Raw genomic sequence first — 56275 nt, forward strand, 5'->3', positions numbered from 1 at the left:
CGCGATACGCTGGTGATGCAGCGCGAAAGCGGCCTCGTGAATGAGGCGCAGCTCGCGGCCGATGTGTTCGAAGCTCAGCTTCCCAAGGGCGCTCCGGTCAATCTGGCCGCGGGTGATGGCATTGATCCGGCAGCGACAATTGCGGGGATCGAGCTACCCGAAGGGGCCGATCTTTACCTGTTTGATCCCGGCGAGGCGCTGATTGGCACGACGACCACCGGGGATCGTGCCCCTGTCGAGCATGTCGAAGGTCTGCAAATGGACCGGCGCACGACGATTTTGACCGATTTCTTAGGCCGGATATGGGCGGGCATTTCGCGTATGATCTCGCGGCCAGGCGAAGACACCGGAGATTCCGCGCTTGAGATGGTGCGTCAGATCTTGCCCGCAGCTTTGACCGGCCGGACCCAAATATTGTCGCAGAAGAACGCGGCGGGCGCGACGATTTTTGCCGTCGCAACCCCGATTCGGCAAGGGGACCGTGTGGTTGGAGTTGTGGGCTTGACCTCAATCGCTGGGCAAATCGACTCTCTTGTGAGCGTCGAGCGTGAGCAAGTGATCCAGATGTTCGTGATCGCGATTATCGTGTCGATCGGGCTTAGCCTTGTTCTGGCGTCGACAATTGCCAACCCGATTTCCGATTTGGCTGCGGCCGCTGAAATCGGGCGCGAAAAGAACGCGCGCAAGATGTCACCCGCACGGGTGCGTATCCCGGATTTGACCGGGCGCCCGGATGAGATCGGGCGGCTGTCTGGCGCGATGCGTGGCATGGTCGCCGCGCTTTACGACCGAATCGACGCGAATGAACAGTTTGCCGCCGATGTGAGCCATGAAATCAAGAACCCGCTGGCAAGTTTGCGCTCTGCGGTGGCGTCTTTGCGGATGGTCAAAAAGGAAGAGCAGCGCACGAAACTGCTGGATGTGATTGATCATGACGTGCGCCGTCTAGACCGCTTGGTCAGCGATATTTCTAACGCCTCACGCCTTGATAGCGAGCTGGTGAAAGAGGAAGAAGAGCAGTTCGATCTGGTGAAAATGGTCAGCAACCTTGCGGAATATCTAGGCCAAGAGGCGCGCAAGAAGGGTGTCGATTTCATCATAGACTTGCCCGCGCACCCGATTGAGATTTCCGGGCTTGAGGCACGCCTGGCGCAGGTTTTTGTCAACCTTATCACCAATGCGACGTCGTTCTGCGAAGATGGCGATGCGGTGCGTGTTTGGGCGCGACGCCGCGACAATCGCGTGCTGGTCGTCGTTGAGGATACCGGCCCCGGCATCCCGCAAGAGGCGCTGACTAAAGTGTTCAAACGCTTTTATTCGGAACGTCCGGTGGGGCAGTTTGGTGATCACTCCGGTCTGGGTCTGGCGATTTCCAAACAAATCGTTGAGGCGCATGGCGGTGTTATTTGGGCTGAAAACATTCGGCCGACGGATGCTGATTTGACCTCCGACCCGCTGGGGGCGCGTTTCGTCGTCGGCCTTCCGGTCTGACCTAGCGGTGGGTGCGCAGCCGTCCCCACACAGTAACATACATGCCAGCGCCGTCGCGCTGGGCCCCGAGCGCGGCGTTCTGATCCGGGGCGCTTCCGGGGCGGGGAAATCATTGCTTGCTCTTCGCCTGATGGCCTATGGCGCGCAACTGGTTGCAGATGATCGCGTCGATCTGAGTGTTGAGGCCGGACAGTTGATCGCCAGCGCACCGCCCCAGATCGCGGGCCGGATTGAGGCGCGTGAGGTGGGGCTGCTACACGCCAAGCCGCTAAAGCGTGCGCGCATCGTCTTATGCGTCAACCTCGATGAGATTGAGACCCAACGTCTCCCGCAACAACGAAAAGACAGGGTGCTTGGGGTCGAACTCCCTCTTGTGCTGCGCGTGCAACATAGCCATCTTGACGTAGCAATTCTTCAATGGCTGAAAGGCGGTCGATGGGCGTGACGCGATCAGATCCGGCGACACAGCAGGCTGGCCAGCGCGTCGTGCTGGTAACCGGTCCGTCTGGCGCTGGGCGCACCACGGCAATCGGCGCGCTCGAGGATCTGGGCTATGAGCCGATTATCAACCTGCCTCTCAGTCTTATCCCGCGGCTTCTTTTGGGGCATATCGGGCCGCCGGTCGCGCTGGGCGTTGATGTGCGCGGGCGCGATTTTTCGGTTGCCGCGCTGATCGAGATGATTGACGCGTTAACGCGTGAACCCGATCTGAACCTTGAGTTGCTGTATCTCGATGCACGCCCCGATGTGTTGGAGCGGCGCTACTCCGAGACCCGCCGTCGCCACCCTCTGTCGCCTGACGAACCGCCGGAATCTGGGATCGCGCAAGAGATCGATATCCTCGCCCCGATCAAGGTGCGTGCCGATGTTTTGATCGACAGCTCCGAGATGAGCCCGCATGATCTGCGTGCAGAATTGGGTCGGTTTTTTGACACCGGAAAGATCGAGAAGCTGGCCGTGTCGGTGCATTCATTCAGCTACAAGCGTGGTGTGCCGCGCGGGCTGGATTTGATGTTCGACTGCCGCTTTCTGGCAAACCCGCATTGGGAGGCTGCGCTACGCCCGCTTGATGGGCGCGACCCGGCAGTTGCTGCCTATGTGGAAGCTGATCCTCGCTACCAGGAGTTTCACTCTAAGGTAATGGATTTGCTATTGTTTCTTCTCCCCGCCTATGTTGAGGAAGGTAAAGCGCACCTGTCAGTCGGGTTCGGCTGCACAGGGGGGCAGCATCGGTCCGTCGCGATGACACAAAGCGTTGCCAAAGCGCTTGCGGAAGCGGGTTGGCAAGTGTCTAAACGTCACAGAGAGCTGGAACGCAAAGCGCCCGATGGGGCTCATTCGAAGACAGGAGAGCGCGCGTGATCGGGATCGTGATCGTGGCACATGGAGGACTAGCGCGGGAATATCTTGCAGCGGTCGAACATGTCGTGGGGCCGCAAAACGGCATCCGCGCGATCACCATCGAAGACGACCACGACCGTGCCCGGAAGCAGGCCGAAATCCGCGCCGCCGCCGATGCCGTCGATTTGGGCGAGGGGGTTGTCGTCGTGACCGATATGTTTGGTGGATCGCCATCAAACCTTTCGCTGATGGCGTGCGAACAGAAGGGGCGCGAGATCATTTACGGCGCCAATCTTCCACTTTTGATTAAACTGGCGAAGTCGCGCAGTCTGAACGTGCATGCCGCTGTTGAGGCCGCATTGGACTCAGGTCGTAAGTACATAAACAGCTACAAATTCCGTGAGGCGCCTGCCAAATGTCCGTGACCCGAAGTCTTGCGATTGTGAATGAAAAGGGGCTGCATGCCCGCGCATCGGCCCGTTTTGTTGAGGTGGTTGAGGCACATGACGCCTCGGCGTTAGTCAACAAAGACGGGCAAAGCGTTTCGGGCGACTCGATCATGGGGCTTTTGATGTTGGCAGCCTCTCGCGGAACCAGTATTGAGGTCACGACACGCGGGGCGGAGGCCGATAAGCTCGCCAATGCGCTGCAAGCGCTGGTCGAGGACAAGTTCGGCGAAGGCATGTAACCCGCTCGGAACCGAGAGGTCCATATGGTGGATGAGCAGGTCGAAATCGCGACAGATCAAGCGCACTCCAAGATCTACGACAAGCGTCGGCTGTCCTATGCGGGAACGTTTACCAATCCTTTCAAAGTAGGAGCCATCCGTATTCTGGAATGGCTGACGGCAAAGACTCATTTGCTGTATCTGATCCGCAAATTTGAAAAGCGCGGCGCACCAACGGGGCGTGATTTCTGGCCGCAAGCTCTTGATATTATGGGCGTTGATGTCACGACTCCGCCCGAGCAGATCGCCAATATCCCCAAAGAAGGCCCGCTTGTCGTGGTCGCCAACCACCCTCACGGTTTGGTTGACGGGATGGTGCTTGCCTATCTGATCGGGCAGGTGCGTGACGATTATCTGATCCTGACGCGCTCGCTTTTGACTGGCATCCCGGAAATTGAACAATACATGCTGCCCGTGCCCTTCCCGCATGAGGAAAACGCCCGCGAAGATAGCTTGAAAATGCGCGCGGCATGTATGGCGCAGCTAAAACGCGGCGGTGTTATTGTCTTGTTTCCCGCCGGACAGGTCGCGCACTCTGAGACGCTATTTGGCCCGGTGATCGAGCAAGAGTGGAACCCGTTTACCGCGAAAATGCTTGCGCGCTCGGGGGCCTCGGTCGTGCCGATCCATTTCCCGGGCAAGAACTCGCGCGCCTATCAGGTCGCCAACAAGCTAAGTGCGACGGTGCGACAAGGGCTGTTGCTGTATGAGATCAAACGCGCGCTGAACAAGCCGCAGCACCCAGCAATCGGCCCGGCGAAAACGGCAGAAGAGATGGCTGAGGCCTTAAAAAACCCCCGCAAATTCCTTGCCGATCTGCGTGAGGAGACGCTGAAGCTCTGAACGGTTCGGCGGAGGTGGCAGCGCCCCCCCCCCTTAGCAACGCAATCTTCGCCGTCCGAAGACGAAGGAGACGCGCCTCGACGCCAAGGTCAGCGCGTGGGCACCGGCGTGTCGCCGCGATAGTCGTAAAATCCGCGCCCGGTTTTACGGCCAAGCCAACCGGCCTCGACATATTTTGTCAGAAGGGGGCAGGGGCGATATTTGGTGTCAGCCAGCCCGTCATGTAGCACGTTCATGATGGCCAGACAGGTATCAAGTCCTATGAAGTCGGCCAATTCCAACGGTCCCATTGGATGGTTCGCGCCAAGTTTCAGCGACAGATCAATCGAGCGGACATTGCCCACACCTTCATACAGCACATAGACCGCCTCGTTGATCATCGGCATCAAGATACGGTTCACGATGAAGGCGGGAAAATCTTCGGCGGAAGCGGCAGTTTTTCCCAGCTTCTCGACGACGGACAGCAGGGTGTCATAGGTCTCTTTATCGGTCGCGATGCCGCGGATCAGCTCAACAAGCTGCATCACAGGAACCGGGTTCATAAAGTGGAAGCCCATGAATTTTTCGGGCCGGTCGGTGCGCGAGGCAAGCCGCGTGATCGAGATCGACGAGGTGTTCGACGTCAAGATTGTCGTGGGCTTCAGATGTGGCAAAAGGTCTTCGAAAATCGCCTGTTTGACGGTCTCGCGTTCGGTCGCGGCCTCGATTACCAGATCGGTCGGGCCAAGATCGGTCAGGGTCGTCGTGGTCTTGATCCGCGCCATCGCCGCATCGCGCTCAGTTTGGCTGATTTTCTCGCGCGAAACCTGACGATCCAGGTTCTTGCCAACCGTTGCCAGCGCCTTTTCCAACGCTTCGGCGCTGATATCGTTGAGCAGCACCTCGTAGCCTGCCAGTGCGAAAACATGGGCAATCCCGTTGCCCATCTGTCCTGCTCCCACGATGCCGACTGTTTCGATCGTCATGTTTTGCCCTTTCTAGAAACCGCCTTGACCATACGCAGCCAGCGCCCCCGTGCAAGAGGCGCGGCGATATAGATCGCATTTTCTCAATAACCGTTTGGAAAGTCTTTCACGCCAAATTGACTTTGGGTGAGTCGAATTCAACTGAGGTGGGAAAAATGGCTTTTGAATATTCGGGCAATGGCGCCCTTGACTATTTTCCGTGTCGCTATGCGAAATCCAAACTGTTGTTTCGGGGGCCGTGCCGCTCGCTTGCGGGCGAGTATATTGCGGCTTTGGGTGGCACGGAAACCTATGGGAAATTCGTGACCGACCCCTGGCCTACGCTTCTTGAAGAGCGGCTCGGGCTGCCGGTGGTGAATTTCGGCTATATGAATGCGGGGACGGACGTCTTCGTCAACGAACCCCAGATCGTTGAGGCGTCGCGTTCTGCGCGTCTGAACGTGGTGCAGTTGATGGGTGCACAAAACATGTCGAACCGCTTTTACGCAGTCCATCCGCGTCGCAATGATCGCTTTTTGCGCGCATCCAGTCTGATGCGGTCGATCTTTCGAGGCGTCGATTTCACCGAGTTCAATTTTACGCGCCACATGCTGATTGCTCTCAAGACGCGCGCGCCCGACAAGTTCGAGGCGCTGATTGACGAGCTGCGCATCGCGTGGGTGCAGCGCATGCGCGCGCTTCTGGAATGTCTTGAGGGCGACAAAGTTTTGCTTTGGCTGGGGGATTATCGCGCGCCCGGTCAGCAAGACCCTCTGGGCGCCGAACCGCTATTGGTGTCAGCGGCGATGGTTGATGAGTTGCGTCCATTCGCAACGAAAGTGGTGCGGGTCAATCCCTCGGTCATGGCGCGTAGCGGGGGCACGTCAGGTATGCATTTCGCCTCAATGGAAGAACCAGCAGCGCAGATGCTACCCGGCCCGATGGTACATGCCGAGATCGCCGAGGCGCTAGAGCCTGAGGTGCGTGGCTTGCTGTGACCCGCGAAAAAGGGACCGGGAAATCTCCCAGCCCCTTTTTACATTCTCGTTCGGGGTGCGGTGCCCCTGTGTGCTTACAGTTTTTCAGTCAGCTCGGGCACGGCGTCGAACAGATCGGCGACAAGGCCGAAATCGGCGACTTGGAAGATCGGGGCTTCTTCATCCTTGTTGATCGCAACGATCACTTTCGAATCCTTCATCCCGGCCAAGTGTTGAATCGCGCCGGAAATGCCGACCGCGATATACAGATCGGGGGCCACGACTTTACCGGTTTGCCCGACCTGCCAGTCATTGGGGGCAAAGCCGGAATCAACTGCCGCGCGCGAGGCACCAACAGCCGCGCCCAGCTTATCTGCCAGCGCTGCGATGATCTTGAAGTCCTCTTCCGAGCCAACGCCACGACCGCCAGACACAACGGTTTTGGCCGAGGTCAATTCGGGGCGATCACTTTCAGCAACCTTGTCTTCGACCCAAGCACTCAGCGCCGGATCGGCGGCCGCGCCCACGGTCTCGACCGGGGCAGAGCCGCCCGCACCGGCGGCATCGAACGTTGAGGTGCGGAAGGTGATGACCTTGGTCGCGTCCTTGGACTTCACGGTCTGGATCGCGTTGCCAGCATAGATCGGGCGCTCAAACGTGTCGGCATCGACAACGCCCGAGACATCCGAAAGGATCATGACATCCAGCAGGGCTGCCACGCGCGGCATCACGTTTTTTGCGTCGGTCGTAGCCGGGGCCACGATATGCGAATAGTCGCCCGCAAGCCCGACGATCAGCGCGGCGGTCGGTTCCGCCAGACGGTGGCCCAGTGAGGGATCCTCAGCGACCAGCACCTTCGCGACGCCGTCGATCTTGGCCGCAGCTTCACCCGCAGCCGCAGCCGAGGCACCCGCACACAGCACGGTCACATCGCCTAACGATTTCGCCGCCGTCACGGCCTTTGCTGTCGCATCAACCGACAGTTCACCATTATTCACTTCACCCAGCAGTAGAACGGCCATCACACGACCCCCTTCTCTTTGAGTTTCGCCACAAGCGTATCGACATCGGGCACCATTTCGCCAGCCTGACGCGACTCGGGTTCTTTGGTGGAAACCACTTCAAGACGCGGGGTGACATCGACGCCGTAATCGGCAGCGGTTTTTTCCTCGAGCGGCTTTTTCTTGGCCTTCATGATGTTGGGCAGAGAGGCATAACGCGGCTCGTTTAGGCGCAGGTCGGTGGTCACGATTGTGGGTAGTTTGACCTCGATGGTCTGCAAACCGCCGTCAACCTCGCGGGTGACTTTTGCCGTCTCGCCTTCGACCACGACTTCGGAGGCAAAGGTCGCCTGACCCCATCCCAGCAGCGCCGCCAGCATCTGGCCGGTGGCGTTCATGTCATTGTCGATCGCCTGCTTGCCAAGGATCACCATTTTGGGGGCCTCTTCCTCAACTACTTTGGCGAGGATCTTGGCGACAGCCAGCGGCTCGATGTCTTGATGTACATCATCAGCAGCCACGACAAGGACCGCGCGATCCGCGCCCATCGCCAGCGCCGTGCGCAGCGTTTCCTGTGCCTGTTTGACGCCGATCGAGACCACGACGATCTCTTCGACGGCGCCCTTTTCTTTCAGCCGGATCGCCTCTTCGACGGCGATCTCGTCAAAAGGGTTCATCGACATTTTGACATTGGCTAGATCGACACCGCTGCCATCCGCTTTAACACGGGCTTTCACGTTATAGTCGATCACGCGCTTTACCGGTACCAGCACCTTCATCGGCGTGTCTCCCTAATCTGGGTCCGCCTGTTGCGGGCGGACAGGTTCGTTCGGTAATTTTGTTACAAGAGCAAGCGCCCAAGGGACAGGGGTAAAACGTCACTTTTGGGCGTGGGACGTCACGTCTTGACGACTGTTTGCGCTATCGTGCCGGATCGCCTGCCGTAACGTCGCGCTACAACGAGAATCGCAAAGGCCGCCCCGGTTTGGAGCGGCCTTCGTTTTGTCACACGCGGAAGACCAAATCAGTCGGTCTCGGTCTCACCCGCGATTTTGCGATCGTTCTGCATCTCGAGCCACATCGCATTGGCCACCGCAATCAGCGCGGCCAGTGGAAGCCCGAGGATCCATGCGAAATACCACATATCTTGGTCTCCTCTCAGTAGGAATGGCTGTCGCTTTCGATCTCTTCGACCGTCACCTTGCCCCACAGAACCTTATAAACCCAGGCAGTGTAGGCAAGAATGAGCGGCATGAAGATGACCGTGACGACAAGCATGACGAACAGCGTCTGCTGCGAGGACGACGCGTCCCAGACAGTCAGCGACGCATCGGGTTGGATCGAGCTGGGCAGGATGAACGGGAACATCGTCAAACCGACCGATGAAATCACCCCGAAGATGCCCAGTTTCGACAGTAGCAGTGTTGAACCCTCGCGACCTGCGCGCAGACCCAACGTGGCCAGCGCGATGCCGAGAAGTCCAAAGATCGGTGCAATCGCGATCCACGGGCGATCCGAATAGGCCGACAACCAGCTGCCACCGTGTTCAACGGTCGAGAACAGCGGGTTTGACGGGCCGTTATCGGGCACGACCGAGGTGATCGTGTAGCCCTTGATCCCAAAAGCAAGCCAGACACCTGCGAGGATATAGGTGACGAACGCCACCATCCCCGCCACTGATCCGATTGCCCGTGCGCGCATTTGCACCGGACCTTCGGTTTTCAGCGTGAGCCATGCTGCGCCATGCATCATCAGCATCGAGATCGAGACGACACCGGCGAGCAAAGCAAACGGGTTGAGCAGCGAGATGAACTTGATGAAGAAGTTGCCCGGATAGAGCGGCATCAACATCTCATTCAGCTGGAAGGGCACGCCTTGCAGTACGTTGCCCACGGCCACGCCGAAGATCAGGGCTGGGACTGCGCCACCGACGAACAGCGCCCAGTCCCAGCCGTTACGCCAAGCGTGGCCGTCCCGCTTGGAGCGGTATTTGAACGCCACGGGCCGCAGGATGAGCGCGGCAAGAATCGCGAACATCGCCAGATAGAAACCCGAGAAGCTGACCGCGTAAAGCGGCGGCCAAGCGGCAAAGATCGCACCGCCGCCAAGTATGAACCACACTTGGTTGCCCTCCCAGACGGGGCCGACCGTATTGATCGCCACACGACGTTCCGTGTCGGTTTTTCCAACGAATGGGAGCAACGCGCCCACACCTAGGTCGAAGCCATCGGTCAGCGCGAAGCCGATCAACAACACACCCAGCAAGAGCCACCAGATCACGCGCAGCACATCAAGGCTGATTAATTCGGAAAGAATCATTTTCTTACTCCGCTGGCATGGTGACGGAGGAACTGCGACCAGACAGGCGGTCTTCATGCCGCTGCTGCCAGTTTTGCGTCAGTTCCACGTCCTGATAGGGGCCTTTTTTGATGAATTTAATCATCAAGCCCATTTCGATGATGAAGAGCACTGTGTAGAGGGCGACAAAGCCCGCCAACGTGATCAGCAGATCGCCAACCGACAGGTGGCTTACTGACAGCGCCGTGGGCAGCACCCCGTCCACTGTCCAAGGCTGGCGTCCGAATTCAGCGGTGAACCAGCCCAATTCGGCGGCAATCCACGGGGTAGGAATAATCCAGACCGCCGCGTGTAGCGCCCAACGCGGGTACTGCATGCCTCTCCAGTTCGCGACGAAGAAGAAATAGGCCATTACCGCGATGAACGAGAAGCCAAGCGCCACCATGATGCGGAACGACCAGAAGATTGGCCACACGGTTGGTACGGTATCGTTCGCCGCCTGCTGAATTTGTGCCGGCGTTGCGGTGCGCGGGTCATCGACGTAGCGCATCAGCAGGTAAGCATAGCCGAGATCTCCGACATTGGCGTCGAACTGTGCTTTGACTTCGGGGCTGACATCGCCCTTCGCTGCACGGATTTTTAGCAGATCGTCATAGGCGATGATGCCGTTTCTAATCCGCTCTTCCGAGCCTTTGACCAACTCGTTGATACCCTCGATCTGACCGGTCAGTGAACGCGTGCCGATCAGGCCCATCGCCCACGGAATATGCACCGCATATTTGGTTTCGCGCGCTTCCTGATCGGGAATGCCGAACAGTGTGAACGAGGCAGGTGCGGGTTCCGTGTCCCACATGGCTTCCATCGCGGCGAGTTTCATTTTTTGGTTATGCGTCGATAAGTAACCCGACTCATCGCCCAAGATGACAACCGACAGTGCCGAGGCCAAACCGAAGGCCGCAGCAACCGCGATCGAACGGCGCGCAAGTTCGAAATGGCGACCTTTAAGCATATACCAACTGGAAACGCCCATCACGAACACAGCCGCCGTCACATAACCCGCCGAAACGGTGTGAACGAATTTCGCCTGTGCAACCGGGTTGAACACCACATCAAAGAACGAGGTCATTTCCATGCGCATCGTCAGCGGGTTGAACGCAGCCCCGACGGGGTTTTGCATCCAGCCGTTCGCGATCAAAATCCACAGCGCCGAAAAGTTGGACCCGATAGCGACCAACCACGTCACGACCATGTGCTTGACCGGGCTCAGCTTGTCCCAACCAAAGAACATCAACCCGACGAAGGTGGCTTCCATAAAGAAGGCCATAAGCCCCTCAATGGCCAGTGGTGCGCCAAAGATGTCGCCCACATAGTGGCTATAGTAGCTCCAGTTCATGCCGAACTGGAATTCCATCGTAATCCCGGTCGCCACACCCAGCACGAAGTTGATACCAAACAATGTTGCCCAGAACTTCGTCATTTGCCGCCAAATTGGGCGATTGGTCATGACATAGACCGTCTCCATAATCGCCACGATGATCGATAGACCAAGCGTCAGCGGTACGAAGAGGAAGTGATACATGACGGTCATGGCAAATTGCAGCCGTGACAGGTCAACGATCCCGATATCCATACTCGTTCTCCGTTTCCTACTTCCATCCGAGTTTAACTATAATCACATAGAAATGTGATTCTCAGATGTATTTTGTGAGCGCGGGTCTGCACCCAACGGGCTGATAGATCAAAGGACGAGTTGTCGCACGAAACTGTGAAAAGTGTCGTTACGGGCCATTCTTGATAGTATTTTGGGGGTTTGTAGCCTTTTGAGGCGATTCGTCGCAGCGTTGACTTAAATCAAGGCAACTTCGCGACTGGCAAAGGCGCGGTCCGGGCTGCGGTGCGACACGACGATGATACCTGAGTCGGGTAGCAGTTGGCGCAATCCTTGCAGGGTTGCGCGCGCTGTTTCGGGATCAAGACCTTCGGTCGGCTCATCAAGCAGCAACACATCGGGGCGACGCAAAGCGGCCCGCGCCAGCGCCAAACGCTTGGCCTGACCGCCCGATAAGCCCGCCCCGCCTTCGCCCAAAAGCGCTGCAAAGCCGCCGCGGGCATTGATCACCTCATCAAGCGCGACCGCGTGCAGGGCCGCGCGCGCGTCGTCTTCGGGCAGCGACGTGCCTTGCGGCAAGGCCAGCGCAAGATTTTCACCCACCGTCCCGCCGATCAACTGGCTGCGCTGCGTTACCATCGTCAGTTGCTCACGCAAATTTGCTTCGGGCCATTGCGCCATCGCGACGCCGCGCATCTCAAGCGTGCCTGAGCTGGGCGCAAGCAGCCCCGCCAGCACTGCCAGAGCGGTCGATTTTCCCGCTCCCGATGGGCCTGTTAAAAATAGCGTTTCTCCAGGGTGCAGATCGAAGTCGAGGTCCTTGAACACCGGTTCCTGCGCGCCCGCGCGCGTAAAACTAAGGCCTTTCGCGCGTAAAAGTGGAGCACTCGGCATAGGCGTCGGACGCGTGGTGGCATCGGGGCGCGGTGGTGTGTCGCTGAGGTCGAGAACCCGCGCGCCCGCTTCTTGCATCCGCCCGATCTCGGCCATCCCACGGCGCAGCAGCATCAGCGACTCTGCCAGTGCCAGCGCAACGAACAGACCGATAGCGGCGCGCGCAGACGTGATTTGCCCTGCCGCCGCCATCTGGCCCCCGATTGCCAAGGCAGCAGCCCCTGCCAAGGCTGCAGTCGCGCTGATCACGGCACCGATGCGGCGATCCAATGCCTCAAGATTGCGCCGGGCAATCGCTTCGGCGTTGATCTCGGCCAATGCGCGCGCGGTCTGGGCGCGCAACTGACCAGCCACCGTTAGGTCGGCCCGACCGCGCATCAATTCCAACGCATGGGTGCGGATCGCTTGCAGCGCGGTTTCCGCCGCGCGCGCATCCGATCGCGCCGCTCGCGCCACCCAGATCAACCCGCCACCGCCACCGATCAGATAAATCACGAAGACCGCCAAGCCAATCGGCAGCCCCTCAAGCCACCACAACATCAACAGCGCGGAAACCTGCACCATTCCACCCGCCAAGAACGGCAGCGCAAGGCGCAGCAGCAACCCGTCCAGCGCATCAACATCTGAGGTGATCCGGTTCAGCGCCTCGGCGCCGCGCAGCTTCGCCTGATCCTCATGCGGACGGCGCGAGACTCCGTCCATAAGGGCCAGCCGCAGGTCGGCCAAGGCGCGCAAAGTCGCATCGTGGGTCAGCACACGCTCGCCATAGCGCGCAACCGCCCGCCCCAGAGCCAGCCCGCGCACGCCTGCGGAGGGCTGGAAGAAATCAAACCCCAGACCAATCCCAGCGACCCCGGCAACAGCGGCCGCCGTCACGAACCAGCCTGACAGACCCAGCAGGGCCGCCCCCATCGCAAGCACCAGAAAGGACAGGGCCAGGCCGCGCGAGAAGGCCTTCTTTTGTTGCGCGATAAGGCGCTCGATCAAGGTCAAAAGCACCTTCATGGCGCAGCCTCCAGCGCAATCGCGCGATCTAGCGCGCTGACCATGGCGGGGTCGTGGCTTGCGACAATCAGGGTCACGCCACGCGCGCGCAGGCCGACCAGCCCGGCGATGACTTTGGCGGCGGTGTCTGGGTCGAGATCAGCGGTCGGCTCATCGGCCAACAGCAAGGGACGATGGGCGAAATGCGCGCGCGCGATCAGCAAACGGCGTGCCTCGCCACCGGAAACACCCCCGCCCATATCACCGAGTCGCGTCTCCAGCTCTTCGGGTAGCGAGGCCACGATCTCGCCCGCTGCCGCCGCATCAAGGGCCGCGTAGATATCGCCATCCTGACCCAGCGTGATCAGCTGGCGCAGGGTCATATCGGCAAAGCGCGGGGTTTGTGGAATCCAGCCCAAAGCGGCGCGCCAATCATCGGCGCTGGCATCATCCAACCTTGTGTTGCCAAGCGTGATTTCACCCGCCTCGGGCACGATCAATCCGGCCAGTGTGGTCAAAAGCGTGGTTTTTCCGGCCCCCGAAGTGCCTGTGATCGCCACCGCTTCACCGGGTTCAATCGCGCCATCGGGCATCGCAATGGGCGTGGCCCCTTGGGCGGGACGGATTTGCAACCCGGACCAACGCAGCGTGCCACTGGCCAAGGGCTGCCCGCTGCCACCCTGACCCAACATTTTGCTGGCTTTCGCGATCTCGGTCTCGGCGCTGTCCAACTCGCCCGCCACCGCCAACGCGGCGGCGCGGTCATGCCAAGCGGCGGCCAGATCGCGCAACGGTTGAAAGAATTCGGGCGCAATCATGAGCAGGAAAATCCCGGTCGCCGGGGTCATCGGCGTGCCCCAAGAGCCAAATTTCATCCAGCCAATCAACGAAAAACCCACATAGACCGCGACCATCGCCACGCCAATCGCAGCGAACAGCTCCAGCACCGTCGAGGACAGAAACGCCACGCGCAACACCGCCATCGTGCGGGTGCGCAAATCGTCTGTCTTGACCTCTAGATCCGCGCGAGAACGAGCCTCGGCGCCCAGAAGTCGCAGATCGGTGATTGCGGCGATGCGGTCGATCAGCAGCTTGTTCAGCGCTCCGATCTCGACCATCTGACGCTCCGAGGCGTCTTGCGCAGCCATCCCGACCAGCGCCATGAACAGCGGGATCAGCGGCCCGGCGACCAAAAGGATTATCGCGACGGCCCAGCTTTGCGTCAGCGCGATCAGGATAAAGGCAAGCGGCACGATGCGGGCGCGAATAAATGTCGGTTGATAGCGAGTCGCCCAAGGGCCAAGGGCTGCAAGTTTTTCAGCCATAAGCGAGGCGGTTTGCGAGGGTGAAAGGGCTGCGGCCCCCGTGGCCTGTAACACGGCATGTTCAATCAGATGGGTTCGGGCGTTCGTCAAGATTGCCTCGGCGGCATCCGCGCTTAGTTTTAGCGCCATCCAGTCTAAAACAATGCGCACCAATGCGAGGGCGATGAACCCGGCAGCTCCCATCAGTGGCGACAGAGGCGGCGAGACGCCCGGTGCCACCAGATCCCCCAGCACCAACCCGACAAGGGCTGCTTGCGCGGGCCAGATCAGCGCCGCAAGCACCGACAACCAGCCAGCAGCCTTCAAGCGGCGCGTCTGCGGGGCGGCCACGCGCGAAAGGATTTCTTTGGGCGTGAGCGGGGTCGTTTCGGTCATCTCGTTTCCTGCGCTTGGGCTGCCAGATAGCGGGCTACCCGGCACGAGGCAATGGCCCTGCGACAATCGGCGCAACAGCGCCAAACAATAAAAAACCGCCCGGACACGAGGCCCGAGCGGTGTTTTCGAGGGTTACCAGTCTCGAAAACGATGAACTCTTTAGAGGGGTATCAGCAGGGTGCGATGTATTCGCGCCCGTAGGCATCACGATATCGACACTGCCCCGGTTGGTTCGCTTGCCCGATGAGTGCTCCGGCGACACCGCCAGCAGCGGCACCAAGGGCCGCGCCCTTAATGCGGTCGCCGTCTTTCGACACAGCGGCCCCCAATACGGCACCGGCGACAGCGCCAGTTGCGGCAGATTGATTTTGCGAGGTCCCCTGAGTCCCCTGACAAGCCGCAAGGCCCGCCACAAGCGGCAGAACGAGAAGGATTTTCTTCATGCGAATATGTCTCCCAATATTTTACGCGTCTCCTTATAACGCTTTTGCGGGCAAAGGTGTTCCCAAATATTTTACGCATGTTTCAGATGCGCAAGGGGTCGCGGGCTTGACAGTCGCGGGGATAGTTGCGTCAAGCATGTCTGACGTTAAAAGCCAGTAAGGAAGTTTTGCCAATGACCTCCAATTCCGGACGTGTGACGCTGACCGGTGCGCTGGTGATATTTGCGCTGTTTGCGACGGTGCTGATGATGATGCGTCCGCTGATGGCGATTGACGAGACGCGCTACCTGACCGTGGCATGGGAGATGTGGCAGGGGGGCTCAAAATTTGTGCCCCATCTCAATGGCGAGGTTTATTCGCACAAGCCGCCGCTGCTGTTCTGGCTGGTCAATCTGGCATGGATGGCGTTTGGGCAAAGCGAATGGGCGGCGCGGTTGGTGGCCCCTGCTTTTGGGTTGCTGTCGGTCTATCTGGTCGCGCGTCTGGCGCGGGCGATGTGGCCCGATGTGCCTGAACGCAGCGGTCTGGCGGCGCTGATCCTTGCGACCTCGGGGTTGTTCCTACTGTATGGCTCGACCACGATGTTTGACACGATGCTCAGCGCGGCAACGCTGATGGGCATGCTGTCGATTTGGTCGTTGCAGCGCGGGTTACGGCTTGGGCCGGTGATCGGGTTAGGAATAGCGTTAGCGCTTGGCGTGCTGGCGAAAGGCCCCGTGATCTTGGTGCATGTCATGCCCGCCGCGCTGTTGATGCCGCTTTGGGCGGCGCGTGAGGGGCGCGTGGGGATCGCAGGTTGGTATGGTCGCATCGCACTGGCTTTCGCGATTGCGCTGGGATTGGTGCTGATTTGGCTGGGGCCTGCGGTGATCCTTGGCGGTGCGGAGTACCGCGAGCAAATCCTGTGGAAGCAAAGCGCGGGCCGGATGGTTCAAAGCTTTGCCCATGGTCGCCCCGACTGGTTCTTTATCGCGCTGCTGCCGCTTTATCTCTGGCCGTGGGGCTGGAGCCGGGCAGGGCTGGCGGCGCTGAAACCGACGCGGCTTTGGGCAGATGCCGGCGCGCGGATGGTGAGCATTTGGGCGATTGCGGCGCTGATCGCGTTTTCGCTGATTTCGGGCAAGCAGGCGCATTATTTGCTGCCTGAGATGCCGGCGCTTGCGCTGTTGCTGTCGGGGATGGTGCCAACGGCCGAGCCGCGCCGCCGTGTCTGGCGTTTGGGATGGTTGCTGCCCGGGCTCGGCGTGGCAATTGCGGCGGCGGCGGTGCCTTTTGGCGCGTTTTCCGATCTGCCTGAAGGCACCGGGTCTTGGCTGTTCTGGATCATCGGCTTGGTGGTTCTGGCGCTGGCCGCGCTGATCGTGTTGCGCGCCCATGCCGGTTGGCGCGCCGAGGCGTGGGCCGCGCCGCTTGCTTTGGTGGCGATACAGGCGATGGTCTGGCCAATCCTCTGGCCGATTTACGATCCGGCGCCATTGGGCGCGCTATTGGCGGCGCATTCGCAACATGGGGTGGCCACAACCGATGTGGGCTATGCGGGGCAATTCTCCTATGCGGGGCGCTTGCAAGATCCCATTCAAGTGCTGGATAACAGCGCCGATCTGGGGCGCTGGATGGCGGCGCATCCGGGCGGTATCGTGCTGGCGCCCAGCGAGATATCCGATGTCGAAGGATTGGGCCAGATCGCCGAGCGGCATTTCCGTCAACGCGATTGGCGGATCTATCAGGTCGCCTTGCCCGCGGATCCTGCGTCGACAGATGCGCCAGCGCCCGACGCCGCGCAATAAATTCCGTACAAAAGATCACGCCCGCAACGCAAGGCTCCGGGCGTGACACTGCTATCGACAGGCTCTGATTATCCCGCAGAGTTATCGGTGGGCCGCTCTTCCAGCTTGACGGAGAGGGTGAGTGGCTTGTTTGCGCGCAGCAAAGACAGCTGCACCGTGCTGCCCGGATTATCCGAGCCAATCACGCGCGTCAGATCGCGCGGCGCTTTCATTGGCTTGCCATCGACCGCCACGATAATATCGCCGCGTTTCAGGCCCGCTTTCTTGGCGGGCGTGTTGTCGCTGACCTCGGCCACCAGAACGCCTTCGGGCTTATCCAAGCCCAAAGCCGCCGCGATATCAGAGCTGACCGGCTGGATCGAGACACCCAAGAAACCACGCTTGACCGAACCGTCATCTTGCAGATCGGCCACCACGGTCTTGATCGTATCCGAGGGCACCGAGAATCCGATCCCGACCGAGCCACCCGTGGGCGACAGAATCGCGGTGTTCATTCCGATCACTTCGCCGTTGTCGTCAAATAGCGGGCCGCCCGAGTTGCCTTTGTTGATCGCGGCATCGGTCTGGATATAGTTGTCAAACGGGCCCGATTGCAGATCGCGACCCAGCGCCGAGACGATCCCGGTCGAGACCGACGTGCCAAGCCCGAACGGGTTGCCAATTGCGACTACGGGCTCTCCGACCTGCGCCTGAGCGGAATCGCCAAAGCCCACGGTTGTCAGGTCTTTCTTGGTATCAACCTTGATCAGCGCGATATCGGTGGCCTTGTCTTCGCCGATGACCTTGGCGTCCGCCGTTGAGCCATCCGAGAAGGTCACTTTCACGGTGTCTGCACCGTCAACGACATGGGCATTGGTGACGATGTAGCCGTCTTTTTCGATGATAAAGCCGGTGCCAAGTCCGGTGATTTCAGGGCGTTGCGCTTGCTGACCCTGCCCTTGGCCCTGACCTTTCCCGTTCTGATCGCCGGGCATCGGAATGCCGAAACGGCGCGAGAAATACTCGTAGGGGAAACCCCCGGGCATGCCCATCTGGGCCATTTCCTGATCATTCGCCTTTTTCTTGATCTCGATGGTCACCACGGCGGGCATCACCTGTTTGACCAAGTCGACGGTATTGGTGAAGGTCTCGGCGGCCGCCATGTTGGGCACCAGCACCAGACCGCTCGTCGCAAGCGATCCTGCGCCGATCATCGCCGTTGCGGCCAACGTGCGTAGCAAACTGACTTTGCGAATGTCCTGCATTTTTCTCTCCTTGTGTCAGGGATGCCCCGTATCTAGCGCGCAAGCCTGTCGGGAACTCTGCAAGAAGATTGCAGCGGTGTAATCCTGTTCACCTTTGGGAGAGCGGGGCGTGACTTGTGGCCAAACAGCCGCCATTTAGATCGCAGATCACAGGGAAGCCGCGCGGATGAAGCTATTGTTAATCGAAGATGATGCGACCACGGCCGATTATGTCGCCCAAGGCTTGCGCGAGGAGGGGCATCTGGTCGATGCGCTTGCCAATGGGCGCGACGGGCTGTCTCAGGCGCTGGGTGGTGAATATGACGTGATCATCGTTGACCGGATGTTGCCGGAACTGGACGGGTTATCGATTGTGCGTGCCGTGCGCGCGGCCAAAATTGCCACGCCGATCATCTTTCTGACCGCGATTGGCGGGGTCGATGACCGGATCGAGGGGCTGAATGCGGGCGCGGATGATTATCTTGTCAAACCCTTCGCCTTTGGAGAGCTGTCAGCGCGCCTCACGGCCCTCGCGCGCCGCCCGCAGACACAGGCCGAACAGGTGGTGCTGGAGGCGGGCGATCTGCGGATGGATCTGATCGCGCGTCGTGTAACGCGGGGGGGGCAAGAAATTGACCTGCTGCCGCGCGAATTTGCGCTGCTGGAATTTTTATTGCGCCGCAAAGGGCGGGTGCAGACGCGCACGATGCTACTGGAAGGGGTGTGGGATTTGAACTTTGACCCGCAAACCAATGTTGTCGAGACCCATATTTCGCGCCTTCGTAACAAGGTGGATAAACCCTTCGATCGCGATCTGATCCACACCGTGCGCGGTGCGGGTTATCGGATTGAGGGCGGATGACGGGGCGGCTTAATCGCGCGGCGATCCTTGCCTCGACGCCGCTGCGTCAGGCGCTAGGGTTGATGGGGCTGGTCTTTGCGATTCTGCTGGTGACGCTGGGCTTTGCCTATGTTGCGCTGCGCTCATCGACCGAAGATGCGATCCGCGCCGATCTTAAACAGCAAACGGCGGTGTTTCAGGTCGCCGCCAACCCCGAGACGCTGTCAATCATCGTTTCCGCCGAGGCGCATGCCTCTGATCCCGCCGAGCGCGCGATTGCTTTTGTGCTGCCTGATGGTCGTCAAGTTGGCAATGTGCGGGTGGCTCAGCAGGACAATCAGTGGGTGGTGTCGCGCCATCCCGATTATGCGCCGCTGTCAAAACACGGCTATTACACGTTAAAACTGCCACTGGCGGGCGGGCTGCTGCTGATCGGGGAAAGCCGCGCTCCGATTGCCGAATTGACGTCGACATTCCTAGCGATCCTGATCTTTTCCTTCGTGCCCTCGGTACTGGTTTCGGCCGCCTATGGCGCTTGGGCCGGGATGCGCGCGCGCCGCCGGGTCAGCGCGATTGAGGATACGCTGGACGATCTGACGGAGGGGCGTTTGGACGCGCGCGTGCCGGAAACGGCGATCAAATCGGCGCGCGGGGACGATCTGGCACGTATCGGCTCGCGGTTGAACCGGATGGCGGAGACGCAGGAATCGACGGTAGAGGCGTTGCGGCAGGTTTCGGCAGATATCGCGCATGATCTCAAGACCCCGATGCAGCGTGTTTCAGTGCTGCTGGCGCAGTTGCGCGCGGTGTTGCCCGAAGGCGGCAAGGCGCATCAGATTGCGGTTCGCGCTGGTGATGAAACCGAGGGTGCGGTGGCGGTGTTTCATTCCTTACTGCAAATCGTGCAGATCGAAGCGGGCAGCCCGAAGACGCGTTTCGCGACGCTCGATCTGAGGGCGCTGGCCGGCGATATCGCCGAACTTTACGCCGCAAGCGCCGAAGAAGCAGGCGGGCAATTGGTCCTGCATGACAGCGCGCAGGATCAAGCGCGCGTGCTTGGGGATCGCGGACTTTTGGGGCAGCTCCTGTCGAACCTGATCGAAAATGCGATCCGTCATGGTGGTCCCGCGCCCCAGATCTGCGTTGAAGTCGCGCGCCGACCTGAGGCTGTGGTCTTGCGCGTGTGCGATCATGGCCCCGGCATCCCCGAAGCCGAGCGCGCGCAGGTTTTGCGCAGGTTGTATCGGCTGGAACGCTCGCGCACGACGCCTGGGAATGGGTTGGGATTAGCCTTGGTACAGGCGGTGGCCGGTTTGCACGAGGCCGAGTTGTCGTTGGCCGACAATCACCCCGGCTTGGTCGTGGAATTGCGGTTTCTCCCTGCTTAGGCATTGGCTGGGAGAGGGCGCCCCAAGCCCATGGAAAAACCCGCGCCTTTCGGTCGCGGGTTTTCTTGTCTCAAGTCGGCTCGCTTAGCGCTTGGGGCCAGCGTCCAACGCGTCCTCGAATGTGCGCAGGCCGGTCTTGGGGGCTTGCACCAGCACCGCCATATTGCCGGGCTTGTGTTCATTGCGCAGCATCTTGGTGTGGGCTTTTGGAATATCCGCCCATGGGAACACCTCGGACATGCAGGGGTCGATGCGGCGTTCCATCATCATCCGGTTGGCCGAGGCCGCCTGTTTGAGATGTGCGAAGTGGCTACCTTGCAGGCGCTTTTGGTGCATCCACATGTAGCGCACGTCGAAGGTGCAGTTGAAGCCCGAGGTGCCAGCACAAATCACCACCATGCCGCCCTTTTTCACCACCAGCGAGCTGACCGGGAAGGTCGCCTCGCCGGGATGCTCGAACACCATGTCGACGCTGACGCCCTTGCCGGTGATCTCCCAGATCGCCTTGCCGAATTTGCGCGCCTCTTTGAGCCACGCGTTATATTCGGGTGTGTTGACCGTGGGCAGTTGCCCCCAGCAGCTAAAGTCCTTGCGGTTGATCACGCCCTTCGCGCCCAGCGACATAACGAACTCGCGCTTGTCCTCGTCTGAAATCACACCGATCGCATTCGCGCCCGCCGCGTTGATCAGCTGGATCGCAAAGCTGCCCAGACCGCCCGAGGCGCCCCAAACCAGCACGTTTTGGCCGGGCTTGAGGTCATGGGGTTCATGCCCAAACAGCATCCGATAAGCGGTTGCCAACGTCAGCGTATAGCACGCGCTTTCCTCCCAAGTCAGATGCTTGGGGCGGGGCAGCAATTGCTGCGCCTGCACACGGGTGAACTGGCTGAAAGAGCCATCGTTGGTCTCATAGCCCCAGATCCGCTGGCTGGGCGAGAACATCGGATCGCCGCCGTTGCACTCCTCATCGTCGCCATCGTCTTGGTTGCAGTGGATCACGACCTCGTCGCCGACTTTCCAGCGGGTGACCTTGTCGCCGACTTTCCACACGATGCCCGACGCATCGGAGCCCGCAATGTGATAGGGTTGCTTGTGGCCGTCAAAGGGCGAAATCGGCACGCCAAGACCCGCCCAAACGCCGTTATAGTTGACGCCAGCGGCCATCACGAGCACCAGCACCTCATGGCTGTCGATTTCCCATGTGTCGACGACTTCGATCTGGAAGCTCTGCTCAGGCTCGCCGTGACGGTCCTGACGGATCGCCCAAGCATACATTTTCGCGGGAACATAGCCGAGCGGCGGCATTTCACCGATCTCGTACAGGTCCTTTTCGGGGGCGTCGTAGGGTGCAATCCCGGTATCTTGATCAAGGGCCATTGGCGTCTCCTGTCTAATCGTGCCGCACCGCAGAATCGGGCGGGGTTCGTCCAGAGGGATACGCATCGTCGCGCAACTTTGCAATCCCTGACGTTAGGTTTTTGTAATTTTATGTCTCCGCCGCTCGCGCGCCGTAGCGCGCGCGTTCCTATATAAGGCGAATCCCATCTCCGCAGCGTCAATGCGCCTCGCGCCGCAGCGCGGCGAATTGACAGGGTCACAAACTTCAATCTATGACGGGTCAACGCGCAACAATATTGCGCAATCTAGATTCGCCAGTTGATGGAGGCCGCCATGACCCAAGACGCCAAACCCGCCAAGGACAAGCCGTGGCTGTTTCGCACCTATGCAGGCCATTCCACGGCCAAAAAATCGAACGAGCTCTATCGCTCCAACCTGTCCAAGGGGCAGACTGGGCTGTCGGTCGCCTTCGATCTGCCGACACAGACCGGCTATGACAGCGACCACATTCTCAGCAAAGGCGAAGTCGGCAAAGTTGGCGTGCCAGTCTGCCATTTGGGCGATATGCGCGCGCTGTTCGACGATATCCCGCTTGAGAAAATGAACACCTCGATGACGATCAACGCAACCGCGCCTTGGTTGCTGTCGCTCTATATCGCCGTGGCCGAGGAACAGGGCGCAGATGTCAGCGCGCTGCAAGGCACCGTGCAAAACGATTTGGTCAAGGAATACCTCTCGCGCGGCACCTATATCTGCCCGCCCAAGCCCAGCCTTGCGATGATCACCGATGTCGCGGCCTACACGCGCGAGCATCTGCCGAAATGGAACCCGATGAACGTGTGTTCCTATCACCTGCAAGAGGCGGGCGCGACGCCCGAACAAGAGCTGGCCTTTGCGCTGGCCACCGCAATTGCAGTGCTGGATGACCTCAAGAAGAAGGTCCCTGCCGAGGCTTTCCCCGAAATGGTTGGCCGGATTTCATTCTTCGTGAATGCGGGCATCCGTTTCGTGACCGAGATGTGCAAAATGCGCGCCTTCACCGAGCTGTGGGATGAAATCACGCGCGACCGCTACGGGATCGAGGACGCCAAGTTCCGTCGCTTCCGCTATGGCGTGCAGGTGAACTCGCTGGGCCTGACCGAGCAGCAACCCGAAAACAACGTCTATCGCATCCTGATCGAGATGCTGGCCGTGACGCTCAGCAAGAATGCCCGCGCCCGCGCCGTGCAACTTCCCGCATGGAACGAGGCGCTAGGCTTGCCGCGCCCGTGGGATCAGCAGTGGTCGCTGCGGATGCAGCAAATCATGGCCTATGAAACCGATTTGCTGGAATTTGGTGATCTGTTTGAGGGCAACCCCGCCGTCACCGCCAAAGTTGAGGTACTCAAAGATGGCGCGCGCGCCGAGTTGGACACCCTTGATTCCATGGGCGGCGCGATTGCTGCGATCGATTATATGAAGGGCCGGTTGGTTGACAGTAACGCCGCTCGGATCAACCGGATCGAGGCCGAGGAAACCATCGTCGTCGGTGTGAACCGCTGGCAACAGGGCGAGCCTTCGCCGCTGACGGCGGGCGATGGCGGGATCATGGTGGTTGACCCCGCGATGGAGCAGGACCAGATCGACCGTCTGAACGCTTGGCGCGTCGAGCGCGACGAGGGCGCGGTGCAGCTGGCGCTGGGCGCGCTGCGCGATGCGGCCAAGGCGGGCGAGAACATTATGCCCGCCTCGATTGCTGCGGCCAAAGTCGGCGCGACCACTGGCGAATGGGCGGGCATCATGCGCAAGGTTCATGGCGAATATCGCGGCCCGACGGGCGTGTCGCGCAGCCCCTCAAACCAGACCGAGGGGCTTGAGGATATCCGCGAGGCCGTGGATGCGGCCAGCACGCAACTGGGTCGCCGCCTCAAATTCCTCGTCGGCAAGCCCGGCCTTGACGGGCATTCCAACGGCGCCGAGCAGATCGCCTTCCGCGCCCGCGATTGTGGCATGGACATCACCTATGACGGCATCCGCCTGACGCCGGAACAGATCGTTGCCAAGGCTATTGAGGATCAGGCGCATGTGGTCGGCCTGTCGATCCTGTCGGGCAGCCATATCCCGCTGATCGAAGAGCTGATGGATCGTATGCGCGCCGCCGGGTTGGATCATGTGCCCGTCGTGGTCGGCGGGATTATCCCAGATGAAGACGCCGCCCGGCTGCGTGGCTTTGGCGTCGCGCGTGTTTACACGCCCAAGGATTTCGAACTCAACCGGATCATGATGGATATCGTGGCGCTCGCCACACCGAGCGAGGCCGCAGCCTGAGATCGCCGGGGGTTTCACACCCCCGGACCCCCGTGGGATATTTCGATCAAGAGGAAGGGGTTCTGGCTTCCTCCTGACATAAATATCCCCGCCGGAGGCACCGCCATATACCATCACTTCCGATGATCGGAGTTTTCGCCCTTCCGCCCGCCACGGGGCGCGGATAAAGTCGCGCCATGACCTCCTCTGCGATCAAGTTTTCCGATGATCAGGCCGAAGCCTGGGATGCCGTGGCCGAGGCGTTGCAGGCCGCAGGTGTTGATATTCTCGAAGGCCATTTGCAGCCCGAGGGAGGCGGCAATCGCTTGCTGTCGGTGATCGGCAAGGCGGGCTCGGGCAAGACGCTGTTGCTGGCCGAGATGTATAAGGCGCTTGAGGCGGCGGGGGTTGATCTGGTCTCGGGCGATTTCGAGGGCAAACGCCGCAAGGAGCGGCGCACCCTTGCGATCCTTGCGCCTACTAACAAGGCGGCCAGCGTTTTGCGCACGCGCGGCGTGCCCGCCACGACGATCCACCGCATTTTATATACTCCCGTTTACGATCCTGAATATGAACGCATCGCGGAATGGTTAGCGGGGCAGGGCACCCGCCCCGATATCAGCCAGCTTAGCATTCAGGGCCTGACCGAGGAGTCGCTGGAACGCGCGCGGGCCTTTTACGAGATGCACAAGTCGATCCCCGGCGCGTTGGCCGCGGCGGGGTTGCGCGGGTCGGATTTCATCAATGGCTGGAAGCGGCGTGATGATCCGCTTGATATTGGATTTGTCGATGAGGCCTCAATGCTTGATGAGCGCCAGCTTGATGATCTGAAAGAGATTTTCCCGACGCTGGTGCTGTTTGGCGATCCCGCGCAACTGGCTCCGGTGAACCAGTCGGGGCAGATGGTGTTTGAACGCCTGCCCGATGAGCAAAAGCATGTGCTGCACCGCATCCACCGTCAGGCCGAGGACAATCCGATCCTCGATCTGGCACATATGCTGGGCGATGAAACCGTAACGTTCGAGGCGTTCGAGCGCGCAATCGAAGAGGCTGCTGCCAAGGATGATCGTGTGGTTTGGGCCGAGCGGGTGGAAAGCGATTTGATGGCGCGCTCGCCGGTGCTGGTCTGGCGCAATGCCACGCGGATCCGGCTGATCCATGCGTTCCGCGCCGCCCATTCTGCGCCTGCCGATATGTTGCTGCCGGGCGAGCCTTTGGTGTGCGACGGCATCGAGCTGCCGGTAAAGCACCGCAAGAAGCGCATCGACCTGGAGGCGCGCGGGCTGATCAAGGGGGCACAGGTGGTTTATCTTGGACCGGGCAACAAACCCGGTTTCTCTCGATTGCATGTGATGGGGGCTGAAGAGCCGCGCCTGTCGGCCGCCTCAATCATTAAGATTGAGATGCCCGATGCCGAAGAGCCCTTCATTCCCTATGCCGCGCGGATGGGGGCGGCGTTTTTGCATGGTGCGGCGGTGACGATACACAAGGCGCAGGGCAGTCAGTGGGAGGATGTGCAGGTTTTTGCCCCCGATATTTATGCCGCCTACCGTGCGGGGCGTATCGAGGCGGGCATTCCGCTGTGGAAGCGGTTGGCTTATGTCGCGATCACGCGGGCGCAGAACCGCTTGCTGTGGGTGGTGCGTGCGCGGCTCGCGCGGCCCTCGGCACCGCTGTCGATTGAGGATTTGCCAAAGGGCGGGGCGGCGCTGAAACTGGAAGCGCAGACGCAGGACGGCTAGCCTTGGATGCCTTCGGCGAGAGTATTTGTGGCCAGATGAAAAGGGAGCGCGCGATGGGTGTGATGGTGGTGACAGGCGCAAGCGCAGGGATCGGGCGCGCGGTGGCAGAAATGGCGCTGGCGCAGGGTTGGCAGGTCGCCTGTCTGGCGCGGCGGCTTGAGGCACTTGAGGATGTCGCGGCCAAGGGCGACGGTCTCGCTGTGGCCTGCGATGTCACCGACGCGGCAGAGGTCGCATCGGCGTTCGCGCGCGTGGTGGCGCGGTTTGGCCGGGTTGATGTGCTGTTCAACAATGCGGGCCTGTTTCCCAAAGCTGCGGTGCCCGACGAGATTGCGCTTGAGGATTGGAACTCTTGTATGGCGGTCAATTTGACGGGGATGTTTCTATGTGCCCGTGCAGCATTTGCGCAGATGCGGACGCAAGACCCGCAAGGAGGGCGGATTATCAACAACGGCTCGATCTCGGGGCAGGTGCCGCGCCCGCGCGCGATGGCCTATACTGTCAGCAAGCATGCGATCAACGGCATGACCAAGCAATTGGCGCTGGATGGGCGGCCCTTTGGAATCGCGGCGGGGCAAATTGATATCGGCAATACGCGCACGGAACTGGCGGCGCAGATGGAAAAAGGCGTGATGCAGGCTGATGGTTCGATCCGGCCCGAAGCGATGATGGATGTCGCAGAGGTCGCCAAAGCCGTGCTGCATATGGCCTCGTTGCCACAAGGGGCGAATGTGCTCAATATGACGGTGATGGCAAGCGCGATGCCCTTTGTCGGGCGCGGTTAGCGTACGAAGCGGAACACCGCCGCCGCCGCCCAGCCCGCGACCACCGCAAGCGCGAGCGCTAGGAGCCCGTAAAGCGCGGCGTGCTGATGGGCAAGTGCGTAAAGCCAGCGCTCCAGCCCGACTTTGCGCACTTCGATGGCGGATTGATAGCGATCCACCAACTGGCCGTCGCGCAGCAGGAAAATACGGGTTTTATAGGCCCCTTCGATCAGGTTCGCGGGCAGTTCGAAATCGGCGCGAAACAGAGTGTTGTCCACCAGACGCACGCCGCCGGTCTCAAGTTTATAAAGCCCCTGACGTTCGCGAATACGGATCATCGCCTCGGTGAAGGGTTTGGTGTCAGACACTTGAACTGGCCCGGAAAAAGCGCGCATCGCGAGGGGGATCGAAATGCGTTGCTGCACATCGATCCTTGGATCGAGAATATCCTGAAGTGGCCCGGAGGTCGCCACCGCATAATAGCTGGGCGCCGAGGCCACGCCAAGCGAGGCGGTGTTCACCCAGATCCCCAATTCGCGCGACTTGCGCCGGATCGTGATCGGGCCAAGCGGGCCTTCCAGCGTGACGATCACAGCGAGGTTGTCATTTGCGGGTTCAGGCGCTTCGCGTTTGATCGCGCCGTAAATCAGGATCTGGGAACCGTCAAAGGAGGTTGTGATGCCGATATTGTCGCGGCTAAGACCGGCGACGATTTGCTCGGACGGGCGTTGGGCCTTTGGGGCTGTGGCCTCTTGCGCCAGCGCGAATACAGGCGCCAGTGCCAGCACGAGCGCAAGGCGCAAGGGGCGAGTGAGGGCGCGCATCATCAGTGGCTCCCCGCTGCGATTGAGTAGAGGTCATGCGGGCGAATGACCAGATCTGCCCCCAGTTTCGCCGCAACCAGAATGACCAGAAGCGCCAGTAGAATACGCAGTTGTTCCGCCTTGAGCCGACCGCCCAAACGCGAGCCGATCTGTGCGCCCACCACGCCGCCTACGATCAGCAGCAATGCCAGCATCACATCGACCGTCTGGTTGGTGATTGCGTGCATGAACGTGGTAAAAGCCGAGACGAACAGGATCTGGAACAGCGAGGTTCCGATCACCACTTTGGTCGGCATATTCAGCAGATAGATCATCGCCGGGACCATGATGAACCCGCCGCCCACGCCCATGATTGCGGCAAGGATGCCCACTACGACGCCCACGATCAGTGGCGGGATCACCGAAATATACAGCCCCGAGGCGCGGAACTTGAACTTGAACGGCAGATTATGCGCCCACGTGTGTTGATTGCGTTTCTTGCGCGCGCCGCCGCCCTTTTTCTGGCGACGCATAGTGCGCACGGCCTCTTGTAGCATCAGCAGGCCGATTGAGCCGAGGAACACCACATAGCAAAGCTGCACCGCAAGGTCGATTTGGCCAAGCTGTGTGAGTAGGTTGAAGACCCAGATTCCGCCTGCAGATCCAAGGATCCCGCCCACCAGCAGCACCAGCCCCATCGGAATGTCGACGGCTTTGCGCTTGAGTTGTGCCAGCACGGCAGACACCGAAGAGGCTACGACCTGATTGGCCCCCGTTGCCACGGCCACCGCAGGCGGGATGCCGATGAAGAATAGCAACGGCGTGATGAGAAACCCGCCGCCCACGCCAAACAGACCCGACAACAGCCCGACGACGCCGCCAAGGCCCAGCAGGGTATACATGTTGACCGAAATCTCGGCGATGGGCAGGTAGATTTGCATTCAAGGCACCTGCGGGGGAAGGGTCGTTCCTGTTTGCCTGTGGCTAGGGATCAAGTCAAACCCCCGCCGCGCGCGCGATCACATCTGTTGCAGATATCGTCGCAAAACGCGTTCCAGCTTGGCCGCACCCATCGGGGCGATGGCTTTGGTCTGTTCGTGGCTGATTTGTTCATCAGCCATGCCCGCACCCATATTGGTGATGACCGACACCGCAGCCACGCGCAGCCCTAGGAAACGCGCAAGGATAACCTCGGGCACGGTGGACATGCCCACAGCGTCGGCGCCAAACACCTTGGCGGCGCGAATTTCGGCAGGCGTTTCAAAGCACGGGCCGGAGAACCAGCAATAGACGCCTTCGGGCAGTTCGATCCCTTCGGCCTGCGCGGCTTGCGCCAGCCCTGCGCGAATGTCGGGGTCATGCGCTGCAGTCAGCGGCACAAACCGCGCATCCGAGGGTTCACCGATCAACGGGTTGTTCCCCGAGAAGTTGATATGATCGCTTAGCATCATCAGCCCGCCGGGGCCGATATCTTCGCGCAAAGACCCGGCTGCATTGGTCAGCAAAAGCTGCTCGCAGCCCAGTTCACGCAAGATTTCCAGCGGCAGGCGCATCTCGGCGGGGTTGCCATGTTCATAGTAATGCACGCGCCCGCCAAACACCGCGACGCGCACGCCTTCAAGGTCGCCTATCACCAGCTTGGGTTTGTGACCCGACACGCCCGCATGGGGAAAGCCCGGCAGGTCGGCATAGGGAATGGCAACGCCGTCCACCTCTTCGGCGAGATGGCCAAGACCCGAACCAAGGATCAGCCCCAAAGTGGGTGGCGCATCGCCCGCGCGGGCTCGGATCAGATTGGCAAGTTCAGCGCTCTTTGACATAGGGCTGGCCTCCGGCACGGGGGGGGATGGCCTTGCCGATGAAGCCGGCAAGAATGACAACGGTCAGGATATAAGGCACGGCCTGCATGAACTGGATCGGCAGGTTCACGACGCCCAGATCGATATTGGGATAACGGTTCGAGATCGCCTCAAGCAGGCCAAACAGCATCGTTGCACCAAGGGCCGGCACTGGACGCCATTTCGCGAAAATCAGCGCGGCGAGTGCGATGTAGCCCCGCCCGGCGGTCATTTCTTTGACGAAACCGGCGGCCAAACCGGTCGCGAGATAGGTGCCCGCAAGACCCGACAACACGCCGGTAATCGCCACCGCCGTATAGCGCAGCCGGATCACCGACACGCCCGCCGTGTCCACCGATTCCGGGTTCTCGCCGACCGCGCGCAGGCGCAGGCCAAAACGGGTGCGGAACAAAACCCACCACGTCAGCGGGACCATCGCAAAGGCGACGTAAACCAAAATTGTGTGCCCTGAGAGCAGGTTGGCATAAATCTGGCCGATAACGGGCACGTCCTTAACGGCGTCGGCTCCGGGCAGGGTGATTGGTTCAAACCTAGCATTTCCAGAGAGCTGCGGTGTGCGCCCGCCCTGCTGGAACCAACTTTGCGCGATTAGCACGGTAAAGCCCGAGGCGAGGAAGTTCACCGCCACGCCTGAGATCAACTGATTGCCGCGGAAGGTGATCGAGGCAAGGCCGTGCACCAGCGTCAGGCTCATCGCGCCGCCGATCCCTGCGACAAGGCCAAGCCATGCCGATCCGGTGACCGCTGCGACCGCGCCAGAAAAGAACGCGGCCATCAACATCTTGCCCTCAAGCCCAATGTCGAAAATCCCGGCGCGTTCGGAGAACAGCCCCGCAAGACAGGCTAGCAACAGCGGCGTGCCAAGGCGAACGGCGCTATCGAGAAGCTCGATAATGGTTGCGAAATCCATGGCTCACGCCTCCTTTCGGGCTTTGGCGCGCGCGACGAAAAAGCTTTCGATTGGCGCGCGCAGCATGTTGTCAAAGGCCCCCGTGAACAAGATCACTAGCGCCTGAATCACGGTGATCAACTCGCGCGGGATCGTGGTTTCCAGTGCCAGTTCGCCCCCGCCTTGATAGAGAAAGCCGAACAGCAGTGCGGCAAGAAACACGCCAAACGGGTGATTGCGCCCCATCAGCGCGACCGCGATGCCGATGAAACCCGCACCCTCGACCGAGTTCAGCACAAGGCGGTGGCCCGTCCCCATGACGTTGTTGATCGCCATCAGACCCGCCAGCGCCCCCGAGATCAGCATCGCCGCCATCACGATTTTCACCGGCGAGATACCGGCGTAACGCGCCGCCGATTCCGAGCGCCCAAAGGCACGGATCGCATAGCCCAGCTTGGTACGCCAGATCAGTCCCCAGACGAGAAAACACGCCAGCACGGCGATGAAGAAAGAGATATTCGCTGGTACCGATTTGCCGAAGAACTGGCCGATCAAGGGCATGTCATGGAAGGTCGGTAGGTATGTGGTACTGGCGAAACGCGCGGTGGCTGGGTCCATCGAGCCACGCGGGCGCAGCACGTTGACTAGCATGTAATTGAGCAGCGACGCGCCGATAAAGTTGAACATGATCGTAGTGATCACGATATGGCTGCCGCGTTTCGCTTGCAAATAGGCCGGGATCGCCGCCCAAGCCGCACCAAACAGCGCGCCCCCGATCATCGCCGCAAGCAGTGCGATCGACCAATGCGGCCACGGGAAGGCCAGACAAACCAGCGCCACGCCAAGACCACCAAGCGTCGCTTGACCCTCGCCGCCGATATTGAACTGGCTGGCGTGATAGGCGACCGCCACGGCCAGCCCGGTAAAGATGAAGTTGGTCGCGTAAAACAGCGTATAGCCCCAGCCATAGGGCGAGCCCAAAGCACCATTCACCATCACCTTGATCGCCTGCACCGGGTTCTCGCCGATCAACAGCACGACGATGCCGGAAATAACGAAGGCAATTAGCAGGTTGAGCAGCGGGATCAGCCCCACGTCGATCCATTTCGGGGTCTTTTCCATTACGTCGCTACCCCTGCCATCATCAGTCCCAGCTCTTTTTCGTCGGTGTCTTCGGGCAGGCGCTCGCCCATGATCTGGCCGTCAAACATCACTGCGATCCTGTCCGACAGCGCGAAGATTTCATCCAGCTCGACCGAGACCAGCAAGATCGCCGCGCCTTGATCGCGCAGCTCGAGGATGCGTTTGTGGATGAACTCGATCGCGCCGATATCGACGCCGCGCGTGGGCTGGCCGACCAATAGCAGGACTGGGTCGCGCTCAATCTCGCGCGCTAGAACGATCTTTTGCTGATTGCCGCCCGAAAAGCTTTTGGCCGGCAAGGTCGGGATCGGCGGACGGACGTCGAAACGCTCCATCGCCGAGGCGGTGTGTGCGATGATCCCGGCATTATCCATCACAAGGGCGTTCTTTTGATAGCCCGGGTCAGAGTGGTAGCCGAAAATCATGTTCTCCCACGCCATGAAATCAAGGATCAGCCCCAGATGGTGACGGTCCTCGGGGACGTGTGCGATACCGCGCGCACGCCGCGACTGGCCATCGGAATGCTTGCCCGTCAGGTCGATCTTGTCGCCATTGATGCGGATCGTGCCGGTGCCGTTGGCAAAGCCGCCCAGCACTTTCAGCAACTCGGACTGACCGTTTCCAGCCACGCCGGCAATGCCCAGAATCTCGCCCGCGCGGATGTTCAGAATGATGCCCTTGAGCCGCTCAACCTTGTCTTCGTCGATGACGCGCAGATTCTCGACTTCGAGCACCGTCTCGCCCGGTTTGGCTTTGGTTTTCTCAATGTCGAGCAAGACCTTACGCCCCACCATCAGCTCGGCAAGTTGCTCGGGCGAGGTTTCCGATGTCTTCACCGTTGCGGTCATCTCGCCGCGCCGCATCACCGAAACTGTGTCGGTGATTTCCATGATTTCGCGCAGCTTATGGGTGATCATGATGATCGTCTTGCCTTCTTTACGAAGGAAATCGAGGATGCGGAATAGGTGGTCGGCCTCGTCCGGTGTCAGCACGCCGGTCGGCTCGTCCAAAATCAGAATATCGGCTTGGCGATAGAGCGCCTTGAGGATTTCCACGCGCTGTTGGTGGCCAACGGACAGATCTTCGATCTTTTCGTCAGGATCGACGTTTAGCTCATATTCCTCGGCCAGCCGTTTAAGCTCTTTGCGGGCCTTGGCCAGCGAAGGGCGCAATAGCGCGCCGTCTTCGGCTCCAAGGATGATATTTTCCAGAACGGTAAAGTTCTGCACCAGTTTGAAATGCTGAAAGACCATGCCGATTCCGGCGCTGATCGCGGCCTGACTATCGGGAATCTGCGTGCGCTGGCCCTTAATCCAGATCTCGCCCTTGTCAGCCTTGTAAAAGCCGTAAAGGATCGACATCAGCGTGGATTTTCCCGCGCCGTTTTCACCGATGATGCCGTGGATCGTGCCGGGCATAACGCGGATCGCGATGTCTTTGTTGGCCTGCACCGTGCCAAAGGCTTTCGAGATGCCTTTCAGCTCAATCGCGGGCACTTCTGCGGACATGCCTGTATCTTTAGCGCCAAGGGCGGCAGTTGCCTGCCGCCCCGCGTTGATTTTATCTGCCTCGCTCATCACTTAACCGGGCAGCTGTCGTCCGACATGTAATCATGTACTTGGATCTTACCCGAGGCGATGTCGGCCTTGGCCTGATCTACTGCAGCAAGCATTTCCGGGGTGACCAGTGCCTTGTTGTTGTCGTCGAGTGCAATAGCCACGCCGTCATCGCCAAGGCCCATTTCCTTTACGCCCGGCTTGATGTCGGCACCTTCCTTGAAGGTATTGTAGACGGCGGTGTCTACGCGCTTGAGCATCGAGGTCAGAACCTGCCCCGGGTGCAGGTAGTTCTGGTTGCTGTCCACACCGATCGACAGAATTTTTCCGTCAGCGGCAGCTTGCAACACGCCGATCCCGGTGCCACCGGCGGCGGCATAAATCACGTCTGCGCCTTGGCTGATCTGGGCTTTGGCGATCTCGCCACCCTTCACCGGGTCATTCCATGCCGCCGGAGTCGTGCCAGTCATGTTCTGGATCACTTTCGCATCCGGGTTGGCCGCCTTGACGCCTTGTACATAGCCGCAGGCGAATTTGCGGATCAGCGGAATATCCATGCCGCCGACAAAACCCACGGTGCCGGTTTTCGAGGCCATACCAGCTATCAGGCCAACAAGATACGAACCTTGCTCTTCTTTGAAGACGATGGATTCGACATTGGGTTGATCGACGACCATATCGATGATCGCGAATTTGGTGTCGGGATAGTCTGGCGCTACCTGGTTGAGCGTGTCACCGAAGGCAAAACCGGTCATCACGATCGGGTTAGCACCCGATTCAGCCAGCTTGCGCAGCGCCTGTTCGCGCTGGGCTTCGGACTGCATTTCCAGTTCCTTGTATTTGCCGCCGGTCTCATCTGCCCAACGTTTGGCACCGTTATAGGCCGCCTCGTTAAAGCTTTTGTCGAACTTGCCACCCAGATCATAAATGATCGCAGGTTCGGCAAGCGCGGCGCCTGCGCTCAGCGCAAGCGTGGCTGCGGCGCCAAGAAACTGTTGGAAAAGGGTCATCGAACACTCCCGGTTATTATGGCCATTTCGCATAGGCCTGTTGGCGGGCCTCGCATGGGTCCGCGTACCCCTGAATTTGGGCAGAGCTTGCCAAGGGGGTCAAGCGACAAAATGGTGCTGACGTAGGGGAGGGCTACAAATTTGATTGATTGGTCAGCCTTCAGCGCCGTCAATGGGCAAAACCATGATGATCGCGTCGCGCCGGGTGCCGTCGGAGGAGTTATAATAGGCTTTGCGCCGCCCCGATTCTATCCATCCTGTCGCGAGATAGAGCGCGCGCGCGGCGATGTTGTCATCGGCCACTTCCAGAAACGCGGTTTGCGCCTCATGTGTTTTCACTTCTTCGTGGAAGGCTGCCACCAATGCGCGTGCAATACCGGCGCGGCGTTGATTGGGGTCCACGGCAAGAGTCAGCAGCTCGGCTTCACCCGCAATCACGCGACCCAGTAGAAACCCGCCCGGTTCGGTGAGCAAGAAAACGCCCCGCGCATGCAGGAGCGTGTCGAACTCAGCCTGCGACCAAGGGCGCGGCGTTGTGAAACAAACGGCGTGCAGTTGGGCAAGTGCGGCGGGTGTCATCAGTCCAAAATCACCGGCGGCGGATCAGAGGGTGGTGCCGCGTCGGCAGGTTGCAAATATAGCGGCGCGGGGCGCAGGCCCGGTATCAACTCACGCAGCGCGGCGATGCGTGCGATGCCTTCGGCAGGCGGGAAAGCGGCGGGGCTGACGGTTGCGCCGAGGGCTGCGGCGGCGTCCTCGGCGGCGGAACCGATACAGGTGAGACCCGGCTCCGCCCAGTCGACGGGTAGCTCGGCGATTTCGCAAAGTTGTAATTCGACCGGGCGCGCCAGTCTGTAGCCCTCAAAATACCCGCGCGCGCGCGGTGCGGCAATTGCGGCAAGCACCGGGCCTTGGCTGGCATGGGCTGCGGCCTCTAGGCTGGAGACACCGATAGCGGGGATCTTCAGGCTCAGCGCCAGCCCACGTGCCGCTGAAACCCCAATGCGCACGCCGGTGAAATTCCCCGGCCCGATGCCCACGCCAATGCGTGCAAGATCGCGCCAGTTTGCGCCCGCTTCAGAAAGCAGGTCTTCAAGCAGAGGCATCAAGCGTTCAGCTTGGCCGCGTGTCATCTCTTCTTGGCGCGCGGCGAGACATTGCTTGCCACATAGCAAAGCGGCCGCGCAATGCGCGGCCGATGTATCAAAGCCGAGTATCAGCGGCTCACGCATTGACCGGGCGGACCTCGGTCACTTCGGGAATGTAGTGACGCAGCAGGTTTTCAATCCCCATCTTCAACGTCAGCGTCGAAGACGGGCAACCCGCGCAGGCACCCTGCATATGCAGATAGACCACGCCGCGTTCGAACCCGTGGAAGGTGATATCGCCGCCATCTTGGGCCACAGCCGGGCGCACGCGCGTGTCCAGCAATTCTTTGATCTGGGCAACGATGGCACCGTCCTCGCCGTCATGGTCTGCATGACCCGAAGGCGCAGCCTCGCCCTCGATCACCGGCGCGCCGGATTGGAAGTGCTCCATGATCGCGCCAAGGATCGCGGGTTTCGCGTGATCCCACGTAGCGTCTTCGGCCTTTGTCACGGTTACAAAATCGGACCCGAAAAACACGCCTGTCACACCGGGCACGGCAAAGATACGCGCAGCCAGCGGCGATTTCACAGCGGCCTCAGCCGAGGGAAAATCAGCGGTGCCTGCCTCCAGCACGGTTTGACCGGGCAGGAACTTCAGCGTTGCGGGGTTCGGGGTCGTTTCGGTCTGGATGAACATGACTGGCCTCCTTGGCGTGGGGCATATATGCGCCTTCCGAGTGAAACAATCAAGTATTCGAGCGGTCAACTCAGGTGATCTGCTCTAGCTTTTCTTTTGACATCTCGCCGGGCACCACGGTCAGCGGGCAGGGCAGCGACCCGGCCTGTTTTGTCATCTGCGTGACCAACGGGCCGGGGCCGGATTTGCCAGTTCCCGCGCCCAACACAAGCACCCCAATTTCAGGATGCTCACTGATGACGTCAAGAATTTCCGCGCAGGGATCGCCTTCGCGGACCAGCAGTTCAGGGTCTACGCCCTGACGGTCACGCATCCATTTTGCGAAGACCTCGAAATGAGCCTCGATGCGTTCGCGGGCCTCTTCGCGCATAATCTCGCCCACGCCGATCCAATGTTGGTATTCCTCAGGGGGAATCACCGAAAGAATCAGCACACCGCCCCCGGTATGGGACGCGCGCATCGCCGCAAAACGCATCGCGTTGAGGCATTCGCGGGTATCGTCAAGAACGACCAGAAACTTACGCATTTTTCCTCCGGGCTCGCGGCGCGATCATCGCGCGGGAGGGTCGCTTTGGCAACCGCGCTTACAGCGGTGCGCCAAGCGCCCAATCCCAATAGGCTTCACGCGCCGCTTTCGTCAGCGGGCCGATCTCATAGCGGGTGTCGTCAAAGGCAGCAACCGGCGTGACCTTGGCGAAATTGCCCGACAGGAAGACCTCATCAGCCGCGTGGAAATCATCAAGCGTCAGCACCGCTTCATGCACCGCGAAGCCCGCCGCGCGCAGGTTCTTGATATGGCGCGCCCGAGTGATCCCGGCAAGGAACGTGCCATTGGCAATCGGCGTGAAAAGCTCGCCATCGCGCGCCATAAAGACGTTGGCCGTGGCGCTTTCCGCGACATTGCCGTGGGAATCCTGCACCAAAGCATTGCCGAACCCTTTGCGCTGGGCCTCAACCAGCATCCGCGCGTTGTTGGGATAGAGGCAGCCCGCCTTGGCGTTGCACACGTTGTCGGCCAACACGGGGCGACGGAATTGCGTGGTGGTCAACGTGGTTGCCGCGTTCGGATCGGGCATCGCGACCTCTTCCAGACACAGCGCAAACCGCGTTTCCCCCAGCTTCGGCGCAACGCCCAGATCCGAGCCAGCAATCGCCCAATACATTGGACGCACATAAACGGCGGCGTCCTTGGCGTATTTGCGCAAGCCCTCGCGGGCGATCTCGACCATCTCGGCAGGGTCGATCGTCGGCGTGATCATCAGCGCCTCGGCCGAGCGGTTGGCGCGCGCGCAATGCAGATCGAGATCGGGCACCAGTCCGTCAAACAGCCGCGCGCCGTCAAAGATCGAACTGCCTTGCCACAGACCGTGATCAGCGGCGCGCATGACGGGAATGTCGCCCTCGTGCCAGCTACCCTCGAAATAAGTGCGGATATTCGTACCGAATGCCATGAGACCCTCCTGAAGTCGGCGGAGAGAACCACCCCACGCTCGCGCTGTCCAGAGATGCGATTGTATCGGTGTCAGGGGAATCGGGGTCGCGCGCTCACGATTGCGTTAAGGACAGTTCTTGATCTTAACGCGTGGCCGCGATGATAGTGCGTTGGAATAATGGCCCGAGATATTTATCAGAATGGATTTTCCGATGCCCGTCGATACCAAGCTCATGCGCACCGATCTGCCACGATTGTTGATACTTGGGGGAACCGGACGGCTTGGCACGATGATGCGTGCCGCTTGGCAAGTCGCGCCCGAGACACTGGGGATTACCCCGATCTGGCAGGCGCGACGCGAGGTGGGTCTGGGCGGGCCGGTGTTTGATATTCTCACCGCGCCGGGGGCCTTGGCGCGCGCCTGTGCGCAGGCGGATGTGGTGTTGCTGCTGGCCGGAGTGATTGATGGCTCTGCCGAAGATCTGGCGGTCAACGTCGCGATTGCCAAGGCGGTTCGCAAACACGCGCAGATGGCGGGGCTACCTTTGATCGCGGCATCCTCTGCGGCGGTTTATGGGCGCGGGGCCGGGCCGCTGAGCGAGGATGCGCCTTGCGCGCCGCTCAATGATTACGGGCGCTCAAAATGCGCGATGGAAGCGGCACTAGCCGGGATGAAACACGCCTGTGCGCTGCGCATCGGCAATGTGGCGGGCGCAGATGCACTGTTGGGGGCGTCTGCGCCGATAGGGGGGCGGCGGCTGCATGTCTTTGCCGACGGGCGCGCGCCCAAACGCAGTTATATCGGGCCGGGCGCGCTTGCGGATGCGGTGGCGCGGCTGGCGCGCTTGGCGGTTGAGGTCCCCGCGCGCTTGCCCGAGCAGCTTAACTTGGCACTGCCCGGTGTGGTGGGGATGGACGATCTGCTACGCGCCGCGGGTGAGGATTGGCAACCAGTGCCTGCGCCGGACGCAACTCGCCCTAAGGTTGATCTTGATGTAACGCGTGCGGTGGGGTTAGGATTGGTGTCCGAGGTACGCATTAACGCAGCGGCAGTGGTCGCGGATATGAGGCGCGTACGGCAAAGGATGGTATGACGCGCACGCAACGATTGGCGAAACGGCTCTTTGATCTTGTGCTGGCTGTATCGTTGACGCCTTTGATCGCGATGTTGTTTTTGTTCACGCTGATCACGGTGATAATTTTCGAAAAACGGCCTTATTTTTATTCTGCCGAGCGGATGAAGACCCCCACCCAAAGCTTTCGCCTGCTGAAATTTCGCACGATGGAGGTCGCGCAGGGTGATTCGGGGGTTTCGGGCGCGCACAAGCAACAGCGGATCACGCGGATGGGCAGAATCATGCGCAAGACGCGGGCGGACGAATTGCCGCAGTTCTGGAACATCTATCGTGGCGATATCAGCTTTGTCGGACCGCGCCCGCCGCTGCGTGAATATGTCGAACGCTTTCCGTCACTCTACTCAAAGGTGTTAAAGACGCCGCCGGGCGTCACCGGGCTGGCATCTCTTTGTTTTAACAAGCATGAGGGATGGATTCTCGGGCAATGTGCGACCGCTACAGAGGTCGATGCGTCCTATGCGCGCCGCTGCGTGCCAGCCAAAGCCAAGCTGGACCTGATCTATCAAAAGCATATGTCGATCTGTTTCGATCTCGTGCTCATCTGGCGGACATTCAAAAGCGTGTTCGGCTGAAATTTGCCGCAACGCAGAACGTCTCAGATTAACAACATTTTAATGATGTCGATTTAGCTATGGACCCGCCAATAAGATGTATAGAAGATTCGCAACACAACCATAGCGAGTATTTCGACAGATGTTTAAGCGGTTCATGGCCCTCACGCGCAAACAGAAGGATCTCTTCCTTTTGGCGGTTGATGTGGCGATGGTGCCGATTGTCGGTTGGATAACCGCGCTTTTGTTGTTTGAGCATAACCGAATGATCTTTGAGGTGGGCCCCCGATATCTGCCCGCTCTGATGCTGATCGCGGGCGGCTTGTCGATGGCGCTCGGTCTGCATCGCGTGCAGTTAAAGCATTTCGATGCCGATGCGATGATACGCGCCTTGATCATGTCCATTGGTCTGGCGCTCTCGGCGGGGCTGATGGATGCGGCATCCGTTTATAGTGGCGGGATCGCAGTGCCGATCTTTTTCGGAATGCTGTATTTCCTCAGTTATATCCTGCTACGCCGCGGCATGTTGCGGGTTCTGACTGCGCTCTATCGTCGGTCTCGGATAGTGTCGCGCGTGGTAATCTACGGGACCGGGTTCACCGGTATCAAGCTGTCGCGCGAGATGATGGATCGCTCGGATGTGATGGTTTACGGCTTTATCGACGACAATCCGGCACTGCGCGGCTCGCATGTGAACGGCCTGACTGTCTATCCGGTCTCGAAGGCTGAAAAACTGCGCGGGTTGTATAATATCAACCGCGTGATCCTTGCCGATCCGGATCTGCCCGCAGATCGCAAGACCGCGTTGTCGCGTCACTTTGAAGATCTGGGTATCGCGGTCGAGTCACTGCCCGCGTTCGCTCAGCTTTTGGATGATAGCGCTTTGGTGTCGCGTCTTGAGCCGATTAAATCCGGTCATTTGCTGGGACGTGATGATCTGTATGAAGCGCTAAGTTCAAGCTGCGTTGCCTATACCGGCAGTACGGTGCTGGTGTCGGGTGCCGGCGGCTCGATCGGACTGGAGCTGTGCCGCCAGATTGTTGCATGCCGTCCGGCCCGGCTGATCTTGCTCGAACTCTCCGAGCTGGCGCTTTACGCCGCAAATCAGGAATTGAGCCTGCTTGCCGAGCCATTTGGGACGCAGATCGTGCCGGTGCTTGGCTCTGCGGCGGATCCAGTGCTGGTGACACACTTGTTTGCGGACAATGCGGTGGATGTGGTGATGCATGCCGCAGCCTACAAACACGTCCCCCTGGTCGAGGTCAACCTGCGCGCTGGGCTGCAAAACAACGTGTTTTCGACGCAAGTTCTGGCGCGCGCTGCGCGTGAAGCGGGTGTGGCACGGTTCGTTATGGTGTCTTCGGATAAGGCCGTGCGTCCGGGGTCGGTTATGGGGGCCTCGAAACGCCTGTCGGAGCTGGTTGTGCAGGACATGGCAGAGCGTGCCGAGGGGACGATCTTTTCCATTGTGCGGTTCGGAAATGTGTTGGGGTCTTCGGGCTCTGTTGTGCCCTTGTTTGAGGAACAGATCCGCCGCGGAGGTCCCGTGACTCTGACCGATCCACGGGTAACGCGCTATTTCATGACCATCCAAGAGGCGGCACGACTGGTGCTTCTGGCTGGAAGTTTTGCCGATGGCGGCGAAGTTTATGTGCTTAATATGGGCAAGCCACTGTTGATCCGCGACCTTGCGCGCCGGATGATCGAAACGCGCGGGTATAAAGTGCGTGACGCAGCCCATCCCGATGGAGATATCGAAATTGTCACCACCGGCCTACGTGCAGGTGAAAAATTGCATGAGGAATTGATGGTGCGCAAAGGGGCGGGCAGCACCTCGCATCCCAAGATCATCCGCGTGCGCGAGGATCGGCTGTCAGAATGGCAAACGGCCGCGATGCTGCGCGATCTGCGCGAGGCGGTTGAACGTGATAATGCCGCAGAAATGCTTGCCACCCTTGCGCGCGCCATTCCAGAATATCAACCGCAAAGTCATGCGGCGGAGAGCCTACAGATGCGCGTCATCCAAGAGCGCAACATCCCCAACCGAATGGCCACTCATCCGGCGGAATGACTTTCGTCTAAGCGAAGGGATCGTCGCGGTAGCCAACGCCAGCCAGATACAAACCTTGCGGCGGGCAGACGGGACCACAGGCGGCGCGATCACGTGCTTCAAGCGCCTCTTTGACACGCTCGGGCGCCCAAGATCCGGCGCCGACCCGTTCCAAAGTTCCAACAATCGAGCGCACCTGATTATGCAAGAACGAGCGCGCGCGCAAATAAAAGCGATACTCCATCCCGCGCGCGATTTCATGCGCCTCAATGGTTATCTCATCCATCGTCTTCTCGGGGGATTTCGCCTGACAAAAGGTCGAGCGGTAGGTCGTGAAGTCATGATGCCCGATTAGATGGGCCGCCCCGGCGCGCATCGCGTCCAGATCAAGCGGTTTGCGAACGTGCCAGACCTGCCCCGACTCAAACGTCGGCGGCGCACGGCGTTGCATTACGCGAAACGCGTAGCGCCGCTCGATCGCTGAAAAGCGGGCGTGAAAATCGTCGCTGACCCGTTCACAGGCCAAAATGGCGATGGGATGCGGGCGCAGATGATGGTTGAGGGCCTCGGAAAGACGGTAGGTATCCCAATCTTTTTCCAGATCCACATGTGCCACCTGCGCGTTGGCATGAACGCCCGCGTCGGTGCGCCCGGCCGCGATCACCGAATGGGGGCCGGGCTCAAGGCGGGCCAATGCGGCCTCGATCGAGCCTTGCACTGAAGACTGGTTAATCTGGCGCTGCCAACCGGCGAAGGGGCTGCCGTCATATTCAATTTGAAACGCGTATCTAGGCATAATCTGCCAATAACGCGCCGCCCCCTGTGGCTGCAATCCCTTTCAGCGTGTTGCGCCACACGACGTGCGCAAACGTTTGCAAACGATGTTGTGCGTCAGACGACGTGCACCTTGGTGTCCCACTGCGCGCAGCGCTCGCGCAGCGCTTCGGGCAAGGCTGCATCGATAAACAGCGTGTCGATCTCACTAAGCGAAGCCAACCGCACCGGCGCAGAGCGCGCCAGTTTCGAGGCATCCGTGACCAGAAACACCTTGCGTGCGCGGCGCAGGATCATCCGGCTGACGCGCACCTCTGCAAGGTCGAAATCGAGCAGATCGCCTTCTTCATCTAGAGCCGATGCGCCGATCACCGCGTAATCGACCTTGAACTGGTTGATGAAATCCGCTGTCAAATCACCGACCAACCCGCCATCCACGCGACGTAAATTGCCACCCGCCACCATGATGTCACAGCTGTCATTGGCCAGTAAAATATTGGCGACGTTGATGTTATTCGTCACCACCGTAATGTTGTGGTGGCCCAGCAGTTCGCGGGCCACAGCCTCAGTCGTCGTGCCAAGGTTAAGGATGATCGAGCAATTATCGGGGATCGTGCGCGCGCAGGCCTTGGCAATCGCAGCTTTCGCAGCTTCATTCATCCGCCGCCGCGCCTCATAGGCAAAATTTGTCACGCCGGTGCGGATCACTGCTCCGCCATGCACACGTTCGATAAGGCCCGCCTCGGCCAACTCGGACAGATCGCGCCGGATCGTTTGCACGGATACGGTGAACTGATCGGCGAGATCTTCGACCGCTACGCTGCCTGCGTCGCGCGCGCGTTCCAGAATTTTGCTTTGTCGAACATTCAGCGTCATGTGACCCCCTTTTTTACAGGTGCCACAAGACGAGGCGGTTGTCACTTGAAATGTTCGTTTTGTCGTAATGATGCTATATCTGTTTTCGATTTTATGTAATTCGCGCAAAAGCGAAAACAAAAAGTTGACTTTTGCGCGGAATTCGCTCTTCTGATACCTTCAACTGCGAACGAAAGAGCGCCCATGCTTTCAGATGATCAACAGCCAATCCCCAAGGATATTTTTGTCATCGGCGGTGGCGTAAACGGCTGCGGAATCGCGCGTGATGCCGCCGGGCGGGGCTTGAATGTCACGCTGGCCGAGCAGGGGGATTTAGCGCAGGCGACCTCCTCCGCCTCGACCAAGCTGTTTCATGGCGGGTTGCGTTACCTCGAATATTTCGAATTTCGTCTGGTGCATGAGGCGCTGAAAGAGCGTGAAGTGCTGCTCTCCGCGATGCCTCATATTTCGTGGCCGATGCGGTTCGTTTTGCCCTATCATCGCGAGATGCGCTTTGAGAGCGAGACACCGACCTCGAAGTTGCTGTCATTCGTCATGCCTTGGATGAAGGGTCGCCGTCCGGCGTGGCTAATCCGACTGGGGTTGTTCATGTATGACCATCTAGGCAAGCGGAAATTTCTGCCCGGCACCTCGACGCTGGATCTGGCGCAGGATCCGGCAGGCAAGCCGCTCAATCCGAAATTCCACAAGGCTTATGAGTATTCCGATGGCTGGGTGCAGGATGCGCGATTGGTGGTGCTAAACGCGCGCGATGCAGAGACGCGCGGCGCGCAGATCATGGTGCGCACCAAGGTGGTTTCGGCGGCGCGCGAGGGCGATCTGTGGCATATCGTGACCGAGGGACCGCATGGGCGCGCCGATCACTATGCCAAGGCGTTGGTCAATGCGGGTGGCCCTTGGGTCGATCAGGTGTTGCGTGACACGATCGGGATCGACTCGACCGAGGGCATCCGGCTGGTGCGCGGCAGCCATATTGTGACGCGCAAACTTTACGATCACGACAAGTGCTATTTCTTTCAGGGCGAGGACGGGCGGATCATTTTTGCAATCCCCTATGAGCAAGATTTCACCCTAATCGGCACGACCGATCAAGATCATAAGGGTCCGCCGTCGAAAGCCGAATGTACGCCAGAGGAGCAGGATTACCTGTGTGATTTCGCGTCGAAATATTTCGCCAAACCTGTGACGCGTGATGATATCGTGTGGACCTATTCCGGCGTGCGCCCGCTTTACGATGACGGGGCCAGCTCGGCGACGGCGGCGACGCGCGATTATGTGTTGTCGCTGAACGATGCTGGGGGCGCACCGGTGCTCAATGTGTTTGGTGGCAAGATCACGACCTATCGGCGGCTGTCCGAGCATGCGCTGGAAAAGCTTGCGCCGTTTTTTCCGGGGCTGAAGGACGCATGGACTGCCGGCGTGTCGCTGCCGGGCGGAGCGTTCAAACCCCAAGACACCGCAAATGTCACCGCCGATCTGGCGCGCAATTATCCCTTTCTTGGCGCGGCTTGGACGCAGCGGATGATCCGCCATTACGGGCTGGATGCGCGTGAGATACTGGGCACGGCGAAATCCGCTGCCGATCTGGGCGGTGATTTCGGAGCGACGCTGAGCGAGGCTGAGGTGATTTGGCTGATGGACAAAGAATGGGCGCGCACCGCCGAGGATGTGATCTGGCGGCGCACCAAGTTGGGTTTGCACCTGAGCGCAGAGCAGGTCTCCACGCTGGAGAATTTCATGCGCCAACGTCTGTCGGATGCCGCTTAGATAAGGCGGCGCGATATGACATCATGAGCCGTACTCGAACGGCCACCACTTACCTTTGGCAGGATGCGCAAAATGACACATATTCTTGCGATTGATCAGGGCACCACTTCGTCGCGTGCGATTGTCTTTGACGGAGACCTGCGCCCGGTGAATTCGGCACAACAAGAGTTCACCCAGCATTTTCCGCATTCGGGCTGGGTCGAACATGATGCCAATGAAATCTGGGCTTCGGTTCTTGCCACCACGCACAAGGCAATCGAAAAGGCCGGGGTCGCGCCGGATGATATCGCAGGCATCGGCATCACCAATCAGCGCGAAACCACCGTTGTCTGGGATCGCGAGACGGGTGAGCCGATCCATAATGCGATCGTCTGGCAGGATCGGCGCACGGCCGAATTTTGCCGCAAATTGCGCGACGACGGGTTCGAGGACACTATCACAGCGCGGACCGGGTTGCTGATTGATCCGTATTTCTCGGGCACGAAATTGCGCTGGATTCTGGAAAACGTAGAGGGTGCGCGTGCGCGGGCCGAGGCGGGCGAACTGGCCTTTGGCACGATCGACAGCTGGCTGATCTGGAAGCTGACGGGCGGGGCGGCGCATGTCACGGATGCGACCAATGCGGCGCGCACGATGCTGTATGATATCGCCAAGGGGCGCTGGTCGAGCACGATTTGCGAACGTCTTAGCATCCCTATGAATATGCTGCCCGAGGTGCGTGATTGCGCAGCCGAATTCGGCATTACTCAGCGCGATCTGCTGGGTGCCGAGATTCCGATCCTTGGTGTGGCGGGTGATCAGCAGGCCGCGACCGTGGGGCAGGCATGCTTTAAGCCGGGCATGTTGAAATCAACCTATGGCACGGGGTGTTTTGCGCTGCTCAATACTGGCGATCAAATGGTGCGATCTGAACATCGGCTATTGACGACCATCGCCTATCAGCTTGATGGAAAGGTGACCTATGCGCTGGAAGGTTCGATCTTCGTGGCCGGGGCGGTGGTGCAATGGCTGCGCGACGGTTTGCAGATCATCGAGGCCGCCAGCCAGACGCAAAAGTTGGCCGAGGCTGCCGATTCCGAGCAGGAGGTCATCATCGTGCCCGCTTTCACCGGGCTTGGCGCGCCCTATTGGGAGGCCGAGTGTCGCGGTGCCGTCTTTGGCCTTACGCGCAGTTCCGGCCCGGCGGAATTCGCCCGCGCGGCGCTGGAATCGGTCGGGTTTCAGACCCGCGATCTGTTGGCCGCGATGCAGGCCGATTGGGCTGATGACGCGCCCCCGACGCTGCGAGTCGATGGCGGTATGACGGCCTCAGATTGGGCGATGCAATTCCTTGCCGACATTCTGGGCGCGCCGGTCGATCGCCCCGAAGTGCTGGAAACCACCGCGCTGGGCGCGGCTTGGCTGGCGGGTCACAAGGCGGGGATTTATCCTAACCAAGACGAATTCGCCAAGTCATGGGCGCTTGAGCGGACGTTCGAGCCGCAAATGCCCGAGGACGCGCGCGCGGCCCGCTACGCGCGCTGGCAAAAGGCGGTCAAGGCTACGATTGCAGCGGTTTGACGGGGCGCACGGCTCGCACCCCAACGCCCGACTCACAACGGATCAACGATCAGCACATCGCCAAACTCGTCGCGCAGCTTCGCCTTCAGCACCTTGCCCGTGCTGCCCAATGGCAAGGTCTCCACGAAGATCACCTTATCGGGCACTTGCCAACTCGGCACCTTGCCTGCGAAGCTTGCCAGAATTTCCGTCTCGGTGACCTTCGAGCGGATCGCGCGTTGCACGACCAGCACCGGGCGCTCTGTCCATTTTTCATGGCGCGCGGCAATCGCGGCGGCATTGGCCACGCCGGGATGGGCGATGGCGATGTTCTCCAACTCTACCGTCGAAATCCACTCGCCGCCCGACTTGATAATGTCTTTTGAGCGATCCCGAATAATCAGATAGCCGTTGGCATCCAGCGTCGCGATATCGCCTGTGTCAAACCAGCCATCGACCGTCAGCGCGCTTTCATCTTGGCCGAAATATTGCTCGACGATCCAATGACCGCGAATCTGCAACTCGCCTTGAGTCTCGCCATCGCTAGGCAGCACGTGACCTTGCGAATCCATCAGTCGCAACTCGACCCCGAACGGCGGACGCCCTTGACCAAAGCGGATTTCCTCGCGCGCGCTCTCATCAAGCGGGCGATGCTTGGCGAGCAATTGGTTAACCGTGCCGAGCGGACTGGTTTCGGTCATCCCCCAAGCGTGGATCAGCTCAACCCCATAACGGTCGCGAAACGCGCTAAGCATCGACGGGGGCAGGGCGGCCCCGCCGACAACGGTGCGCTTGAGGCTTTCGGCTTTCGACCCTGTCGCCTCCAGCCCGTTCAGCAGGCCCATCCAGATCGTTGGCACGCCAAGCGCAAGGCTGACCTGCTCGGCGTCGATCAGGCGCGCCAGACTTTCGCCGTCAAGGTTTGGTCCCGGCAGCACCAGTTTGCACCCCGTCATCGCCGCGATATAGGGCACGCCCCAAGCATTGACGTGAAACATCGGCACCACCGGCATCACTGTTTCGCTGGCGCCAATCCCAAGCCCGTCGGGTTGATTGCCCCCCAAAGTATGCAGCACGGTCGAGCGATGGGTATAAAGCACCCCTTTCGGATTGCCGGTTGTGCCGGAGGTATAGCAAAGCGAGGAGGGCGAGGTTTCATCCAGCTCGGGCCAAAGATAGTCAGCATCACCTTCGGCGATCAGATCGTCGTAAAACAGGAGGCCGTCGATCTGGGCTGCGGCTTCGTCGTCTTGCGGACCCAGAAGAACAAGACTTTTTACCGTGCTCAACTGGTCGCGTAGCGCGACAATGAGGGGCAGGAACGTGCGGTCGAAAAACAACACGCGATCCTTGGCGTCGTTAATGATAAAACCCATCTGTTGGGGCGACAGGCGCGGGTTAATCGTGTGGCAGACAAGCCCCGCACCCGACACGCCGAAGTAGATTTCCAAATGGCGGCGGTTGTTCCAAGCCAGCGTTGCGCAGCGATCACCCAGCATCAGCCCGCGCCCTTCAAGCGCCGAGGCCAGTTGGCGCGCATGGCTTATGACCTCGCCCCAACTGGAGCGTTCGACACCGCCAGTCGTTTTGACCGAGACCACCTCGCCGTCTGCATGATAGCGTTGCGCATGCGTGGCGATCGCGCTGATCAACAGCGGCATATGCATCATCGAATTCATCTTATCCTCCCGATCGACAAAAAGCCGACTTCGTTCCCACACCCAACGTGGCCATCATCAGGCCGCTTGAAAAGCCACTTTCGCCAAGCGGCGCGAAGTTTGGTGCTATGACGGTGCGTCATGGAGTTGCGGAAGGATGGTCTTTCGCGCAGCTATTGCGGGGCGAAATATCCGGGTTGCTTGGCAAAACTCTGGCAAAGCCACATATAGCCTGTGCAAAGGAGACCAGCATGAGCACGCGAAACCTATACAAGATCACTGGGCCGGATCGTGAGCACTTCCTGCAAGGGCTGATCACCAACGATGTGCGCAAGCTGGCACAGGGGCCGATTTACGCGGCCCTGCTGACACCGCAGGGTAAATATCTGGCTGATTTCTTCTTGATCGCGCGCGGCGAGGCGATTGTGCTAGATATCGACAATGCGATTGCCGAAGCCACGATCAAGCGGCTGTCGATGTACAAGCTGCGCGCTGACGCGGCCATCGCACCATCCGAGTTGCAGGTGTATTGCGGCACCGGGATGGCCCCCGAAGGCGCACTGATGGACCCGCGCGATCCGGCGATGGGCTGGCGCGTGTATGGCACGCGCTCGGGCGATGATGGCAGCGATTGGGATGCGATTCGTGTCGCCCATTGCATTCCCCAGACGGGGATCGAGCTGACGCCGGACACATATATTCTGGAAGCCGGATTTGAGCGGCTTCACGGCGTCGATTTCCGCAAGGGCTGTTATGTCGGCCAAGAAGTTACGGCGCGCATGAAGCATAAGACCGAATTACGTAAGGGTTTTGTCAGTGTGGCGGTGCAGGGGAGTGCCGATCCGGGTGACGAGATCACGGTAGATGGGCGCAAGGTCGGGCAACTGTTCACCCGCGCGGGCGATTGTGCCATCGCCTATTTGCGGCTGGATCGCGCGGTCGGGGAAATGCAGGCCGGATCGGCGCAGATCACATTAATATGACCACGGCGGCGACGCGGTTTTGGCAAAGGTCAAGACCCTTGACGCGCTTTCTACGCGAGCGTGTTGAGCTAGAAACGAATGGTGCATTTTGCAATTTCGGGACCGTTCAAGAATTAACGTCGAGTTCGAATTTGTGCGAAATTAATTCTGCAACATTTTGATTTGTATGATTAAAATTGCTAATTTTACTATAGCTGGGCTTCCAACTAACAGCTACCTATGCCCTTGAATTCTTTGCGCCCTTACTTAGATCAAGCCACGAAATGCTTTGCTCAAAAAGAGATATGCGGTCTATGACGGGTGTGGTATGCGTCAAGCGCATATCTGACATGTCCTAAGGGCCGTATCGAATCGGCGACAAACAGCCATACATGGCCATCACGCCGCGAAACGCAAGAGCAATAACAAAGGACGGAAACATGCGCGATTTTGTTGATGGCTCGGCCTTCAATTACGAACAGGGCCAGCGGGCCCGCAAGTTGTTTGCCGCCGTGGTGTTGGCTGCTCTCGATGATGCTATCGCTGATGACAAGAAATACGGTAACGGCCCCGAGCAGATCGCCCGGTGGGCGCGTTCGCGTGATGGTCGTGAAGTGTTGTCTTGTGCGGGCATCGACCCCAACGAGCGGGTGGTTAATGGGCTGATGGAGTTCGTCGGTAAAGGTGTGCGGACCTCGGTGGCCTTGTCGCGCGAGGAAAGCGAACGTCGTATGGCTGCGAACTCGGATGAGGCGGAAGCGGCCTAAATCCGAAACCAAGGCACTTGCATGAAAAACGGCGCGTCCCGAGATGGGCGCGCCGTTTTCTTATGTCGAAATTCTGGCGCGTAGATTTAGCGCTGCCACCGTATTTATTATTCGAGGTCGCGGCTCACGAGCGCACGTTGGATCTCGCGACGCACCAGTTTGCGCACATTGCGCGTGATCCGCGCCCCGATGACCCCTTGCAGTTCTTTGCGGATCAGATCGGATACCAGAGCGTGCAGTGCGTCTTCGTCAATGGGCAGCGCGGCGTCGATCAAATCGCTATTCTCGTCGTCACTGTCCATGTCAGCCAGTTCCGAGAACTCATCCTCAAGCGCGATCTCTTCGCGCGTGCTTTCGTAAGTTGAGGCACGGTGCGGTGCTTCGGAATGAACCTCGGCAGCATCGCCCAGATGCAGGCGGCGGGGCGATGTGGTGGCCGCGACCAGTTTGGCGTCATCAATCGCATCGGCCTGCGACAGGTCAGGATCAGGCCAGCGCGGGTCTTCCAACGCGCTTTCGGCCCAGTCACCATGGTGTAGGTCAGGATCGAGATCGGACGGATCGCTTGCGGTTTCTGCAAGCGAAGTCTCATCGTTCATCCCGGCTTCAGTAACCGATGCCATGCCGCTGTCGAAGCTTTCAAGCGAGTCAGCGCCGAGGATATCCTGCTGCGCAACGTCGGCATTCTCGACCCGCAAATCTGCTTCATCAAAGCTTTCAGGCAGATCAGCGAGGGGCGCCATGCCATCCGCGGCAAACGAATCTCCGGTTTCGGATTCAAACTCGGCTTCGCTCTCGGAGACTTCCGCCTCAAGCCGCGCGATCGTATCCTCAAGTCGCGTCAGCTCATCTCCGAGACCGGTGCCCGCTGCGGGCACTTGCGCGGCGAGGGCGTCTGCTCGCGGCCAGTTCGGCGCAGCGCTGTCATCGAAATCAGGTTCCCAATCTTGCGGGGCGCTCATCGGGGCAGGGCGCGGCGCATCGGGTGGCGAAACAGCCTCGGGCTGTGCCCTTTCCCCGACAGGCGAGCCATGCGTCTTTTCCGCCGCCTTATCCTCCGCCGGTTCCATCACATCGACCGATGCATCCTGCGAAATAAGCTGGGCTGGCGTTAAGACCAATGTATCGGGCGCTGATGTTCGCGCCTGTACGCCTACAGCAGGGCGCGTGTCCTGCGACACGAGCCGACGGATTGAAGACAATACATCTTCGATTTCAGGTCGGGTTCCGGTTTCAGCCATTGTAGCGCCATCCTGAGGCGCGAAACGGCGCCTGTCCAGTCTCAGTCAATGAAAGAAATGTACCAAGTCGTACCTGTGATGGTCGATTTGACATCAAAACTGCGGATAGGCGCGGCCGAAATGGGGCCGCGCCCGTCACGCGATCAGTTCTGGCCGATGGCCTGCAAAACACGATCAAGCTTTTTGCCCTGCGGGCTAAGCGTGATGGGCGCATTGCGCACTGCGTTATAGTAAGCTGCCGGATCATAAGTCGGAACACCAAGTTTGAGGTTTTCTACCGTCAACAAACCCATAGAAGACAAAAGTTGATAATATGCTACCTGCAACGTGGCTGCTGCCGTAATACGCCCGGCTTGGGCATCTAGTAGGTCTTGTTCGGCTGACAGCACGTCCAAAGTGGTGCGCGCGCCTAACAGCGCCTCTTCCTTGACGCCATTATAGGCAGTGCGCGAGGCTTGGATCTGCTGGTCATATGCCGCGATCTGAGCGCGTGCGATATCGATTGCCGACCACGCATTCGCCACGCCTTGGGCCACGGTCACACCGGCTTGGCTAAGCTGTGCGCGCGCCGATTGTGAGTTTGCAATCGCCTGACGTTGCGCTGACACTAGCGCGCCGCCACCGTAAAGTGTCTGGCTGATGTCGATACTGGCCGAAGTGCCGTGCGCCCCACCTTCATCAAGGCCATAGCCAAGCGTTCCGGTCACTTCTGGCATGCGATTAGCCCGAGCGTAATCAACCGCCAGATCATATGCGGCAACGGAATGTTGTAGTTGCTTGATCGAAGGCTGGCTGCGCAACGCAATCGCCTGCGCTGCATCCAGAGTTTTGGGCAGTGGCGGCGTTTTCGGGAAAGCCGCCAGTTTGCCCGGATAATGGCCAGTTGCGGCCTTAAAAGCCTCGCGGGCGGACATCAGGCTACCTTGCGCGGACGACAATGAGGCGCGCGCCGAGGCCAATTGCGCTTGGGCCAGTGACACGTCGGTCTTTGTCACTTCGCCAACTTCGAACCGGTCATTGGACGCCTTGAGTTCTTCAGTCAGCAAACGCACCGAGTTCTGGTTGATTGCGACCTGCTCGGAGGCGCTTTTCACATCGGAATAGGCCTGAACCGCGGCGAGCAAGACGTTCTGCTCAACTGAACGCAAACCTTCACGGGTCGCAAGAACCGTTTCTTTCTGAATCGCAACGGCGATTCGGTTCCGGCCAAATCCAAGCAGCGTCATCGTGGCGCCCAGCGTGGTCGAAGCCGCACGCGATGTAAGCGATTGACCTGTCGTGGCGGCCTTGTTGGTGTGCTGTGCGGTGTAATCTGCAGTCCATTGAATAACGGGGCGCAGCGCGGCAACGGCCTGTGCCACATCTTCATCTGCGGCGCGCAAGGTGGCGCGGTTTTGTTCTAGCAGATTGGAGTTTCGATAGGCCGAGACCAGCGCATCGGCTAGCGTTTCTGCACTGGCCGCAATCGGAGCGGTCACTAGCAATAGCGAGCTTGCACCCGCAAAAACAAAATTTTTCAAGCTCTTACGAAGCATGCCTCTGCCCTCGATTTTTGTTCGCGCCGGTTCTATACACCAGCATTCGTAGCATTTGAGTGTACACCCAATGCCTGTTTAATCAATTCGCGCCAGTGACGCGTTGAAAAGTTGTGCCTTTCAGAGCACGAAGCCCCGTTCGGTCACAAATCCCGGCAGGACCGGCGCGGTGGCGTTGAAAATATCGCGCCAGTTTGTTTGATCGTCGATTTTATAGCCGATTCGGGCAATCCCAAGCGCGCCTTCCATGAAGATCGCCGTGATCCGGCCGCCCTCTTTGAGCTGCGAAAGAATGGCATCGGGCACTTGTTCGACCGCGCCCTCAATGATGATCGCGTCGTAAGGCCCATGACGTGCAGCACCTTCGGCCAGATTGCCGGGAACGACGGCGACATTATCGGCGCCCATTTCTGACAACAGTGCCTCAGCCTGAGTCGCCAGATCTTCGATCTCAAGCGCAACAACCGCCTCGGCAAGCCGCGCGATCACGGCCGCCGAGTACCCCAGCCCGCAGCCGATATCGAGCACCAGATCATTCGGTTGCAGGTCCAGCGCATTCAGCATTTTGCTGAAACTGCGCGGCTCCAGCAAGACGCGCCCTGACGCGATTTCAAGGTTTTCGCCAATATAGGCGGCCTCACGCCGCCCTGCGGGCACGAATTCCTCGCGCGGAACATGAAGCATGGCTTCGATGATTGGGAATTTGGTCACGTCATTGGGGCGAACCTGCGTATCCACCATCATGGTGCGGCGCGTAGCAAAATCTTGCATCGTGTGAACTCTTCGGTGTGAAACCTTCAACTTGGGTTTTGCCATAGAACCTTTCACGGGGCAAGGAGAGCTAGGCCCTCAACCTTCAACCTCGCGCACAACAGGCGCTCGTCCTGCGCATAATCGCTTGCAGGCGCTCAGATGCCCCTTGCGCGAAGCCCGACGATACCGTATCTGATCGCGCACACCACGGATGGCGAGTTGGCGGAGTGGTGACGCAGCGGATTGCAAATCCGTGTACAGGAGTTCGATTCTCCTACTCGCCTCCACTACTTAGCCGAATTTCTGGGCCTTGGTTTACAGGTTGGTTTGGCGTTGTTGAATAACTCTGAGAATGAGAGATTCACATCGTGATTCCATGAGCTTAGAAGGGCTGGATGACAAAGCCCATCGAGTGACCGCGATAAAGTGGTCCTGCTTTTCTGGACAGGCTTTCGGCTCAGCTAAGATATAACTTGGTTGGTTTCTTGCTGCCTTTTGGGATCGTTCTTGGTCGAAGAATGCGTCGTCGCGAGATCGTTTGTCGAGGGCCGTGTGCCGCCGCTCTGTATTGTAGAAGCTGATCCAGTCTTTGATCACCCGTTTGGCTTGGAGGCCATCTTGCAATTCATGCAGATAGACGGCCTCCTGTTTGAGTGATCGCCACAGCCGTTCGATGAAGATGTTGTCGAGGTATCTGCCGCGACCATCCATCGAGATTTTGACATCTGCCTCGATCAATGTGGTGATCTAGGCCGCACCTGTGAACTGCGATCCTTGGTCCGTATTCGTGATCTTTGGCTTGCCGTATTTGGCGATGGCCTCGTTCAATCCCTCGACGCAGAAGTTGGCAGCCAGCGTGTTCGACAGCCGCCATGCCAACCGTGTTGGTCTGCAAAATTCGCGCCATCATTCTCAACAGACGAAATGACTGCGACCTAAGGGTCTGTGTCTATTCGTCTTTCCGGCCTATCCCATCCGTTCTGACGAATAGCTCCCCGGTGAAGCGGGGAATACCACCGTTTTGTTGCCGTTCAGAAACGTGCGGCGATGTGCGTGGGCGTGGATCGCGCGCGCCAGCACTTGCGCCTCGACGTCGCGACCAAGCGAGACGTAATCATCCGAACTTTGCGCATGGGTCACGCGCACGGTGTCTTGTTCAATAATCGGGCCTTCATCGAGATCGGCGGTGACATAATGCGAGGTCGCCCCGATCAGTTTCACGCCACGTTCATAGGCTTGTTTATAGGGGTTGGCGCCTTTGAAGGACGGCAGAAAGGAATGGTGGATGTTGATGATCCGCCCCGACATTTTGTGGCACATATCATCTGATAGGATCTGCATGTAGCGCGCTAGCACGATCAGATCGGCGCCAGTGTCGTCGACCACCTGCATGATCTGCGCCTCGGCTTGCGGCTTGTTGGCCTTGGTCACCTTGATGCAATGGAACGCGATGTCATGGTTCACCACCACTTTCTGGTAATCCATGTGGTTCGAGATCACAGCCACGATTTCAATCGGAAGCGCCCCAATGCGCACGCGGTAGAGCAAATCGTTCAGGCAATGGCCAAAGCGCGAGACCATGATCACGGCCTTCATCTTGGTTGCCTCGTCATGCACGGCGAAGGTCAGGCCAAAAGGTTTCGCGATTTCCTCGAATGCCGCGCTGAGGGTCACCTCATCAAGCCCTTCTTGCGAGGTAAAGCTGACACGCATAAAGAAATTGCCCGTCTCGACGTCGTCAAACTGCGAACTGTCAGTGATGTTGCAGCCGTTCTGCGCAAGGAAGGTCGAAATCGCCGCGACGATCCCGCGAGATGTCGGGCAGGTGACGGTGAGGCAGTATTTGGTCATTCCAAGATATCCTGATCAGGCGGTATTGCGCGGTTGCGCGGATCGGCCAAGCGGGCGAGACCGCACCGCTTGCGTAACTTTCCGTAGGCGGAAGGTGGTGATAGGCACCGCGCCGCTTTAACTAACCGTCGCCAGCACTTTGGTGATCGCGCGTTCCAGCATGTCGACGGCGTCGCTCAGTTGCGCTTCGGTCGCAATGAACGGCGGTGCCAGCAAGATGTGATCGCCGTTTCGACCATCGCGCGCGCCGGGCATTGGATAACAGCCAAGCCCCTCGGCAAACGCGGCCTTTTTGATTTTCCCCGCCAGCCCGAGAGCGGGATCAAACGGCACTTTGGTCGCGCGATCAGCGACAATTTCAATCCCGCGAAACAGACCGCGACCGCGAATATCGCCGATATGTGGGTGTTGGCACAGCTTTCGCTCTAGTGCCGATTGCAAGAAATCGCCGCGCGTGCATACCTGCGCGATCAGATCATGCGCCTCAAACTCTTGCAGCACGGCAAGACTTGCGGCGGCCGCTACGGGATGGCCAAGATAGGTGTGACCGTGTTGGAAAAAGCCCGAGCCATCGCGGATTGCGTCGTAAATTTTGCCGGCGCACAGCATCGCGCCAATCGGCTGATAGCCTGCGCCCAAGCCCTTTGCGATGGTGACGATATCGGGCACGATCCCCTCGGCCTCGCTGGCGAAAAGATATCCGGTCCGGCCCATCCCGCACATCACCTCATCCAGGATCAGCAGGATGCCGTATTTGTCGCAAATCTCGCGGATACGCTTGAAATAGCCGGGTGCGGCGGTCACGGCCCCCAACGTCGCGCCCACCACTGGCTCGGCGATGAATGCCATCACTGTTTCCGGTCCAAGGCGCAGGATTTCTGCCTCGAGCTCATTGGCGGTGCGCTGACCGTAATCCTCAAGGGTTTCACCCTCACCACGCTCTGCATATTCATAGCACGGCGCGATATGGCTCATATCCACCAAGAGCGGCGCGAATTGTTGGCGGCGCCACGCGTTGCCCCCGGCAGCCAGCGCGCCCAGCGTATTGCCGTGATAGCTTTGGCGGCGCGCGATCAGATGGTGGCGCTCGGGCTGGTCGATCTCGATGAAATACTGCCGCGCCAGTTTGATTGCGCTTTCGACCGCCTCAGAACCGCCCGAGACGAAATAGACCCGCTCGATCCCCTGCGGCGCGCGGGCAATCAAATGATCGGCCAGCGCCTCGGCGGGTTCCGAGGTGAAAAAGCTGGTATGGGCATAGGCAAGTTTGTCGACCTGCGTTTTGATCGCCTCGCGCACCCGTTCGTTGGAATGGCCAAGGCAGGACACGGCCGCCCCGCCCGAGCCGTCGAAATAGCGTTTGCCACTGGCGTCGATCAGGTAGCAGCCCTCACCGCCAACGGCGACGGGCGGTTCTGCGCGGCAATTGCGGGGAAAAACATGACTCATTGGACTGCCTTTTCGAGTTGACGCATGAGATCAGAAACAGAGGCTGCATTATTGGCATGCGGCGTGCCATCGCCGCGCGTGAGGCTGTTTTCAAACCCGACGCGGCATGCCCCGCCTGCATTCGCAGCGGCCAGCAGGCAGGCGTGTTCGGCGGGACCAAAGGCGCAAACCATCCAGTCCGTAACATCGGGCAGTGCGGCGCGGAATGGGGCCAGATCAGCGGGTGCTGAAACCTGCCCTGTCGCGTAGCGCCCCAGAACGAACAGAA

At 59.7% G+C, this 56275-nt stretch carries 53 protein-coding genes and 1 tRNA gene (2 of these 54 running past the window's edge); 21 read left to right on the plus strand and 33 right to left on the minus strand.

Annotated features, from left to right (window positions below; all coding sequences use genetic code 11):
* The 6 genes in view from ACN0SD_RS02825 to ACN0SD_RS02850 are tightly spaced (at most 24 nt apart) and all read left to right on the plus strand, a layout consistent with a single transcriptional unit that may run on beyond the window.
* On the plus strand, positions 1-1491 hold the 3' portion of the coding sequence (locus ACN0SD_RS02825; protein WP_417806692.1) for a sensor N-terminal transmembrane domain-containing protein. It extends 249 nt beyond the left edge of the window; only the last 1491 of its 1740 coding nucleotides appear in the window; its start codon lies off the left edge, out of view; the stop codon is at positions 1489-1491.
* Between the two features lie 7 nt (positions 1492-1498).
* A complete protein-coding gene (locus ACN0SD_RS02830) occupies positions 1499-1936 on the plus strand; it encodes an HPr kinase/phosphorylase (RefSeq protein WP_417806693.1) in 438 nt (145 codons plus the stop codon).
* Positions 1927-2853, plus strand: coding sequence for an RNase adapter RapZ (rapZ, locus tag ACN0SD_RS02835; protein ID WP_417806762.1), 927 nt, complete (start codon positions 1927-1929; stop codon positions 2851-2853). The genes ACN0SD_RS02830 and rapZ overlap by 10 nt, the downstream gene beginning before the upstream one ends.
* On the plus strand, positions 2850-3257 hold the full coding sequence (locus tag ACN0SD_RS02840; RefSeq protein WP_417806694.1) for a PTS sugar transporter subunit IIA: 408 nt from the start codon (positions 2850-2852) through the stop codon (positions 3255-3257). The genes rapZ and ACN0SD_RS02840 overlap by 4 nt, the downstream gene beginning before the upstream one ends.
* A complete protein-coding gene (locus ACN0SD_RS02845) occupies positions 3248-3520 on the plus strand; it encodes an HPr family phosphocarrier protein (protein WP_417806695.1) in 273 nt (90 codons plus the stop codon). Before ACN0SD_RS02840 ends, ACN0SD_RS02845 begins: the two co-directional genes overlap by 10 nt.
* Before the next feature lie 24 nt (positions 3521-3544).
* Positions 3545-4402, plus strand: coding sequence for a lysophospholipid acyltransferase family protein (locus tag ACN0SD_RS02850; RefSeq protein ID WP_417806696.1), 858 nt, complete (start codon positions 3545-3547; stop codon positions 4400-4402).
* A gap of 89 nt (positions 4403-4491) precedes the next feature.
* On the opposite strand, the gene ACN0SD_RS02855 is transcribed toward ACN0SD_RS02850, so the two are convergent.
* Positions 4492-5367, minus strand: coding sequence for a 3-hydroxybutyryl-CoA dehydrogenase (locus ACN0SD_RS02855; protein ID WP_417806697.1), 876 nt, complete (start codon positions 5365-5367; stop codon positions 4492-4494).
* Between the two features lie 155 nt (positions 5368-5522).
* Between ACN0SD_RS02855 and ACN0SD_RS02860 the strand changes: the two genes are divergently transcribed.
* The gene (locus ACN0SD_RS02860; RefSeq protein WP_417806698.1) at positions 5523-6344 is read left to right on the plus strand and encodes a DUF6473 family protein; all 822 of its coding nucleotides are present in this window, start codon (positions 5523-5525) and stop codon (positions 6342-6344) included.
* Between the two features lie 74 nt (positions 6345-6418).
* Here the strand turns inward: ACN0SD_RS02860 and ACN0SD_RS02865 are convergent, their stop codons facing one another.
* From ACN0SD_RS02865 to ACN0SD_RS02900, 8 genes are all read right to left on the minus strand, one after another.
* On the minus strand, positions 6419-7345 hold the full coding sequence (locus tag ACN0SD_RS02865; protein ID WP_417806699.1) for an electron transfer flavoprotein subunit alpha/FixB family protein: 927 nt from the start codon (positions 7343-7345) through the stop codon (positions 6419-6421).
* Positions 7345-8103: an electron transfer flavoprotein subunit beta/FixA family protein gene (locus ACN0SD_RS02870; protein ID WP_417806700.1), complete on the minus strand. Its 759-nt coding sequence runs from the start codon at positions 8101-8103 to the stop codon at positions 7345-7347. The genes ACN0SD_RS02865 and ACN0SD_RS02870 overlap by 1 nt, the downstream gene beginning before the upstream one ends.
* 245 nt (positions 8104-8348) lie before the next feature.
* Positions 8349-8468 carry a cytochrome bd-I oxidase subunit CydX gene (gene cydX, locus ACN0SD_RS02875; RefSeq protein WP_051697377.1) on the minus strand — a complete coding sequence of 40 codons (120 nt, stop codon included), beginning with the start codon at positions 8466-8468 and terminating at the stop codon, positions 8349-8351.
* A 14-nt stretch (positions 8469-8482) separates the two neighbouring features.
* A complete protein-coding gene (gene cydB / locus ACN0SD_RS02880) occupies positions 8483-9643 on the minus strand; it encodes a cytochrome d ubiquinol oxidase subunit II (RefSeq protein ID WP_417806701.1) in 1161 nt (386 codons plus the stop codon).
* Between the two features lie 4 nt (positions 9644-9647).
* A complete protein-coding gene (locus tag ACN0SD_RS02885; protein WP_417806702.1) occupies positions 9648-11252 on the minus strand; it encodes a cytochrome ubiquinol oxidase subunit I in 1605 nt (534 codons plus the stop codon).
* A gap of 216 nt (positions 11253-11468) precedes the next feature.
* Entirely contained in the window at positions 11469-13130 is a 1662-nt protein-coding gene (locus ACN0SD_RS02890; protein ID WP_417806703.1) for an amino acid ABC transporter ATP-binding/permease protein, read from the minus strand.
* Entirely contained in the window at positions 13127-14809 is a 1683-nt protein-coding gene (locus ACN0SD_RS02895) for an ABC transporter ATP-binding protein/permease (RefSeq protein WP_417806704.1), read from the minus strand. Before ACN0SD_RS02895 ends, ACN0SD_RS02890 begins: the two co-directional genes overlap by 4 nt.
* Before the next feature lie 170 nt (positions 14810-14979).
* Complete coding sequence (locus ACN0SD_RS02900) at positions 14980-15252, minus strand: glycine zipper 2TM domain-containing protein (protein ID WP_417806705.1); 273 nt, start codon at positions 15250-15252, stop codon at positions 14980-14982.
* A gap of 173 nt (positions 15253-15425) precedes the next feature.
* Here ACN0SD_RS02900 and ACN0SD_RS02905 point away from each other — a divergent pair, with 173 nt between their 5' ends.
* A complete protein-coding gene (locus ACN0SD_RS02905) occupies positions 15426-17039 on the plus strand; it encodes an ArnT family glycosyltransferase (protein ID WP_417806706.1) in 1614 nt (537 codons plus the stop codon).
* Between the two features lie 68 nt (positions 17040-17107).
* On the opposite strand, the gene ACN0SD_RS02910 is transcribed toward ACN0SD_RS02905, so the two are convergent.
* Positions 17108-18283, minus strand: coding sequence for a S1C family serine protease (locus tag ACN0SD_RS02910; RefSeq protein WP_417806707.1), 1176 nt, complete (start codon positions 18281-18283; stop codon positions 17108-17110).
* Positions 18284-18449: 166 nt separating this feature from the next.
* Here ACN0SD_RS02910 and ACN0SD_RS02915 point away from each other — a divergent pair, with 166 nt between their 5' ends.
* Together ACN0SD_RS02915 and ACN0SD_RS02920 are read left to right on the plus strand one after the other, a co-directional pair.
* Positions 18450-19124, plus strand: a complete 675-nt coding sequence (locus ACN0SD_RS02915; RefSeq protein WP_417806708.1) for a winged helix-turn-helix domain-containing protein — start codon at positions 18450-18452, stop codon at positions 19122-19124.
* Positions 19121-20491 (plus strand): sensor histidine kinase, encoded by a 1371-nt coding sequence (locus ACN0SD_RS02920; RefSeq protein WP_417806709.1) that lies wholly within the window; start codon positions 19121-19123, stop codon positions 20489-20491. Before ACN0SD_RS02915 ends, ACN0SD_RS02920 begins: the two co-directional genes overlap by 4 nt.
* Before the next feature lie 84 nt (positions 20492-20575).
* Here the strand turns inward: ACN0SD_RS02920 and ccrA are convergent, their stop codons facing one another.
* Positions 20576-21868 carry a crotonyl-CoA carboxylase/reductase gene (gene ccrA, locus ACN0SD_RS02925; protein WP_417806710.1) on the minus strand — a complete coding sequence of 431 codons (1293 nt, stop codon included), beginning with the start codon at positions 21866-21868 and terminating at the stop codon, positions 20576-20578.
* 294 nt (positions 21869-22162) lie between these two features.
* On the opposite strand from ccrA, the gene ACN0SD_RS02930 reads away from it, so the two are divergent.
* The 3 genes from ACN0SD_RS02930 to ACN0SD_RS02940 all read left to right on the plus strand — a co-directional run bounded on the left by ACN0SD_RS02930 (position 22163) and on the right by ACN0SD_RS02940 (position 26642).
* Positions 22163-24136, plus strand: a complete 1974-nt coding sequence (locus ACN0SD_RS02930; RefSeq protein WP_417806711.1) for a protein meaA — start codon at positions 22163-22165, stop codon at positions 24134-24136.
* Between the two features lie 176 nt (positions 24137-24312).
* Complete coding sequence (locus ACN0SD_RS02935) at positions 24313-25857, plus strand: ATP-dependent DNA helicase (protein ID WP_417806712.1); 1545 nt, start codon at positions 24313-24315, stop codon at positions 25855-25857.
* A gap of 53 nt (positions 25858-25910) precedes the next feature.
* Complete coding sequence (locus tag ACN0SD_RS02940; protein WP_417806713.1) at positions 25911-26642, plus strand: SDR family oxidoreductase; 732 nt, start codon at positions 25911-25913, stop codon at positions 26640-26642.
* Here the strand turns inward: ACN0SD_RS02940 and ACN0SD_RS02945 are convergent.
* From ACN0SD_RS02945 to ACN0SD_RS03000, 12 genes are all read right to left on the minus strand, one after another.
* Complete coding sequence (locus tag ACN0SD_RS02945; protein ID WP_417806714.1) at positions 26639-27448, minus strand: TIGR02186 family protein; 810 nt, start codon at positions 27446-27448, stop codon at positions 26639-26641. The two genes, ACN0SD_RS02940 and ACN0SD_RS02945, sit on opposite strands and share 4 nt — an antisense overlap.
* Positions 27448-28365, minus strand: a complete 918-nt coding sequence (locus ACN0SD_RS02950) for a sulfite exporter TauE/SafE family protein (protein WP_417806715.1) — start codon at positions 28363-28365, stop codon at positions 27448-27450. Before ACN0SD_RS02950 ends, ACN0SD_RS02945 begins: the two co-directional genes overlap by 1 nt.
* Positions 28366-28443: 78 nt before the next feature.
* Entirely contained in the window at positions 28444-29244 is an 801-nt protein-coding gene (locus ACN0SD_RS02955) for a purine-nucleoside phosphorylase (protein ID WP_417806716.1), read from the minus strand.
* Positions 29228-30193 (minus strand): ABC transporter permease, encoded by a 966-nt coding sequence (locus ACN0SD_RS02960; protein WP_417806717.1) that lies wholly within the window; start codon positions 30191-30193, stop codon positions 29228-29230. The genes ACN0SD_RS02955 and ACN0SD_RS02960 overlap by 17 nt, the downstream gene beginning before the upstream one ends.
* A gap of 3 nt (positions 30194-30196) precedes the next feature.
* Positions 30197-31294, minus strand: coding sequence for an ABC transporter permease (locus ACN0SD_RS02965; protein WP_417806718.1), 1098 nt, complete (start codon positions 31292-31294; stop codon positions 30197-30199).
* Positions 31294-32823 carry an ABC transporter ATP-binding protein gene (locus ACN0SD_RS02970; protein ID WP_417806763.1) on the minus strand — a complete coding sequence of 510 codons (1530 nt, stop codon included), beginning with the start codon at positions 32821-32823 and terminating at the stop codon, positions 31294-31296. The genes ACN0SD_RS02965 and ACN0SD_RS02970 overlap by 1 nt, the downstream gene beginning before the upstream one ends.
* A 68-nt stretch (positions 32824-32891) precedes the next feature.
* Positions 32892-33881 carry a BMP family lipoprotein gene (locus tag ACN0SD_RS02975; protein ID WP_417806719.1) on the minus strand — a complete coding sequence of 330 codons (990 nt, stop codon included), beginning with the start codon at positions 33879-33881 and terminating at the stop codon, positions 32892-32894.
* A gap of 153 nt (positions 33882-34034) precedes the next feature.
* Positions 34035-34460, minus strand: a complete 426-nt coding sequence (locus tag ACN0SD_RS02980; RefSeq protein WP_417806720.1) for a GNAT family N-acetyltransferase — start codon at positions 34458-34460, stop codon at positions 34035-34037.
* A complete protein-coding gene (gene tsaB, locus ACN0SD_RS02985; RefSeq protein ID WP_417806721.1) occupies positions 34460-35113 on the minus strand; it encodes a tRNA (adenosine(37)-N6)-threonylcarbamoyltransferase complex dimerization subunit type 1 TsaB in 654 nt (217 codons plus the stop codon). The genes ACN0SD_RS02980 and tsaB overlap by 1 nt, the downstream gene beginning before the upstream one ends.
* Positions 35106-35666, minus strand: a complete 561-nt coding sequence (locus ACN0SD_RS02990) for a NifU family protein (RefSeq protein ID WP_417806722.1) — start codon at positions 35664-35666, stop codon at positions 35106-35108. The genes tsaB and ACN0SD_RS02990 overlap by 8 nt, the downstream gene beginning before the upstream one ends.
* A gap of 70 nt (positions 35667-35736) precedes the next feature.
* The gene (locus ACN0SD_RS02995) at positions 35737-36192 is read right to left on the minus strand and encodes a universal stress protein (RefSeq protein ID WP_417806723.1); all 456 of its coding nucleotides are present in this window, start codon (positions 36190-36192) and stop codon (positions 35737-35739) included.
* Positions 36193-36250: 58 nt separating this feature from the next.
* On the minus strand, positions 36251-37117 hold the full coding sequence (locus tag ACN0SD_RS03000) for a branched-chain amino acid aminotransferase (protein WP_417806724.1): 867 nt from the start codon (positions 37115-37117) through the stop codon (positions 36251-36253).
* A 181-nt stretch (positions 37118-37298) separates the two neighbouring features.
* On the opposite strand from ACN0SD_RS03000, the gene ACN0SD_RS03005 reads away from it, so the two are divergent.
* From ACN0SD_RS03005 to ACN0SD_RS03015, 3 genes are all read left to right on the plus strand, one after another.
* On the plus strand, positions 37299-38192 hold the full coding sequence (locus ACN0SD_RS03005) for an NAD-dependent epimerase/dehydratase family protein (protein ID WP_417806725.1): 894 nt from the start codon (positions 37299-37301) through the stop codon (positions 38190-38192).
* Positions 38189-38806 (plus strand): sugar transferase, encoded by a 618-nt coding sequence (locus tag ACN0SD_RS03010; RefSeq protein WP_417806726.1) that lies wholly within the window; start codon positions 38189-38191, stop codon positions 38804-38806. The genes ACN0SD_RS03005 and ACN0SD_RS03010 overlap by 4 nt, the downstream gene beginning before the upstream one ends.
* Positions 38807-38942: 136 nt before the next feature.
* A complete protein-coding gene (locus ACN0SD_RS03015; protein WP_417806727.1) occupies positions 38943-40856 on the plus strand; it encodes a polysaccharide biosynthesis protein in 1914 nt (637 codons plus the stop codon).
* 7 nt (positions 40857-40863) lie between these two features.
* Here ACN0SD_RS03015 and truA read toward each other — a convergent pair whose 3' ends face one another.
* Positions 40864-41631 (minus strand): tRNA pseudouridine(38-40) synthase TruA, encoded by a 768-nt coding sequence (gene truA / locus ACN0SD_RS03020; protein ID WP_417806728.1) that lies wholly within the window; start codon positions 41629-41631, stop codon positions 40864-40866.
* Between the two features lie 95 nt (positions 41632-41726).
* Complete coding sequence (locus ACN0SD_RS03025; RefSeq protein ID WP_417806729.1) at positions 41727-42485, minus strand: DeoR/GlpR family DNA-binding transcription regulator; 759 nt, start codon at positions 42483-42485, stop codon at positions 41727-41729.
* 183 nt (positions 42486-42668) lie between these two features.
* Between ACN0SD_RS03025 and glpD the strand changes: the two genes are divergently transcribed.
* Together glpD and glpK are read left to right on the plus strand one after the other, a co-directional pair.
* Entirely contained in the window at positions 42669-44252 is a 1584-nt protein-coding gene (gene glpD, locus ACN0SD_RS03030; RefSeq protein WP_417806730.1) for a glycerol-3-phosphate dehydrogenase, read from the plus strand.
* 72 nt (positions 44253-44324) lie between these two features.
* Positions 44325-45812, plus strand: coding sequence for a glycerol kinase GlpK (glpK, locus tag ACN0SD_RS03035; RefSeq protein WP_417806731.1), 1488 nt, complete (start codon positions 44325-44327; stop codon positions 45810-45812).
* 32 nt (positions 45813-45844) lie between these two features.
* Here the strand turns inward: glpK and ACN0SD_RS03040 are convergent, their stop codons facing one another.
* Positions 45845-47470, minus strand: coding sequence for a long-chain fatty acid--CoA ligase (locus tag ACN0SD_RS03040; RefSeq protein ID WP_417806732.1), 1626 nt, complete (start codon positions 47468-47470; stop codon positions 45845-45847).
* A gap of 230 nt (positions 47471-47700) precedes the next feature.
* On the opposite strand from ACN0SD_RS03040, the gene ACN0SD_RS03045 reads away from it, so the two are divergent.
* Positions 47701-48432, plus strand: a complete 732-nt coding sequence (locus ACN0SD_RS03045; protein WP_417806733.1) for a YgfZ/GcvT domain-containing protein — start codon at positions 47701-47703, stop codon at positions 48430-48432.
* Between the two features lie 419 nt (positions 48433-48851).
* Positions 48852-49178 carry a DUF6280 family protein gene (locus tag ACN0SD_RS03050; protein ID WP_038132913.1) on the plus strand — a complete coding sequence of 109 codons (327 nt, stop codon included), beginning with the start codon at positions 48852-48854 and terminating at the stop codon, positions 49176-49178.
* Between the two features lie 107 nt (positions 49179-49285).
* Here ACN0SD_RS03050 and ACN0SD_RS03055 read toward each other — a convergent pair whose 3' ends face one another.
* The 3 genes from ACN0SD_RS03055 to ACN0SD_RS03065 form a co-directional block, all read right to left on the minus strand.
* Positions 49286-50419 (minus strand): hypothetical protein, encoded by a 1134-nt coding sequence (locus ACN0SD_RS03055; RefSeq protein ID WP_417806734.1) that lies wholly within the window; start codon positions 50417-50419, stop codon positions 49286-49288.
* Positions 50420-50562: 143 nt separating this feature from the next.
* Positions 50563-51954: a TolC family outer membrane protein gene (locus tag ACN0SD_RS03060; protein ID WP_417806735.1), complete on the minus strand. Its 1392-nt coding sequence runs from the start codon at positions 51952-51954 to the stop codon at positions 50563-50565.
* 120 nt (positions 51955-52074) lie between these two features.
* The gene (locus ACN0SD_RS03065) at positions 52075-52725 is read right to left on the minus strand and encodes a protein-L-isoaspartate O-methyltransferase family protein (protein WP_417806736.1); all 651 of its coding nucleotides are present in this window, start codon (positions 52723-52725) and stop codon (positions 52075-52077) included.
* A 195-nt stretch (positions 52726-52920) separates the two neighbouring features.
* On the opposite strand from ACN0SD_RS03065, the gene ACN0SD_RS03070 reads away from it, so the two are divergent.
* A tRNA-Cys gene (locus tag ACN0SD_RS03070) sits at positions 52921-52994 on the plus strand.
* 28 nt (positions 52995-53022) lie between these two features.
* Here the strand turns inward: ACN0SD_RS03070 and ACN0SD_RS03075 are convergent.
* From ACN0SD_RS03075 to ACN0SD_RS03090, 4 genes are all read right to left on the minus strand, one after another.
* Positions 53023-53445 carry an integrase core domain-containing protein gene (locus ACN0SD_RS03075; RefSeq protein ID WP_417806737.1) on the minus strand — a complete coding sequence of 141 codons (423 nt, stop codon included), beginning with the start codon at positions 53443-53445 and terminating at the stop codon, positions 53023-53025.
* 228 nt (positions 53446-53673) lie between these two features.
* Positions 53674-54558, minus strand: coding sequence for a formyltetrahydrofolate deformylase (purU, locus tag ACN0SD_RS03080; protein ID WP_417806738.1), 885 nt, complete (start codon positions 54556-54558; stop codon positions 53674-53676).
* A gap of 117 nt (positions 54559-54675) precedes the next feature.
* The gene (locus tag ACN0SD_RS03085; protein ID WP_417806739.1) at positions 54676-56007 is read right to left on the minus strand and encodes an aspartate aminotransferase family protein; all 1332 of its coding nucleotides are present in this window, start codon (positions 56005-56007) and stop codon (positions 54676-54678) included.
* Positions 56004-56275, minus strand: partial view of a 3-keto-5-aminohexanoate cleavage protein gene (locus ACN0SD_RS03090; protein ID WP_417806740.1) — the end only. 490 nt of this gene lie beyond the right edge of the window; 272 of the gene's 762 nt are visible here — the last part of the coding sequence; the start codon falls outside the window, past its right edge; it ends in the stop codon at positions 56004-56006. Before ACN0SD_RS03090 ends, ACN0SD_RS03085 begins: the two co-directional genes overlap by 4 nt.

Source organism: Thioclava sp., from assembly GCF_048263065.1.
GTDB lineage: Bacteria > Pseudomonadota > Alphaproteobacteria > Rhodobacterales > Rhodobacteraceae > Thioclava.

Excerpts from the sequence above, each read along its gene's own strand:
- rapZ (WP_417806762.1), top strand. The coding sequence starts at position 1,927 with ATGGGCGTGACGCGATCAGATCCGGCGACACAGCAGGCTGGCCAGCGC.
- ACN0SD_RS02845 (WP_417806695.1), top strand. The coding sequence starts at position 3,248 with ATGTCCGTGACCCGAAGTCTTGCGATTGTGAATGAAAAGGGGCTGCAT.
- ACN0SD_RS02850 (WP_417806696.1), top strand. The coding sequence starts at position 3,545 with ATGGTGGATGAGCAGGTCGAAATCGCGACAGATCAAGCGCACTCCAAG.
- ACN0SD_RS02855 (WP_417806697.1), bottom strand. The coding sequence starts at position 5,367 with ATGACGATCGAAACAGTCGGCATCGTGGGAGCAGGACAGATGGGCAAC.
- ACN0SD_RS02860 (WP_417806698.1), top strand. The coding sequence starts at position 5,523 with ATGGCTTTTGAATATTCGGGCAATGGCGCCCTTGACTATTTTCCGTGT.
- ACN0SD_RS02865 (WP_417806699.1), bottom strand. The coding sequence starts at position 7,345 with ATGGCCGTTCTACTGCTGGGTGAAGTGAATAATGGTGAACTGTCGGTT.
- ACN0SD_RS02870 (WP_417806700.1), bottom strand. The coding sequence starts at position 8,103 with ATGAAGGTGCTGGTACCGGTAAAGCGCGTGATCGACTATAACGTGAAA.
- cydX (WP_051697377.1), bottom strand. The coding sequence starts at position 8,468 with ATGTGGTATTTCGCATGGATCCTCGGGCTTCCACTGGCCGCGCTGATT.
- cydB (WP_417806701.1), bottom strand. The coding sequence starts at position 9,643 with ATGATTCTTTCCGAATTAATCAGCCTTGATGTGCTGCGCGTGATCTGG.
- ACN0SD_RS02885 (WP_417806702.1), bottom strand. The coding sequence starts at position 11,252 with ATGGATATCGGGATCGTTGACCTGTCACGGCTGCAATTTGCCATGACC.
- ACN0SD_RS02890 (WP_417806703.1), bottom strand. The coding sequence starts at position 13,130 with ATGAAGGTGCTTTTGACCTTGATCGAGCGCCTTATCGCGCAACAAAAG.
- ACN0SD_RS02895 (WP_417806704.1), bottom strand. The coding sequence starts at position 14,809 with ATGACCGAAACGACCCCGCTCACGCCCAAAGAAATCCTTTCGCGCGTG.
- ACN0SD_RS02900 (WP_417806705.1), bottom strand. The coding sequence starts at position 15,252 with ATGAAGAAAATCCTTCTCGTTCTGCCGCTTGTGGCGGGCCTTGCGGCT.
- ACN0SD_RS02905 (WP_417806706.1), top strand. The coding sequence starts at position 15,426 with ATGACCTCCAATTCCGGACGTGTGACGCTGACCGGTGCGCTGGTGATA.
- ACN0SD_RS02910 (WP_417806707.1), bottom strand. The coding sequence starts at position 18,283 with ATGCAGGACATTCGCAAAGTCAGTTTGCTACGCACGTTGGCCGCAACG.
- ACN0SD_RS02915 (WP_417806708.1), top strand. The coding sequence starts at position 18,450 with ATGAAGCTATTGTTAATCGAAGATGATGCGACCACGGCCGATTATGTC.
- ACN0SD_RS02920 (WP_417806709.1), top strand. The coding sequence starts at position 19,121 with ATGACGGGGCGGCTTAATCGCGCGGCGATCCTTGCCTCGACGCCGCTG.
- ccrA (WP_417806710.1), bottom strand. The coding sequence starts at position 21,868 with ATGGCCCTTGATCAAGATACCGGGATTGCACCCTACGACGCCCCCGAA.
- ACN0SD_RS02930 (WP_417806711.1), top strand. The coding sequence starts at position 22,163 with ATGACCCAAGACGCCAAACCCGCCAAGGACAAGCCGTGGCTGTTTCGC.
- ACN0SD_RS02935 (WP_417806712.1), top strand. The coding sequence starts at position 24,313 with ATGACCTCCTCTGCGATCAAGTTTTCCGATGATCAGGCCGAAGCCTGG.
- ACN0SD_RS02940 (WP_417806713.1), top strand. The coding sequence starts at position 25,911 with ATGGGTGTGATGGTGGTGACAGGCGCAAGCGCAGGGATCGGGCGCGCG.
- ACN0SD_RS02945 (WP_417806714.1), bottom strand. The coding sequence starts at position 27,448 with ATGATGCGCGCCCTCACTCGCCCCTTGCGCCTTGCGCTCGTGCTGGCA.
- ACN0SD_RS02950 (WP_417806715.1), bottom strand. The coding sequence starts at position 28,365 with ATGCAAATCTACCTGCCCATCGCCGAGATTTCGGTCAACATGTATACC.
- ACN0SD_RS02955 (WP_417806716.1), bottom strand. The coding sequence starts at position 29,244 with ATGTCAAAGAGCGCTGAACTTGCCAATCTGATCCGAGCCCGCGCGGGC.
- ACN0SD_RS02960 (WP_417806717.1), bottom strand. The coding sequence starts at position 30,193 with ATGGATTTCGCAACCATTATCGAGCTTCTCGATAGCGCCGTTCGCCTT.
- ACN0SD_RS02965 (WP_417806718.1), bottom strand. The coding sequence starts at position 31,294 with ATGGAAAAGACCCCGAAATGGATCGACGTGGGGCTGATCCCGCTGCTC.
- ACN0SD_RS02970 (WP_417806763.1), bottom strand. The coding sequence starts at position 32,823 with ATGTCCGCAGAAGTGCCCGCGATTGAGCTGAAAGGCATCTCGAAAGCC.
- ACN0SD_RS02975 (WP_417806719.1), bottom strand. The coding sequence starts at position 33,881 with ATGACCCTTTTCCAACAGTTTCTTGGCGCCGCAGCCACGCTTGCGCTG.
- ACN0SD_RS02980 (WP_417806720.1), bottom strand. The coding sequence starts at position 34,460 with ATGACACCCGCCGCACTTGCCCAACTGCACGCCGTTTGTTTCACAACG.
- tsaB (WP_417806721.1), bottom strand. The coding sequence starts at position 35,113 with ATGCGTGAGCCGCTGATACTCGGCTTTGATACATCGGCCGCGCATTGC.
- ACN0SD_RS02990 (WP_417806722.1), bottom strand. The coding sequence starts at position 35,666 with ATGTTCATCCAGACCGAAACGACCCCGAACCCCGCAACGCTGAAGTTC.
- ACN0SD_RS02995 (WP_417806723.1), bottom strand. The coding sequence starts at position 36,192 with ATGCGTAAGTTTCTGGTCGTTCTTGACGATACCCGCGAATGCCTCAAC.
- ACN0SD_RS03000 (WP_417806724.1), bottom strand. The coding sequence starts at position 37,117 with ATGGCATTCGGTACGAATATCCGCACTTATTTCGAGGGTAGCTGGCAC.
- ACN0SD_RS03005 (WP_417806725.1), top strand. The coding sequence starts at position 37,299 with ATGGATTTTCCGATGCCCGTCGATACCAAGCTCATGCGCACCGATCTG.
- ACN0SD_RS03010 (WP_417806726.1), top strand. The coding sequence starts at position 38,189 with ATGACGCGCACGCAACGATTGGCGAAACGGCTCTTTGATCTTGTGCTG.
- ACN0SD_RS03015 (WP_417806727.1), top strand. The coding sequence starts at position 38,943 with ATGGCCCTCACGCGCAAACAGAAGGATCTCTTCCTTTTGGCGGTTGAT.
- truA (WP_417806728.1), bottom strand. The coding sequence starts at position 41,631 with ATGCCTAGATACGCGTTTCAAATTGAATATGACGGCAGCCCCTTCGCC.
- ACN0SD_RS03025 (WP_417806729.1), bottom strand. The coding sequence starts at position 42,485 with ATGACGCTGAATGTTCGACAAAGCAAAATTCTGGAACGCGCGCGCGAC.
- glpD (WP_417806730.1), top strand. The coding sequence starts at position 42,669 with ATGCTTTCAGATGATCAACAGCCAATCCCCAAGGATATTTTTGTCATC.
- glpK (WP_417806731.1), top strand. The coding sequence starts at position 44,325 with ATGACACATATTCTTGCGATTGATCAGGGCACCACTTCGTCGCGTGCG.
- ACN0SD_RS03040 (WP_417806732.1), bottom strand. The coding sequence starts at position 47,470 with ATGAATTCGATGATGCATATGCCGCTGTTGATCAGCGCGATCGCCACG.
- ACN0SD_RS03045 (WP_417806733.1), top strand. The coding sequence starts at position 47,701 with ATGAGCACGCGAAACCTATACAAGATCACTGGGCCGGATCGTGAGCAC.
- ACN0SD_RS03050 (WP_038132913.1), top strand. The coding sequence starts at position 48,852 with ATGCGCGATTTTGTTGATGGCTCGGCCTTCAATTACGAACAGGGCCAG.
- ACN0SD_RS03055 (WP_417806734.1), bottom strand. The coding sequence starts at position 50,419 with ATGGCTGAAACCGGAACCCGACCTGAAATCGAAGATGTATTGTCTTCA.
- ACN0SD_RS03060 (WP_417806735.1), bottom strand. The coding sequence starts at position 51,954 with ATGCTTCGTAAGAGCTTGAAAAATTTTGTTTTTGCGGGTGCAAGCTCG.
- ACN0SD_RS03065 (WP_417806736.1), bottom strand. The coding sequence starts at position 52,725 with ATGCAAGATTTTGCTACGCGCCGCACCATGATGGTGGATACGCAGGTT.
- purU (WP_417806738.1), bottom strand. The coding sequence starts at position 54,558 with ATGACCAAATACTGCCTCACCGTCACCTGCCCGACATCTCGCGGGATC.
- ACN0SD_RS03085 (WP_417806739.1), bottom strand. The coding sequence starts at position 56,007 with ATGAGTCATGTTTTTCCCCGCAATTGCCGCGCAGAACCGCCCGTCGCC.